This window comes from Syntrophomonas sp. DTU019 (assembly GCA_913757435.1).
Taxonomy (GTDB): Bacteria; Bacillota; Syntrophomonadia; order Syntrophomonadales; family Syntrophomonadaceae; genus DTU019.
Map to the genome: position 1 here is coordinate 1 of CAJYDM010000009.1, position 57,671 is coordinate 57,671.

The 57,671-nt window shown below is 49.7% G+C and carries 43 protein-coding genes and 1 riboswitch (1 of these 44 running past the window's edge); of the genes, 15 read left to right on the forward strand and 28 right to left on the reverse strand.

What is annotated here, in order from left to right; translation table 11 throughout:
• Nucleotides 1-1,035, reverse strand: a 1,035-nt coding sequence (locus AC15IQ_RS14855) for a copper amine oxidase N-terminal domain-containing protein (protein ID WP_483180202.1), incomplete at its 3' end; no start/stop codon positions are given.
• 262 nt (nucleotides 1,036-1,297) lie between these two features.
• On the opposite strand from AC15IQ_RS14855, the gene AC15IQ_RS14860 reads away from it, so the two are divergent.
• The 7 genes from AC15IQ_RS14860 to AC15IQ_RS14890 all read left to right on the forward strand — a co-directional run bounded on the left by AC15IQ_RS14860 (nucleotide 1,298) and on the right by AC15IQ_RS14890 (nucleotide 8,206).
• Complete coding sequence (locus AC15IQ_RS14860) at nucleotides 1,298-1,498, forward strand: helix-turn-helix transcriptional regulator (RefSeq protein ID WP_483180203.1); 201 nt, start codon at nucleotides 1,298-1,300, stop codon at nucleotides 1,496-1,498.
• A complete protein-coding gene (locus tag AC15IQ_RS14865; protein ID WP_483180204.1) occupies nucleotides 1,495-1,974 on the forward strand; it encodes a DUF6773 family protein in 480 nt (159 codons plus the stop codon). The genes AC15IQ_RS14860 and AC15IQ_RS14865 overlap by 4 nt, the downstream gene beginning before the upstream one ends.
• A 538-nt stretch (nucleotides 1,975-2,512) precedes the next feature.
• Nucleotides 2,513-2,659: riboswitch (cyclic di-AMP (ydaO/yuaA leader) on the forward strand.
• A gap of 136 nt (nucleotides 2,660-2,795) precedes the next feature.
• Nucleotides 2,796-3,857, forward strand: coding sequence for an ABC transporter substrate-binding protein (locus tag AC15IQ_RS14870; protein WP_483180206.1), 1,062 nt, complete (start codon nucleotides 2,796-2,798; stop codon nucleotides 3,855-3,857).
• A 1-nt stretch (nucleotide 3,858) separates the two neighbouring features.
• Nucleotides 3,859-4,785, forward strand: a complete 927-nt coding sequence (locus AC15IQ_RS14875; protein ID WP_483180208.1) for a betaine/proline/choline family ABC transporter ATP-binding protein — start codon at nucleotides 3,859-3,861, stop codon at nucleotides 4,783-4,785.
• Nucleotides 4,786-4,790: 5 nt separating this feature from the next.
• Nucleotides 4,791-5,642 (forward strand): ABC transporter permease, encoded by an 852-nt coding sequence (locus tag AC15IQ_RS14880; protein ID WP_483180210.1) that lies wholly within the window; start codon nucleotides 4,791-4,793, stop codon nucleotides 5,640-5,642.
• A gap of 320 nt (nucleotides 5,643-5,962) precedes the next feature.
• Nucleotides 5,963-7,192, forward strand: coding sequence for a glycosyltransferase (locus tag AC15IQ_RS14885; RefSeq protein WP_483180211.1), 1,230 nt, complete (start codon nucleotides 5,963-5,965; stop codon nucleotides 7,190-7,192).
• 12 nt (nucleotides 7,193-7,204) lie between these two features.
• Nucleotides 7,205-8,206 (forward strand): NAD-dependent epimerase/dehydratase family protein, encoded by a 1,002-nt coding sequence (locus AC15IQ_RS14890; RefSeq protein WP_483180213.1) that lies wholly within the window; start codon nucleotides 7,205-7,207, stop codon nucleotides 8,204-8,206.
• 52 nt (nucleotides 8,207-8,258) lie between these two features.
• On the opposite strand, the gene AC15IQ_RS14895 is transcribed toward AC15IQ_RS14890, so the two are convergent.
• Both AC15IQ_RS14895 and AC15IQ_RS14900 read right to left on the reverse strand, forming a co-directional pair.
• Nucleotides 8,259-8,795 (reverse strand): sporulation membrane protein YtrI, encoded by a 537-nt coding sequence (locus AC15IQ_RS14895; RefSeq protein ID WP_483180214.1) that lies wholly within the window; start codon nucleotides 8,793-8,795, stop codon nucleotides 8,259-8,261.
• Complete coding sequence (locus AC15IQ_RS14900; RefSeq protein ID WP_483180216.1) at nucleotides 8,792-9,118, reverse strand: YtrH family sporulation protein; 327 nt, start codon at nucleotides 9,116-9,118, stop codon at nucleotides 8,792-8,794. Before AC15IQ_RS14900 ends, AC15IQ_RS14895 begins: the two co-directional genes overlap by 4 nt.
• 208 nt (nucleotides 9,119-9,326) lie before the next feature.
• On the opposite strand from AC15IQ_RS14900, the gene AC15IQ_RS14905 reads away from it, so the two are divergent.
• From AC15IQ_RS14905 to AC15IQ_RS14915, 3 genes are all read left to right on the forward strand, one after another.
• Nucleotides 9,327-10,316, forward strand: a complete 990-nt coding sequence (locus tag AC15IQ_RS14905) for a DUF2935 domain-containing protein (RefSeq protein ID WP_483180218.1) — start codon at nucleotides 9,327-9,329, stop codon at nucleotides 10,314-10,316.
• A 289-nt stretch (nucleotides 10,317-10,605) separates the two neighbouring features.
• On the forward strand, nucleotides 10,606-11,193 hold the full coding sequence (locus AC15IQ_RS14910) for a GAF domain-containing protein (RefSeq protein WP_483180220.1): 588 nt from the start codon (nucleotides 10,606-10,608) through the stop codon (nucleotides 11,191-11,193).
• A complete protein-coding gene (locus tag AC15IQ_RS14915) occupies nucleotides 11,093-11,884 on the forward strand; it encodes an ATP-binding protein (RefSeq protein WP_483180223.1) in 792 nt (263 codons plus the stop codon). Before AC15IQ_RS14910 ends, AC15IQ_RS14915 begins: the two co-directional genes overlap by 101 nt.
• A 40-nt stretch (nucleotides 11,885-11,924) precedes the next feature.
• Here the strand turns inward: AC15IQ_RS14915 and AC15IQ_RS14920 are convergent, their stop codons facing one another.
• From AC15IQ_RS14920 to AC15IQ_RS14955, 8 genes are all read right to left on the reverse strand, one after another.
• Nucleotides 11,925-12,815: an HlyD family secretion protein gene (locus tag AC15IQ_RS14920; protein ID WP_483180224.1), complete on the reverse strand. Its 891-nt coding sequence runs from the start codon at nucleotides 12,813-12,815 to the stop codon at nucleotides 11,925-11,927.
• A complete protein-coding gene (locus tag AC15IQ_RS14925) occupies nucleotides 12,815-13,489 on the reverse strand; it encodes an ABC transporter ATP-binding protein (protein WP_483180225.1) in 675 nt (224 codons plus the stop codon). The genes AC15IQ_RS14920 and AC15IQ_RS14925 overlap by 1 nt, the downstream gene beginning before the upstream one ends.
• A gap of 15 nt (nucleotides 13,490-13,504) precedes the next feature.
• Nucleotides 13,505-16,003 carry an ABC transporter permease gene (locus AC15IQ_RS14930; RefSeq protein WP_483180227.1) on the reverse strand — a complete coding sequence of 833 codons (2,499 nt, stop codon included), beginning with the start codon at nucleotides 16,001-16,003 and terminating at the stop codon, nucleotides 13,505-13,507.
• 273 nt (nucleotides 16,004-16,276) lie between these two features.
• Nucleotides 16,277-17,632, reverse strand: coding sequence for a permease prefix domain 1-containing protein (locus AC15IQ_RS14935; protein ID WP_483180229.1), 1,356 nt, complete (start codon nucleotides 17,630-17,632; stop codon nucleotides 16,277-16,279).
• A gap of 12 nt (nucleotides 17,633-17,644) precedes the next feature.
• Nucleotides 17,645-17,983, reverse strand: a complete 339-nt coding sequence (locus AC15IQ_RS14940) for a PadR family transcriptional regulator (protein ID WP_483180231.1) — start codon at nucleotides 17,981-17,983, stop codon at nucleotides 17,645-17,647.
• A 302-nt stretch (nucleotides 17,984-18,285) separates the two neighbouring features.
• Nucleotides 18,286-21,510 (reverse strand): S-layer homology domain-containing protein, encoded by a 3,225-nt coding sequence (locus AC15IQ_RS14945; protein WP_483180232.1) that lies wholly within the window; start codon nucleotides 21,508-21,510, stop codon nucleotides 18,286-18,288.
• Nucleotides 21,511-21,546: 36 nt separating this feature from the next.
• Nucleotides 21,547-21,804, reverse strand: a complete 258-nt coding sequence (locus AC15IQ_RS14950; protein WP_483180234.1) for a DUF2442 domain-containing protein — start codon at nucleotides 21,802-21,804, stop codon at nucleotides 21,547-21,549.
• Nucleotides 21,805-21,979: 175 nt separating this feature from the next.
• Nucleotides 21,980-24,451: a LuxR C-terminal-related transcriptional regulator gene (locus AC15IQ_RS14955; protein ID WP_483180236.1), complete on the reverse strand. Its 2,472-nt coding sequence runs from the start codon at nucleotides 24,449-24,451 to the stop codon at nucleotides 21,980-21,982.
• A 180-nt stretch (nucleotides 24,452-24,631) separates the two neighbouring features.
• On the opposite strand from AC15IQ_RS14955, the gene AC15IQ_RS14960 reads away from it, so the two are divergent.
• Nucleotides 24,632-24,979 (forward strand): hypothetical protein, encoded by a 348-nt coding sequence (locus tag AC15IQ_RS14960; RefSeq protein ID WP_483180237.1) that lies wholly within the window; start codon nucleotides 24,632-24,634, stop codon nucleotides 24,977-24,979.
• On the opposite strand, the gene AC15IQ_RS14965 is transcribed toward AC15IQ_RS14960, so the two are convergent.
• From AC15IQ_RS14965 to AC15IQ_RS14980, 4 genes are all read right to left on the reverse strand, one after another.
• Nucleotides 24,930-25,724, reverse strand: coding sequence for a hypothetical protein (locus AC15IQ_RS14965; RefSeq protein ID WP_483180239.1), 795 nt, complete (start codon nucleotides 25,722-25,724; stop codon nucleotides 24,930-24,932). The two genes, AC15IQ_RS14960 and AC15IQ_RS14965, sit on opposite strands and share 50 nt — an antisense overlap.
• A 501-nt stretch (nucleotides 25,725-26,225) precedes the next feature.
• A complete protein-coding gene (locus tag AC15IQ_RS14970; protein WP_483180241.1) occupies nucleotides 26,226-26,471 on the reverse strand; it encodes an acyl carrier protein in 246 nt (81 codons plus the stop codon).
• A gap of 259 nt (nucleotides 26,472-26,730) precedes the next feature.
• Nucleotides 26,731-28,974, reverse strand: coding sequence for a HelD family protein (locus AC15IQ_RS14975; protein ID WP_483180243.1), 2,244 nt, complete (start codon nucleotides 28,972-28,974; stop codon nucleotides 26,731-26,733).
• A 228-nt stretch (nucleotides 28,975-29,202) separates the two neighbouring features.
• The gene (locus AC15IQ_RS14980; RefSeq protein WP_483180244.1) at nucleotides 29,203-32,478 is read right to left on the reverse strand and encodes an S-layer homology domain-containing protein; all 3,276 of its coding nucleotides are present in this window, start codon (nucleotides 32,476-32,478) and stop codon (nucleotides 29,203-29,205) included.
• A gap of 142 nt (nucleotides 32,479-32,620) precedes the next feature.
• Here AC15IQ_RS14980 and AC15IQ_RS14985 point away from each other — a divergent pair, with 142 nt between their 5' ends.
• The 3 genes from AC15IQ_RS14985 (at nucleotide 32,621) to AC15IQ_RS14995 (ending at nucleotide 40,201) form a co-directional block, all read left to right on the forward strand.
• The gene (locus AC15IQ_RS14985; RefSeq protein ID WP_483180245.1) at nucleotides 32,621-35,857 is read left to right on the forward strand and encodes an AfsR/SARP family transcriptional regulator; all 3,237 of its coding nucleotides are present in this window, start codon (nucleotides 32,621-32,623) and stop codon (nucleotides 35,855-35,857) included.
• 236 nt (nucleotides 35,858-36,093) lie between these two features.
• On the forward strand, nucleotides 36,094-37,602 hold the full coding sequence (locus AC15IQ_RS14990) for a DNRLRE domain-containing protein (protein WP_483180246.1): 1,509 nt from the start codon (nucleotides 36,094-36,096) through the stop codon (nucleotides 37,600-37,602).
• A 493-nt stretch (nucleotides 37,603-38,095) separates the two neighbouring features.
• Complete coding sequence (locus tag AC15IQ_RS14995) at nucleotides 38,096-40,201, forward strand: stalk domain-containing protein (protein WP_483180248.1); 2,106 nt, start codon at nucleotides 38,096-38,098, stop codon at nucleotides 40,199-40,201.
• Nucleotides 40,202-40,367: 166 nt separating this feature from the next.
• On the opposite strand, the gene AC15IQ_RS15000 is transcribed toward AC15IQ_RS14995, so the two are convergent.
• The 5 genes from AC15IQ_RS15000 to ade form a co-directional block, all read right to left on the reverse strand.
• Nucleotides 40,368-41,270 (reverse strand): helix-turn-helix domain-containing protein, encoded by a 903-nt coding sequence (locus AC15IQ_RS15000; RefSeq protein WP_483180251.1) that lies wholly within the window; start codon nucleotides 41,268-41,270, stop codon nucleotides 40,368-40,370.
• Between the two features lie 404 nt (nucleotides 41,271-41,674).
• The gene (locus AC15IQ_RS15005; protein ID WP_483180253.1) at nucleotides 41,675-42,184 is read right to left on the reverse strand and encodes a macro domain-containing protein; all 510 of its coding nucleotides are present in this window, start codon (nucleotides 42,182-42,184) and stop codon (nucleotides 41,675-41,677) included.
• 77 nt (nucleotides 42,185-42,261) lie between these two features.
• Complete coding sequence (locus AC15IQ_RS15010; RefSeq protein WP_483180255.1) at nucleotides 42,262-42,555, reverse strand: hemerythrin domain-containing protein; 294 nt, start codon at nucleotides 42,553-42,555, stop codon at nucleotides 42,262-42,264.
• Between the two features lie 5 nt (nucleotides 42,556-42,560).
• Nucleotides 42,561-42,800: a hemerythrin domain-containing protein gene (locus AC15IQ_RS15015; protein WP_483180257.1), complete on the reverse strand. Its 240-nt coding sequence runs from the start codon at nucleotides 42,798-42,800 to the stop codon at nucleotides 42,561-42,563.
• A gap of 130 nt (nucleotides 42,801-42,930) precedes the next feature.
• Complete coding sequence (gene ade, locus AC15IQ_RS15020) at nucleotides 42,931-44,736, reverse strand: adenine deaminase (protein ID WP_483180259.1); 1,806 nt, start codon at nucleotides 44,734-44,736, stop codon at nucleotides 42,931-42,933.
• A gap of 366 nt (nucleotides 44,737-45,102) precedes the next feature.
• Here ade and AC15IQ_RS15025 point away from each other — a divergent pair, with 366 nt between their 5' ends.
• A complete protein-coding gene (locus tag AC15IQ_RS15025; protein WP_483180261.1) occupies nucleotides 45,103-45,642 on the forward strand; it encodes a hydrolase in 540 nt (179 codons plus the stop codon).
• Between the two features lie 193 nt (nucleotides 45,643-45,835).
• Here AC15IQ_RS15025 and AC15IQ_RS15030 read toward each other — a convergent pair whose 3' ends face one another.
• The 8 genes from AC15IQ_RS15030 to AC15IQ_RS15065 all read right to left on the reverse strand — a co-directional run.
• Nucleotides 45,836-46,546 (reverse strand): hypothetical protein, encoded by a 711-nt coding sequence (locus AC15IQ_RS15030; RefSeq protein WP_483180263.1) that lies wholly within the window; start codon nucleotides 46,544-46,546, stop codon nucleotides 45,836-45,838.
• Nucleotides 46,547-46,817: 271 nt separating this feature from the next.
• Nucleotides 46,818-48,719 (reverse strand): DUF2207 domain-containing protein, encoded by a 1,902-nt coding sequence (locus AC15IQ_RS15035; protein ID WP_483180265.1) that lies wholly within the window; start codon nucleotides 48,717-48,719, stop codon nucleotides 46,818-46,820.
• Between the two features lie 15 nt (nucleotides 48,720-48,734).
• Nucleotides 48,735-49,292 carry a LemA family protein gene (locus AC15IQ_RS15040; protein WP_483180267.1) on the reverse strand — a complete coding sequence of 186 codons (558 nt, stop codon included), beginning with the start codon at nucleotides 49,290-49,292 and terminating at the stop codon, nucleotides 48,735-48,737.
• A gap of 198 nt (nucleotides 49,293-49,490) precedes the next feature.
• On the reverse strand, nucleotides 49,491-50,750 hold the full coding sequence (locus AC15IQ_RS15045; protein ID WP_483180269.1) for a hypothetical protein: 1,260 nt from the start codon (nucleotides 50,748-50,750) through the stop codon (nucleotides 49,491-49,493).
• Between the two features lie 20 nt (nucleotides 50,751-50,770).
• A complete protein-coding gene (locus AC15IQ_RS15050; protein WP_483180271.1) occupies nucleotides 50,771-51,862 on the reverse strand; it encodes a zinc-ribbon domain-containing protein in 1,092 nt (363 codons plus the stop codon).
• 151 nt (nucleotides 51,863-52,013) lie between these two features.
• Complete coding sequence (locus tag AC15IQ_RS15055) at nucleotides 52,014-53,144, reverse strand: zinc ribbon domain-containing protein (protein WP_483180273.1); 1,131 nt, start codon at nucleotides 53,142-53,144, stop codon at nucleotides 52,014-52,016.
• 26 nt (nucleotides 53,145-53,170) lie between these two features.
• Entirely contained in the window at nucleotides 53,171-53,956 is a 786-nt protein-coding gene (locus AC15IQ_RS15060; RefSeq protein WP_483180275.1) for a hypothetical protein, read from the reverse strand.
• A protein-coding gene (locus AC15IQ_RS15065) for a hypothetical protein (protein ID WP_483180276.1) crosses the window boundary here: on the reverse strand, nucleotides 53,953-57,671 show its 3' portion. Its footprint extends 2,482 nt past the window's final position; only the last 3,719 of its 6,201 coding nucleotides appear in the window; the start codon falls outside the window, past its right edge — the gene reads right to left on this strand; its stop codon occupies nucleotides 53,953-53,955. Before AC15IQ_RS15065 ends, AC15IQ_RS15060 begins: the two co-directional genes overlap by 4 nt.

The window sequence follows — 57,671 nt, forward strand, 5'->3', positions numbered from 1 at the left end:
TAAATTTAAATTTAACCCAATTCTGGTATAAGGAACATAATTAGCATTATGGCTAACATTTGCTGTAGTTGACGAAGCTTCACCAGGACGATATTCCATAAAGAAATCAGTTATAGCATCATCAACGTTCTCACCCAGTTTATAACACAAATAGATATAAGCTCCACCAGAATCTTTATTTAAATCGGCATTATAGAGTTGATACCCTGGAGGGCATTTAGCCCTCGCAGACCACTCATTATGACCATAAACAAAACCGACACTTACTACGTATTTCTCCCCCGGCTGCCCCACTTGATCCGATTCCGAATCATTATTGGGCACCTGACTTGGGGCTGTTTCTTGAAAATCTGGCGGTGGCATAAATGATCCTTCTAAGTCTATTGTGTCTAATGAGTCTTGAAAGCCTATTTCAGCCTGCTCTGTCTCGGACAGGACAACTCCGGGTTGTATTATATCTATCGATGGTTTTGCTACTTCAGATCCCGGTTTTTTAGATACCGATGGTGCTGATGTACCTGTTTTAGTAATGGTTACTTTTCTGGTTGCAGGATCCCACTGAACATCACAACCCATATTTTCAGTCACAAATCTAATAGGCAGCATAGTCCTGCCATTGATAATCAGCGGCATCACATTGGGATTATCTGCGTCAATCGCAATAGTATTTCCATTTATCAATGCCTTGCTTTGCCCAATCCATAATTCTAATAAAGTATTATCCAGGGAGACCGTTACCTTCCTATCCGCATCATTCCAGCCAACTTCTGCCCCCAAAGGGGTGGCGGCATATCTGATAGGCAGCATGGTGCGCCCCTCTATAACCACGGGGCTTACATCCATCACAATGAGCTCTCCATTCACCGTGTATGAGCTGTTGTCTATGATAAAAACCATAGTTATTGTCTGGTTTTGAGATGTTTCGGCAGCAGCTGGGGCCAAAGGAAGAAACATCACAAAAAATACTAATGTCCAAATCATTGCTATTACTCGCGCAGACGTCTTCTGCTGCCTTATCCCCGAAAACTTTCCCACTGGTTTCAACCTCCCTCTTTAGGTAAATACTGCATTTAAGAGTTTCCTATTTCCAATTTCAACATATTTTTTTGTTCTCCTCCTAAAATTCAAGGTATTGAAAATTGTCCAACAAATTTTACACACAACAAATTCAATAGCCCCCTTGCCATATCGCAAGGGGCCAACAAAAAGAACCTCCTCCGTTGGTCAAGCCCAATATGCAATATATATTTTACATTATGCAATTTATATGTTATTATAGGCAATGTGGAGGTTGCTTATGAAAAATATAAGGATGAAAGTGGCTCGAATTGAACGGGATATGAAACAAGAGGATTTAGCCCAATTGGTAGGGGTTACCCGTCAAACCATTGGATTGATTGAAGCAGGAAAATATAACCCTTCATTAAAACTGTGCATTGCCATATGCCACGCGTTGGGCAAAACGTTAGATGAATTATTTTGGGAGGAGACGCCATGAGAGACTTAATTCAGGATGAACGGACTGTAGCCCAAAAACGCAAAATCGGCAGCGAAACCTGCAACCTGCTGCTATTGGCATTGTTGGTGGCCATATTGGTGCAGCAGTTTGTATTAAATGTGCCTTTTGCACATTATGCGGCTGAATTTATCTGCTTTTTTGGAGCCTGCTCTTATCTCCTAATCAGGAACTTAACATCAGGAAACGATTTGTACAGCAGGAAAAACACCGGGTTCAAATTGGTTATAATAAATAGCCTGGTTTGTGGTTTTACCATCTGTGTAGTGACAGGAATAGCTAATTATGCCCGCTATGGGGAAAATGCCACGCCTAACCTCTGGCTATTAACTAGCCTAATTACGTTTTTATGGGGAACAGCTGGAGCGTTTCTGAGTTTTTCTTTGTTGCATTATTTGAATAAAAGAAAGCAGCAAAACATAGAAAACGCACTAGATGAGGAAGAAGATAGACTATAATACAGTGCACCTCAACAAAAGTGGTCCTTCCCGATACACTCCACTGAATTGGGCGCGTCATAATTTAGATGTCAAAACGTAATAACGGGTGGTTTTATTTCCACCATGAACATTTGGGATGTTACTTCCTGTCGTGTCTCTCCCCTTGCACCTCCAGGCAGGTCGTTCATCCCTATCCTAAAAAAAGCTAAAATAACCTCCCGTGCTTCTTTTTCCCGTTCTTTTTAAGGAAAAAAGTGAGAATTTTCGATAGCCGGAAAAGCCCTGTATATCGGCTTTTGTACCCAATCATGCCATCTCACGTCTCAGCTTTGCCTCAATTCTGCCACATTTGTGATTTAAAATTGGTACAGTCGAATTCTAAACACACTATTTCACTTTAGTATCACTGCTTTTACTGCACCATAATATTTTTTGCATATTGTTTGTATTTAGGGTTCTGCATTCCGAAAGGAGGGAAGATCCGACGAAGTAATCGCGTTCATTTGATGGTGCCACAAGGTATCATCCGCTGATTTATAAGTCATTGAAATCAAAGATAAAAAATAGGCCGAAGCCTCGGAGTCGAGACACGGGGGAACCATTAAATGGGGCGAGTTTTCATAAACCGTATGCCGGTTTTGTAATAGGGCTAACCCAGGCCCGAGCCCGTCAGCTAACCTCGTAGGCAAGAATGGGGATTCAGATGTTAAGCACGCTGCCCCCCTGCAGCTGCCCTTTATCATCACACCTTTTCTTTTCAATTACGCTTCATATTCATATTTCTCCTTTCTTGAGTTCTCTTCCACTCGGCGTGGTTTCAGGCCGGCAGGAGGTATTCTATGAACACAAGTAAATCTATTTCTGGCCAAATTACAGTTAGACTTTTGCTGTTTTCACTGTTGATTGCATTTGGTTTATTCGCCGTGGGTTGTGGCGGAGGTGGCAGCCCCACCGGCGCTGGAGATCAAAAGGAAAAACTGGTAATGGCCGACGTATCCTGGGATAGCGTCAAAGTGCACAACCGCATCGTGGGCTTTATCCTGCAGCATGGTTACGGCTATCCTGAACCACAGTATACCTTTGGCGAGACTCTGCCTCTGTTGCAGGGTATGAGCAAGGGTGACATTGATATAACTATGGAAGTATGGAAAGACAATTACGAGGAGCCCTGGAATGAGATGGTTGCTAACGGAGCGGTCTTAGATCTGGGGTCAAATTTTCCTGACGCTCCCCAGGGTTGGTATGTGCCCACCTACATGATAAAGGGTGACCCTGAGCGTGGTATTGAAGCAGTAGCACCAGATTTGAAATCGGTCTCGGATCTGCCCCGTTACTGGCAGCTTTTTAAAGACGCTGAGGTACCAACTAAAGGGCGATTACACACCAGTCCTCCCGGTTGGGCAGTAACTGAAATCAATGCAACCAAATTTAAAACCTATGGATTAGAAAAGACATTTAACCTTTTCAGCACTGGTTCCGACACCGCTCTGGCCACTTCGATGCTGACCGCTTATGAAAAAGGTCAGCCCTGGGTCGGCTATTACTGGGAACCTACCTGGGTAATGGGGCTGTTGGATATGACCATGCTGGAAGAGCCTGAATATAGTGCCGAAGTGTACAATGATCCCAATAATCGCGGCTGTGCCTTCCCGGCAGCAGAAGTATTGAAGGGGGTTCACGCCAGTCTAAAGGACAGGGCTCCCGAGGTAGTCGACATGATTGCCAAATACGAGACCACATTGGCTGAAAACAACGATTTCCTGGCCTATATGCAGGAGAACAACACCGAAGCCGAAGAGGCTGCCATCTATTTCTTGAAGAAGTATCCGGAGCGGTGGAAGAGCTGGGTTACCGAGGAAGCTGCCCAGAAAGTGGATCAAGCCCTAAAAGAGGTGAAGTAAAATGGTTAATAACTACAGCCCCAGCACCCTTTTAGAAGTTAATAATCTGTGGAAGGTGTATGGCAAACAGGCCGCAGATCTTGATCTGGAAGATGCGCAATCCCTCGATCAGTTGCAGAATGACGGGGCCGTGGCAGCAGTACGCAATGTGTCATTTAAAGTTAAACAAGGCGAGGTTTTTGTCATCATGGGATTGTCGGGCAGCGGCAAATCCACTCTGATCCGCTGCATCCCCCGCCTGGTAGAACCTACCCAGGGGGAGATCAAGGTAAATGGCCGCAATGTCTTACAGTTGGACAAGAAAGAGCTGATCGATTTTCGCCGTCATGAAACAGCTATGGTATTTCAGCATTATGGTTTGCTGCCCCATCGCAATGTCATTGATAATGTGGCTTTTGGGCTGAAATTGTGCGGGGTACCACCTCGGGAAAGAGAAGATTTGGCCCGGCAGGCCATCGCCCAGGTGGGGTTAGAAGGTTGGGAAAACTATTATCCGGCGCAGCTTTCAGGCGGTATGCGGCAGCGGGTCGGCATCGCCAGGGCGCTGGTTCAAGACAGCGACCTGCTCTTGATGGATGAGCCTTTTAGCGGCCTGGACCCCTTGATCCGCCGGGAGATGCAGGATACTCTTATCAATCTGCAAAGACAGCTCAACCGCACCATTGTGTTCGTGACCCATGACCTGAGTGAGGCGGCTCGCCTGGGAGACACTATGGCGGTTATGAAGAACGGGGAATTCTTGCAGCAAGGCACTCCAGCGGAAGTGATGAGCAATCCCGCTGACGAATACGTAGAGCGTTTCGTTCAAGATGCTAATTCGCTTCTGCCGGGCAGCAGCAAACAGGTGTTTCCCCGGCATAAACGCACCGTCAGGCAGTCCCGCCCCGGTGTGGCAGCGGTTCCGGTGCCTGTACCCACTGGGAGGTGAAAACAATGTTTCCTGAATCATGGCAATATAATTTAGCACCTTACATTGACAGTTCGGTAAAATGGATGGTGAAATCCTGGGGACCTTTCTTTGATGCTGTATCCGCCTTGGTGTTGAGCATGCTGCTTCAAATTGAACACATTTTGAAATGGATGCCATGGTGGGGTTGGATTATCATAGTCACGGCTATCTCCTGGCGCCTCACCAGAAGTTTCTATAAAACTGTCCTGCCCGGAGTGCTCATTTTTAGCATCGGTATGTTCGGGCTGTGGGAAGTGGCTATGGAAACACTGGGCATTGTGGTCGTGGCGGTATTTATTTCATTGCTGGTCGGCATCCCGGTAGGCATCGCTATGTCCAGTTCAGAACGCTTCAACAGCTTAATAACCCCGCTTCTGGATGCCATGCAGACTATGCCCAGCCTGGTCTATCTTATTCCAGCTCTGATGCTGTTCGGTTTGGGCAAAGTACCTGCGGTCTTCGCCACTGTAATCTATGCCCTGCCTCCGGTTGTGAGACTCACCAACCTGGGCATCCGCCAGGTGTCCAATGATATACAGGAGGCCGCCCTGGTGTTTGGCGCCTCGCCATGGCAAATGCTGAAAGAAGTGCGCCTGCCTTTAGCTATGCCCAGTATTATGGCAGGAATCAATCAGACCACTATGCTAGCCCTATCCATGGTGGTAATCGCAAGTATGATAGGAGCCGGAGGTCTGGGAGAAGAAGTGCTCAAGGCCACTAATCGCGTTGCGGCCGGAAAAGGCTTTGAAGCCGGATGGGCCATTGTGGTCCTGGCCATTGTAATCGACCGCATATCCCAGGCCACCGCCAAAAGCTGGGAACCACCGCAGAGATAACAGCGTTGCTTTCGTCAGGTATTACAGCTAATAGTTGCAGGGAGAATCAGTTGGTTCTCCCTGCTTTTTTAAGCTCATAGGGCTCATATGCTAACTCAAAATGAATGACAGGTGGTACGGGTACGAAGGAAGCATGAGAAGCCGCACCGGGATTAAACGAACAACGTCTCCATCATACTCAGGGTTAGTTTGTCCTCATGCCGGGGATTGCAATTTCTGCTTTTTTGTGGACAATATACAAGAGACTCAAACGGAAAAACTGTTTTGGAATCCTACCCTATCCCATGTTCCTGTTGACTGCACATAGAAGGAGCCATTCATTGAACAATACCCAACAGGTAATCGCAATTGTCGAACCTAAATGGGCCAAAGGGCATTTTGCATCCCAGATGCAGCTCCTGCTCTCCATACTGCTGCAGGAAGGCCATCGTGTTATCCTCTTATGCCCTGTGCCGCTGCAGGTTCGGCAGTGGGTTGATAAGGCCCTGCCGGCATGGCATGATCGGGTATGGGCAGTTCCGTTTGCTTTAGATGGCAGGACACTGGGCATCCAATTTAAGAGCGGTTCACTGTGCCACTATATCAGCAGGCTGCTACAGGATGCGGAAAAACAAACTGGCTGGACTGTGGATTTAGTATTCATTACCTGGTTGGATATGTTTGTAAATGATGTCTGGCGGGCTTTGTGGTTCTCAGCCAATCTATCCTATCCATGGGCAGGCATATATTTTCTGCCTACCCACCTGCGTACCCGACTTTCTATCACACAGCGTCTCAGCCGCTGGGTGAGCACCCACATGGTTTTCCATCAGCCTAATTGCCGCGCCATTGCTGTCCTTGACGAGGGTGTGAAGTCGGCTTTAGCAACTACAGTTGGTAACAAACCGGTTCTTATATGGCCAGACGCCACCGAGGAGGGGCTGCCCGAGACTACTTTGGCACCTATCGTCAGTATTAAGCAACAGGCTGGTTTGCGTCCCATTGTCGGACTTATTGGGATGCTGGAGCCTCGCAAAGGTCTTTTGACCTTATTACGTGCCATGGAGTGCATTAATGACGAGGAGTGCTATTTTTTGGTAGCCGGGCATCTGCCCGGTGAGGCTTACTCTGCCAGCCAACGCCAGGAGCTGGAGCGCTTAATAAAGGCGGGTAGTGGTGTAAAAGCGCATTTTGAATTTCGCTATATTGAAGACCCGCTGGAGTTTAACGCCTATGTGGCAGCTTGCGATTTTCTCTATATGGCCTACGAAAATTTTTATCACAGCAGCGGCATCCTGACCAAAGCGGCAGTTTTTGAAAAACCTGTCATTGTCAGTGCCGGTTATTGTATGGCCGAAAGGGTGCGGCACTATGATATGGGATTGGAGATTCAAGGCGGTGATGTTTGCCAGGCCCGCCAGGCCATTCTCCAACTGGCCGACAAGGGTTTTCTCGGTCGGGTTAAGGAGCAAGCCCGGTTCCGAGAATACCATAGTTTTCACAACCGGGAACGACTAAGGCTGGCTTTACGTCAACTTCTGGACATCTCCGGCAATCAATATCACTTTTGAGGAGGCCTGTTCATGAAAATACTGGTAGCTGGTGCCGGAGGGTTTATCGGACACCATCTGGTTAAAAGGCTCAAGGCAGACGGAAACTGGGTATGCGGGGTCGATCTCAAACTGCCTGAATTCGAAGACAGCTCTGCAGACCAGTTTATAATTGGTGACCTGAGGGATCCCCGGGTATGTTCGCAGGCGGTTGTCCCGGAGCTGGATGAGGTCTACCAGCTGGCCGCTGATATGGGGGGTGCCGGGTATGTTTTCACCGGCTGTCATGATGCTGCCATCATGCACAATTCCGCTTTGATCAATTTGAATATGGCGGAAGCCTGTCGTCTAAACGGGGTTCCGCGGATTTTTTACTCCTCTTCAGCTTGCATCTATCCGCAATATAATCAAATGGATCCCGATAATCCCGTATGCAGCGAAGACTCCGCCTACCCTGCCCAGCCCGACAGCGAGTATGGTTGGGAGAAACTGTTCAGTGAGCGCCTCTATCTGGCCTATCATCGCAACTGGGGTTTGGAGGTTCGCATTGCCCGTCTGCATAACATCTTCGGTCCCCTGGGTACCTGGCAGGGAGGCAGGGAAAAAGCCCCCGCAGCCCTGTGCAGAAAAGCCGCTCAGGCCTGTGACGGAGGCACCATAGAAATTTGGGGAGACGGCATGCAGACTCGTACCTTTTTGTACATCGACGAATGTGTGGAGGGGATTCTGCGGCTAATGCGTTCGGATTTTTCTGGTCCGGTAAATATCGGTTCCAGTGAAATGGTGAGTATTAAACAGCTGGCGGAAATGGTGATAGAGATATCGGGTAAAAAGCTGTCATTAAAGTTTGTCCCCGGGCCACAGGGAGTGCGGGGACGCTGCTCCGACAACCGTTTGATTAAGGCCCGACTGGGATGGGCCAGTTCACAATCCCTGGCCCAAGGATTGGCCTTAACTTACCTATGGATTCAACAACAGGTAGTTGAATCCATGGGAGCTGATCTCGGTGCAGCGAAAGCAAACCCCGGTTTATAACAGGTATTTCCACTCACCTGACCCCTTTGACCACATATGCGCCAACAATCAGTCATTCGGCGATGGCCGGAGCAATGCTATCCCTAAAAATAAAAGCCGGGTTAAGGACATCGACATTTGTACCATCATGGCCTGGTGCAGGCTGTACTACCACATAAATGCTGACGGTCTCGGAGACGACTATCATTTTGACCATTAATAAGACCATGTTCTCATCCATTTCTATTTCCCGGTTTATAATGCCGGGAATAAGCAAATAGTTGACTTCAGCCACATTCTGCCCCAATATCGGTTTCAGCCACTCGCGGATACTTTTCTCCACTGTCAGCTTAAGGACACTCTCCTCGATATCATTGAAATCGTTATCATCGGCAAATTCTACATAAGTATCAATTTTGCTTACGATCCTCTTTTGAGGCTTCTCTTGCAGTTGCTGAATCTGTTTTTCCAGAGTATTAAGGTTGTCACGCAAAGACATGTTTTCTATATGCAAGGCATCTATTTGCGAACCGATCATAACCGTGCTCAAAGATGCACCCGCAAGCACCCCCAGGACAAAAACAGCCGCCCAGAAGAGAAATTGTTTCATTTGCCTTTACCTGCCAGGATAAAGATCAGGTAATAGCCGGCCTGAGTACCGATGATGGCAAAAAAAATGTACAGCAGTTGTTTTATCAATGGTCTTACTTCACCCTTAAACAAACCGGATTCTATTATTTCGAAGGTTGAAAAGGTTCCCCCAATGGCTGCCACAATAGCCCAGATCTTGATTTCCCGGGCCAGCTTCAGCATGGTGCTCATAGGGGGTTCCTTAAGCAAAACAGCGGCAAAAGAGCCCAGCAAAGAAGCCCCCAGAATAATGCCCATAGCCGTGAAGAATATAAATATCGACTTGTGGGAGAAAGCAGTCATCTCTTAGCTCCGCTTCGTCTTGTGTCCTGCCTCAATATATTCGGCGACTGGGATTCTAATAACCTTGGCCTGGTCACCGGCATAGGCCTTTTACCGGTTCGAAGCCGAAACCGGGAAAGCACCAGGATTCTTCCAGGAGGTTCCTTGTTAACCAAATACAGGTTAGATTCATAACATATGGATATATCATAAAGAAAGGAGAAATGGTATGTCCAAACTGACACCTGCCCAATTCGTTCAAAAATCGCTTGACCTGCACCTTTTTTTCCTGCGCATCATGAAGGAACACTCATTCTTTCTGGAAGCCGCTTTTGTTGCTAAGAATGCAGATCTGATCGAGCGAGCTGACCAATTCCGGGTTGACTTCGAAGGTCTCCTAAAAGTAGCTGTAGATTTGGCCGACCGCAATGTCAGCAGATGCGTACTACAGTCAGGTGAAGTGGTAACTGATAAGACCATCGAGGCCGAAAAAAGGACCGAATTCCTGTCCGGCATTCCATTTAACACTCGCCTCACCAAAAGGGAGACCATGCTCAGACCGGGTTCGGGAGACCCCGATCTGGAGGAAGTGGTGGAAAGGTTCAATAACCGGGTCATCCGCGAAACCAGAGCTCTGGTAGAACTGAAAACCGAAGTTTTGGAGGGCATGCTGGAATGTTGTCTATTTACCTGGAACTTCCCCTTGTTGATAGAACATATAAGGCGAGAGGCCTTATTCTACATTGCCCACCTGCAGAGGCTGCAAAAGCGCATTGCTCTAGATCCGGCTGAAGAGATCATTGAGGAAAAACGCTTCTGGGATCGGATAATGGCTGAACACTCCTTATTTATCGCCCATCTGCTGGATCCCACCGAAAAAGAACTGATCATGACTGCGGACGAATTTGCCCGTCTGTTCTTTAAGTTGGAGAGACGAGTCCAGCGCATTGAGAAAAAGGATTGCCGCATTCCTCCAAAGCTGATGAAAGATGAGATCGAGGCAGTAAGAGATATCAGGAATTTCAAAGATACCGCAGATGAGCTCATTCTGGCCTGCAAGATCAGGTCAATTATAATCCCCCTGTTGGCTGACCACGTTTTACGCGAAGCCAACCACTTCCTGGCCCTGTTAACTGATTGCCGCAAGCCAGACCATCATCATGACAGTTCCTGCAGAAGGGTCACCGTGTGCAAAAAATGTGAAATTGACTGCTGGTAAACTGGGGATCTGAGCCGGTCGCAAGACCGGCTTTCTTATGACCAAATTTAGGTCCCTGCCCCTCCGGATATTACTGATATATCGATCACATGCCAATAGAGAAAAACCATGCGTCCGATCAAGACGAAAATGACTTGACCGGGGCAAAATTATTGGATTGAAAAAACCATGCCCATTCAAGGAAGAAAAAGCGTGTCCCTATGCTTTTCTCGCCCATATTCTGACAGATTTCTTGCGCTTTACTGTTTATAATTACCCTATAGCATACAAGCTACAGAAATGTCGAACAATGGTGGTTTCGAACTCTGCAAAGAATTCACCTCGGCCCAATAGAAAAAGGATTCTACACCAGTTACTGCTGGCTCTGGGGGCCACATCGAATATCGAAGACGCCCTGGAACTCTGTCTTACCATAGCTTTGGACGTTATTGGGATGGACTGCGGCGGCGTTTATTTAAGAGACGATTGGGGCAATTATAGGCTGGCCTGTGTCAAAGGCCTCTCCCCTGAGTTTGTCAAGAACAACCGTTTTTACCACATAGAATCCGCGCGCATAAAACTGTTGAGCAGAGGGTCTCCCCTGTTCTGGGAATATAAAGAGATTAATGCTGAAAGCGTTGATGATATCCTCCAGGAAGGCATACATTCTGCAGCAGTAATCCCCATCATGTACAAAGGCCAAATGATCAGCATCCTCAACTTTGCTTCCCGCACTCAAGACGTAATATTACCGGCTTGCCGGCGTGAGCTCGAGGCTTTAGCGCCCCATATCGCCAATGTATTGGCCCGAATCCGAGCTGAAGCGCAGTGCCTGTCTGGCCTCGGCGAAATTGGTCAACCTGTACGACGAGCCCTGCCTTATCAGTATAGTAACTGATATTACTGACTTAAAGGAGTATGAAAGCCACCTGAGGCGGTTGGACAGACTCAACCTGGTGGGGGAGATATCTGCAAGCATAGGACATGAGATCAGGAATCCCATGACTACTGTTCGCGGCTTCCTGCAGATGTTGGAAAGCAAAGAGGATTATGCCGGCGACAGGGAATACTTTGACTTGATGATCGAGGAATTGGACCGGGCCAATGCTATACTTACCGAATTTTTGTCACTGGCCAAGAATAAGTCGATTAATTTTAGTAGGAAGAAACTCAATGAAGTAATAGCTACCATCTTCCCCTTAATACAGGCCAATGCACTATCTTATGATGTGAACCTGCACCTTGATCTGGGCAGTATTCCAGACCTTGACATTGATGAGACAGAGATACGCCAGTTAGTGTTGAACCTGACCCAAAACGGCCTTGAGGCCATGGACCCGGGTGGAACTCTCAGCATCACAACCCGCCTGAACTGTGACCGGGTGGCCCTGTCCATAAAGGATCAAGGGCACGGAATCGATGCTCGCCTGCTCGAAGCGCTGGGCACTCCCTTTCAGACCACCAAGGAAAACGGCACCGGCCTGGGATTGGCAGTATGCTACAGCATCGCCGCCCGCCATCATGCGGAAATCCGGGTAGAAACCAGCTCATCGGGGACTAATATAGAGGTTCTTTTCCCTGTGCCCTAGAATCGTTCATCGTATAGAATGAAGTGTCCCGCAGTGGCATTCATATAGAAATCTGCACGTCGACGTTATAATAGGGTTTTAAAAACTCATCATAATCATCCAGAGATATCTCTACCGGAATTATGGTTTCTCCATTCCTTTCGACAGCCAGATCGGAAATCTTCTTGATCCGGCCATGGTATTCCCGGCTGGAATCAGCCACCGGAACAATGCGCACCGCCGCATCCGGTTTAACATCGCCGATAAATTCCTCCGGGATTTCTGCCTCCGCATAGATGGTCTGCAGATCCATGATGCTTAATAGGCTGCGGGCAGGATCAGTAGTCTGACCGGTCTGGCAGTTAAGTTGGTATACCAAACCCTGCCGGAATGGTGATACTAGTGCATTGCCTTTTAGGTGGGGGTTGCCGTACAGCTTATTATTCAGCCGGGTCAATTCACTTTGGGCGGCGGCGATGGAAATCTCCAGGTTTTTTACGGTATTGGCGGCTCCAATAACACTCATTTCAAATTCTTCATATTCCGTATCCGATATTGCTCCAGAATCGAGTAGGGATTGCCTGCGCTGCAGATCTTGTTGCGCTTTTTGGTGCAGTGTTTGCTGCATTTGCAGGTCATTTTGCAGCCGCTGCAGTTCAAATTGCTGTTTTTCTATAGCATTTTTTATATCTCTTAAGTCAAGTGTGACCAGTTTCTCTCCTGCTGTCAGCATTTGTCCGGCTTCCACATGGACTTCCGTTACTTGTGCCGGAAAATCAATCACCAATTCCGAAATGGTTTTTACCGCAATGGTACCGAACGCATCAATAGTTGGGTTTTCCACTGGGGCTACAGCTTCTTCGGTCGGTGGCTCAGTCTTATTACAGCCCAGCGGAAGCATAATAAGGAATAAGAACACTGCCGCCATTGCCATTAGCGCGATTTTTCTCATTATTCCCACACCTTTCCGTCTTTAAGTCTTATTATCCGATGGCTGTATTTAGCCATTTCTTCCGAATGGGTCACCTGCAGGATGGTTTTATTGGTTTCTTGATTGATTTGCTTGAACAGTTCCATGATAGCGTTCCCATTCTTACTGTCCAGGTTTCCTACCGGCTCATCGGCCAATATGATGTCGGGATCATTCATAAGGGCCCGGGCAATGGCCACCCGCTGCTGCTCACCACCGGAAAGCTCCCGGGGGGTGTGCCCTTTTCTGGCGGACAAACCCACGATTGCCAAGACATCTTCTAATCCCTGCTTATAGCTTTTCATTGGTTTACCGTCCAGCAGTACCGGCAACATAATATTATCTTCTATATTTAGGTTGGGAACCAGGTTATAAAATTGGAAAATAAAGCCCATTTCCTGGCGCCGGAAGCGGCTGGCTTCTTTATCACTCATAGTTGACAGTTCTCGCCCTTTAACCTTTATAGTCCCGGAATCAGGCTGATCAAGACCGCCCAGTAGGTACAGCAGGGTGCTTTTGCCGGAACCTGATGGCCCCATCAGGCTGACAAACTCTCCCCGGGCGATACTCAGATTGATGTTTTTAAGAATTTCTATTTTCACATCTCCCAGATAAAAATTCTTATATACCTCAGTTGCTGCAATAATAGGCTCCACCGACACCCCTCCCCATTACTCGTATTTCAGTTCTTTGACAATCTCCAGCCGGGCAGTCTGCCTGGAGGGACCAAGAGAAGCAAGCACTGCGATAAAGGCACCGGCGATGATCGCTTCCATAAATAATCCCGGTGAATAAATGATTCCTATCGGCAGGTTTATTGAGAACATAATGTATTCAGCTTGCACCAAGTAAAGCAGTCCTCCCAGGCTGCTGGTCACTCCTGCGATCAAGCCGCTGGCCAGGGCTTCCACCAACAGGACTTTTACCATCTGCTGCTGGCTCATTCCGATTGAGCGGAAAACGGCCAGGGACCGTTTGCGGGTTAAGAGGCTGACCACAAAATTATTGAATACCCCAAATATCCCAATAAGCATAGTTACCAGCGAAAAACCCTGCAGGAGCACAAATAGCTGGTTATTAGCCTCAGCGTTGCTTTGCCGCAGCTCATCCTTGGTAATGCTAAATACATTATTACGGAGGTATTTTTCTTTTAAAGACTGGCTGACGATGGACGGATCTGTATTGGTATGGATCCACAGATATGTATAATAGCGGAACTGCCAATCACTTTTTACATATTTGGCGGGAATCAAGGCTACGTTTCCATTATTCATCAGGGTTCCGGCAAACCCTACTACACGGTAATCCCTTTCACCGGTTGCCGTTTTCAATTTAAGCGTATCTCCATGCTTCAAGTTAAGTTTCTCTTTTAAAAAGACAGTGGGGATTATGCAACGATCGGAAGAATACTGGTGCAGTGTTTGCTCCACATCCCCCTGCAGCCGGAAGTCAAAATAATCCGTCATGCGATTGCCGTCGATTCCATACACCGTGCCAATTTTTTCGTCCGAGCCCGCGATTTCCACCTGGTTGATCTCGTAAACCCCCAGTGACGATACTATCCCCGGAACTGATCTGATTTGGGATTCCAGACTGCGGTCGGCCTGGGAATGATAAAACCAGACATCGAATTTGAAATCCCGGTATATATCAGTAACAGCCCGCCCCACACTGAAACTAATGGTATTGATCAACAACAGACTGGCCAAGCCTATGGTCAAAAGGGTGATGTTATTGAGCATCTCCCGATTATTGCGGATATTCTTAATGGCCAGTATACCTTCATTCCCAAACATGTAAGGAACGATTTTCTCATAGATACGGACAAGAATCTCGGTGATCGGGGGAATCAGCCAGACAATGGCCAGGGTGCCGATAATGATTCCCACTACATTCAGGATACCGGCGGTCTTACCCGGCAGAAAAGGAGGTATTACGAGGATAAGAACAAGCATGATCAGAGCCGGGACGGTCCTATTACTCTGGCTGCCGCCCCGGTTGTTGTATGTGTTCAGAATAATATCCCGCAGTGATGTATTGGAGATGCTTTTTACCGGTAGCAGAGAACTGCAAACAGATAAAATAACCGCCCCCGCCAGAGATATCCCCAGATAAAGCGGATTATAGGAGAGCTCAACATCAGGGGGGGACGCGTTCCAGGAATTGTTGGACAGGGAGTAGGTCATGATATAGAGAATGCCTATTCCCAGAGCACATCCCAGCACTCCTCCGATTACCCCGTATATGGCGCTTTCAGCCAGCAGGATGCGGTTGGTTGTTCCGCGGGTGGCGCCTACACTCCTAAAAGTGCCCATTACCGGCATCCGCTCTAGAATAATAACCTTAAAAGCAGTATAGATTACGAAAATGCTAATCAAACATACCAGAATCAGCATCAGCATGAAGGGCATACGGATGACATCAGTAAATTCTCTTAATTCACTTTCGGTAATAGTCTTTTCGACTTTATAGCGATTGTACTGTTGGGATAAAGCCTCCAGGGTGGGGTCGATGAGCGCAGGGTTGCTGGTTTTTATGAATATTTGAGATACCCGGCCTTTTTCGCCCATCATCGTGGCCAGGGCTTCTCTGGGCACTACCGCGCTGAACCCTGTCGTTCCTGGAGTCAGCAGCCCTTCGGGGGCTGCAATTGCGGCTATGGTAAAACGACGCAGCTGGCCATTTATTGTAAGATCCAGGTTTTCACCGACCCGGAGTTGATATTTATCAGCGGTTACCCGGCTTATAATTATTTTGCTCCCTTTAAAGGGGTCCAGGCTGTATTGCTGCTGTATGTCTAAGGGATTCATCCTCTGCAGCTCTTCAAGCTTGTAACCCAGCAGATTCACCACTACCTGTTCATTGGCAGCAACTTTATACACTCCGGTCTCACTTACGATTCCTATGATATAATCAAGGTTTTCCCGATATATCTCAGCTCGGTCAGTCCGAAAATAGCGGGAAGGGCTATCTTTGCCGGCATAAACAGTGATTTCGGCATCACCGATCTGGCCGCGGATCTGTTTAAGGTATACCTGAGCAATATTCTGAGATATACCCAGTGATGAAAATAGCAATGCGGTGGAAAGACAAATAGAAAATAAGATCAATAAAGTGCGGAGTTTTTTTTCCCAGATATTCCTGGCTATAAACTTTATGATGATTGCCACATCAGACACATCCCGGCCATATTTTCGCTCTTTCTAAAAATTGATTAATAAGGGAGGTACTTCTCGTTTATTCTATTTTTTTAAAAAATTATCCTTTTTTCGAGATTTTTTGGCAAACAATGGGAACTTATTGACCGATGGGTAGGTTCATGGCTCTCATTCCCGCACATGAGGCAGCACCGAATGAGCATGGGAATGCAGTGAGAAGCGGGCAAGGAAGCAAGACTTACATGAACCTTTGGTTCACATTCTGCTTCCCCCTGCTTGCCATCCTTATACGAATCTGAATATCACCGGGAAGATGAAGGCTACAAAGGCGGTCCAGACCAGGTATACGTAAAAATATTCGGTCTGCCATTTCTCCAGCCGGGCGAAATTTAATCTCTTCCTAAAATACCCCACATACAACCAGGCCAGACCGGCCAGATTGCCCAGAAGCACCAGGTTTTCTCCCAGGGCTGCCGCCTTGTTGGGGGTAATGCCAAAGGCGGAGAGGCGGAATACTATCGCTGATAAGGCCACCGCGTCGATAACCAGGGCGGTCAATATCAGAGCCAGGTTGAGGTAGTCAAACAGGTTGACCGGCTGGTTGACATCGCGGGCGGAGATCACATATAAGACCAGCCCCAATATCATAGCCAGCATAAAATCGAAGGCGATCAAGAATTCCCGCTCCATAAAAGGACTCTGCCCAGTTCCGACCATTATTGCCAGGAAAATGACCATGGTTACCAGGAAAAGCGGGCTGAATATCTTGGCCAGGATGGGCGCAAAGTTTTCCACGATACTCCTCTTGGCGTCGGCCAGGTAGATGCTGATCATAGCCGCCGCACATCCTCCGTAAATAATGAGGTATTCTTCAAAGAACCACTCCGCATCGATGCCGATAGATTCGAAGATAGCTATAGTGAACAATCCTAAGACCATTACTCCCGCCATCACCAAGACCCCATATATAAAGGTCTCCCCGCTGAAGCGGATGAAATTCATACGCCCCTGCCGACCTTGCCAGTCACTGCCGATATAGGCTGCTCCGGTAACCAGCCATAGGAAAAGCGGCAGGTGCAGCCCGCTCAAGGCGGTGGTGTGATAAGGTTCGTAGGCAGGATATAAATTGATGACCACCGCAGCCACAATGAATACGGCGAAAATCCACGTCCAGGTCCTGGATTCTGCCCCCCGTTTGATAAGGAAAAAGGCCGCAATAAAGGGAAGGATAAACAGGCTCAGGTTCCTGACATAGAACACTTCCGACCCTGGGGCGAACAGCTTCCAGCCGAAAAGCCCGGGGAGTTTTATTAAAGTTCCTGCCAGGAAGGCAAACAAGACCACCATGATGATGTCGCGCCTATTCTGCCGTCCGGCTTCAGGGTTAACAGGATCGAGCATGAAATGCTTCCACAGGTTGGCGGTGTTTACTTTGGCGTACTCATTGGAGATGGCATCGGCATTGCCCAGCCTTTTAACACTGATCAAAAAGGCTTCATCAGAAGATAGCCCCAAGCTTATCAAATCATCGATCTCATCACGCAGGTGGCTCTCCAGCTCACTGAGGTCAGTTTCGGTAAAGTTGCCCCGGGCTCTCAAATGGTCGCGCCAGGAATTTATCTGTGTCTCCAAGTCAAACATCTTGACCCTCCTTTAAGAATCGCTGCGGTCGGTCCAGGTTTTGGTCAAAGCCGCCACCACAACTTCCCACTGCTTCTTCTGTACCTCCAACTCCTCCAGGCCTCGCGGCATGATGCGGTAGTACTTGCGCTGCCGCCCGGTCTCCGCCTTATGCCAATAGGATTCGATCAAACCCTGTTCTTCGAGGCGGTGCAGGACCGGGTATAACATCCCCTCCGTCCAAATCAATTCATTGTCAGACATCTCCTTGACCCGCTTGATGATGGCATAGCCATAGCTGTCGCTCTCTTTCAGAATGGCCAAAAGCAGAGGGGTCGCCGATGCGGCGATCAAATCTTTGGATACATTCATGGAATACCCCCTCATACCTAGCAGTTCTATGTATAAATAATACCTAGCAGTACTAGGTATGTCAACAAGAAATATATACAAATTTTATGTGCTTACACGGTCACCAAACACCATCCTGTTTCGCCTGCTCTCAGGAAGCATCATGGTAATCGAAGTGCATTCAGAAAGTCGCGCGTTCGATACGCGTCAGGTCCACCATTTTAGAATGAACCGCAGAGCCCAAAAATCTGCGGTTTTTTATGCCATTAAGCAAGCCGCGAGATATCATAGCATCCCGCGGCTTGCTTGCTTATTATATGCTTTTACTTACCCAGCAGGTTATACAGCACCTGCGCCATTTCCGCTCTGGTGGTCGTGCTCGTCGGAGACAGTTTTCCGGCGTTGCCGCCGACCGTGCCGGTCTCAACCAGCAGTGTCAAGGCTTCCTTCGCCCAGGAGTCAATCTGCCCAGCATCACTGAAATCTGACAGTTCATTACCCGAATCGCCCTGGGGTAGCCGCCCGATGACCTTGAGGGCGTTGTATAGCAGGGTGAACATCTCCTGACGGGTAATCTCTTTACCCGGCGCGTACATGTTGTTGCCTACCCCCGCGGATATGCCGAGTCGTTTGGCCGCCGATAGATACCCGGTGTAGTAGGTATTGCCCGCGTCAGAGAAGTTATCGGCCGGACTCGTATCCGGTGCGATGCCGTAGGCTTTCATCAGCATCACAAGGAAGTCGCCGCGCGTTAAATGTGCGTCAGGGCTGAAATTGCCGCTGCCCGTGCCGCCAGTGATATCTCTGGCTGCGATGAAGGAGACCGCCTCGTAATACCATACGCCGGATTTAACATCGTTGAAGCTCACCGGATTGTAGACCACCGCGTAGTCGCTGAAGTGGGTGACGTCAAACGTAACGGTGCCGGTCGCCGTGTCATAGTGTCCGTTGGGCACGCAGACGAGATTGCCGCTGCCATCAATGTACCATATGACGATGCTTTCAGGGTTCAATAGTTCTTCGGCTGTCGGCGTGTACGGTATTGATGCCGTAACCGGCGCATCGGGATCATTCCATGTGGTCTTTTTCTCGTCTGTGGTTACGGAAATCTCTATCAGCGGCCTGTCGCCGATTACCGCTATTGCCATTTCGGAAAGATCGGTCTTATCGCCCTGCGCGATGCTGATCTCCACATTTGAGCCTTCGCCCGCGATGTCAGAGAGCATATCTGCCGGAAGCATCAGACTGCCCGTATCCGTGTTGAAAATAAGAGTACCTTTCCCGTCGGGTGTAGAGAGGTAAGCGAAAGGTATGTCCAGAGTGTAACTGCTAACGCCTGGAATGGAGGGCATCGTGACGATCACGTTTCCTCCTGCGGAGATGGTATTGCCCTGCTGAGCGCCCATGTTGACGGCTGCGTTGCCTGTACCCGTATTAACGGTGACCGGCAGGGTGGTATCCGCTCCGTTGTCCGTTTTGACGTCCGCGGTGTAGGTCGGCTTGGATGGAGTGCTGCTTGAACCGCCGCCGGAGCTGCTGGAGGACCGTGTCTGTACTGTGACGGTGGGACCGTTCGTGGTCCACTCGCCGTCAGCGTTGCCGGCTTGCACCTGGAACGTATAGCTGGTGGCAGGAGAAAGACCGGTGACCGTGCGGCTGGATACATCCCCTGCGACCGTGGCAATTTCCGCCCCATCCTGATAGAGTTTATAACCGGTGACCGCAGTAATGTCCGCTGCCACCGTCCACGTCAGAGTTGCACCGGTGCGGGTCACGTCGGAAGCGGTCAGGCTGCTCCCGGAAGGCCATGTGGGGGCGATCGCCTGCACGGTGACTGAAACCGTTGCGGTCGTTGAGGCCGTATCGTTGAAAACCACGATAATATCGGTTGTCCCAACGCCGAGTCCGGTGACGGTAACCGCACCCGGCGTGGTAACCTGAGTCTGGCTGACGGAGGCTATGCAGCCGTTAGTCACTGTAATGTCGGCGCTGGTTGCCATACTGGCTCCCTGTCCGAAAGCTATGGTAAAGCTTGCTGTGCTGCCTATGTCAACAGTCAGGGTGCCCGGCAATACAGAGGGGATAAGCGGCTCGACGCCAGTTGTAAAGCTGTGGGTGCTGTCGGCGGTCATCGTATTGCCCGCCACATCCTCTAAACCTTCGATTTTGACGGTATATGCCGTGCTGTAGGAAAGACCTGAGTATGGAATAGTGTAAACGGTATTGCCGGCAGACCAGGCTCCGCCGGACAGAGCCGAACCATAGGTTGTCCCGCCGTCATCGGAAAGATACACTGCGCCAGCCCCTGTGGTATCCATGGCCTCGCTGAACGTAATCACAATATTGCCGCTTACAGGAGCGCTTGTGCCATTAGGCGTTACACCGGTGACGGCGGGAAGGGTGGTATCCGCCGTTGCCGGGAAGGTGATGGTTACTGTTCCCGAATCTGCTGCATTGGTTACGCTTGTTGCTCCTGTGTAGGTGAAGCTGTTTTGTGCTACACCAGTAAATGTATAGCCCGCCTTTGCCGACAGGGTTACTTTAGCTGCATATACTGTTGATTCTGCAAAGCTCCCTGTTACTGCCGTTATTCCATCGGATTCATACCATGCTACCGTTCCGGTATACTGAGCCTGGTTTATTGCCGCTGTGCTTGGCGTTGCTCCCATTACTGGAGCTTGTACCAGTGAATCCAGTGCCAGCGCGTTTACTGTCGTTGCCCATGAAATTTTCTTAATGGCATTGTTCCATTCGTCTGCAACGTAAATATTCCCGCTGCTGTCCACCGCTACAGCACGAGGACCACTGAAACCCGAACCAAGGGTGGTGATATTATTCCCGCTTGCGTCCATTCTCTTAATGGCATTGTTGCCACTGTCTGCAACGTAAATATACCCGCTGCTATCCACCGCTACACCCCAAGGTGAATTGAAGCCCGAACCAAGGGTAGTGATGTTATTACCGCTTGCGTCCATTCTCTTAATTACATTGTTATAAGTGTCTGCAACGTAAATATTCCCACTGTTGTCCACCGCTACGCCAAAAGGCATAAAGAAGCCCGAACCAAGTTCAGTGATATTATTACCGTTTGCGTCCATTCTCTTGATGACATTGTTGTAAACGTCTGCAACGTAAATATTCCCACTGCTATCCACCGCTATACTTTCAGGGTGATCAAAGCCCGAACCAAGGGTAGTGATATTATTCCCGCTTGCGTCCATTCTCTTAATGGCATTGTTTACAGGTTCTCCAACGTAAATATTCCTGCTGCTGTCCACCGCTATACCAAGAGGATAAGTGAAGCCCGAACCAAGAGTGGTAATATTATTCCCGCCTGCGTCCATTCTTTTAATGGCATAGTTATTAGAGTCTGCAACGTAAATATCCCCGCTGCTGTCCACCGCTACACCACAAGGGCCATTGAAGCTTGAACCAAGGGTAGTGACGATCCAGGCGTCTGCATAGGCGGGGGTCGCAGGCATTACCACAATTATTTGCATAATCAGGGCCGCAGCCAGCAAAAATGATACTAATTTTTTTCTCATCATAAGTACTCACCTTTCTCTGTTTTTTCCGGATATCAATTATCCGCGTATGGTGAACAGCATGTTGTCCACCGTCAGGCGCAGGGGCATGATGCTTTTTTCGTCCGGGACCGGCTCAGGCCAGCATATAGCCTTTTCCTCCAGCGTGATGTCTTTGAAGCGGCTTAAATCTTCCAGACTGCTGAAAGGTATGGTCTTTACTATATCGCGCATATTGAAGATGATCTTGTTACCGTGCTCGAATTCCACCAGCAGGGTATAATCATCATTGGGCGTGACCTTGAGTATTTTACTCATCGAGTGAAACCCTCCTTCCTATTTGGAGTACATTTCGGGTATTCGCCGCTCCTTGCCATCCATGGCACCGCGGCATACTTCCCATCCGTGGGAATAAAAAATCCCCCATATTAAGAAGTATGGAGGATGATTTTTGATTCCAGTATCTACCGAACGGTATATTTTGCACGGAAAATTATATAAGCTTCAGCTTTTGCGCCTTTTTCACCGCTGCCGTCCTGCCGCTGACCTCCAGTTTCAGGTAGATATTATGCAGATGGGTCTGCACGGTGCCGGCGGCAACATAAAGTTTTTCGGCAATCTCATTCCTCTTGAAGCCTTCCGCGGCCAGAGTGAGGATTTCAAGCTCTCTAGCCGACAGGGAAGCCGTGCTCCGGGCGGAGTGTTTCAGGCTCTCCATATACTGCCCGCAGGCGGAAAGTACCTCCTTTAGGTATGCGTCCCGTGAATCAGCATGGGCAAGGTGCCTGACCATGTCTATGACGGCGGGCGCATACTCGGAGAAGAGCAGGATGATGTGATCCTCCCGCGCCATGTTGAGGGCTTTCCGCAGAGCGGTGCAGCCTTGCTCCATGCCGTAAAGATGATATTGCGCCGCCGCCCTGAAAATCTGATTGTGCAGAAGGCCGAGTTGGTTGTGGCAAATCGCGAAATAGCGAGCAAATTCATCAGTGAGTATTTCGAGCTTGATGTAATTCTTGGTGAGCAAAAGCGCCTTGCCGTAGACGATATAGTTGAAACCCAGGCCCTGGTAATAAAAATACGCGGGGGACATATCTCCGGTTTGCAGCCACAGGGGGATGCTTTCAAGGCGGTTGAGGCAGCCGTAAACGTATCCTTCCACGATCTCAAGCCCGGTGTTGTAATAGATGTTGTTCGCTCGCGTCACATCCTGCCTGAGCTTCCGCAGAAACTCCAATGCTTCATCGACCTTCCCCTGATAGAGATACAGCCTGATCAAAGCATGATAAGCGCAGATCATAAGACCGACCTGTTCCTTGGTCTGCGCTTTGTAAATGGCTTTGAAGGCATTGAGCTCCGCCGCCTGCCAGTCACCGGTTTCCAGCGCGTATTCGGCCAGAGCCACATAGTCGCAGCCGGTGCCGCAGCCGTCGGCCAGCTCGGCAAAAATCGGAAAATCCGATGCCATCAGCTCCATGAGCTCTTTGAGGCTGCCCGGCTCCCTGTAACAGGTATAGAGAAAATGGGGAGAACCCAAGGTGAACTCGGCCTCCCGCTTTTGCAGGCAGGAAATATCCCCATTAAGCAGGCGCTGTGCCTCCTTCAGGCAAGCGGCCATTTTCTTGGCGTCGTTGAACACGGCAAAAATCCGGGTAAGATAAATTTCCGCGAGGACGCGGTCTCTGCCGTGGGGGATGGGGCCTTGGGCTTGCTCGCAAGCCTCCTGAAGTTCATTTAAGCACCTCACGCCATCCTGAAAAGAGCCGGGATCGCCGCTTGTCAAAATGATGGCGATATACTGCAAATAAGCCAGTGGATATTTAAGCAGCATCTCGCGGGGCAAGGCGGCGAACAAGTCTAAAACGCCGTCAAAAGTGGCAGCATCGCTGGTGACGGTATCCTCATTGTCCAGCAGCGCGAGGATGCGTTCCGTCTCACCCCCGCGGCAGAGATAGCCGTATGCGGTTCTATATTCCCTTCGCGCCAGGTGCCATTCGCCAAGCCGCCGATAGAGCATGGCATATTCTTCGGCATCCTTCTGCTTGCCCCGCAGGAAGTCCAGCAGCACGGCGTGGATTTTATAGACCCCCGTTGCCTCGTCGAAGGTAACAAATGCGTTTTCGCGACGCAACTTTTTAAGGGTCTCCTCTGATTCTTCTTCCTGCGTTACAAACCCAGCCTGCTCCGCCGTGAAGCCGTCCATCACAGAGAGACGCAGTAAAAACCTTTGGATGCCCTCGTCATATGCGTTATAGAGCACCTTCTCCACCAGCTCGTTGATAGCGCCGTTTCGGCCTATGGGGATACCCCTCTCCATACCGAGCATGATAAGATAAATCAATGAAATCCAGCCGCCCGTGTAATCGGTGATTTTTCCTATCCCGCTCTCGCCGGCCGTGAAGCCCATCAGGGCGCAATAGTCCCGAATTTCACTTTCGGTAAAGCGCAGCGTATTTTGCGGCACGACATTGCACAGCCCTTTTACGGAAAGCTCGGTGATATCCAGATTTGTCGTATCACGGGTCAAGATGACAATGTGAAAATCGTCTGGCATTTCCATTACAAAGCGCCTGAAAAGCGCGGTCACCCGCATGCTTCTTGTAAGGTGGAAGTCGTCGATGACAAGAACAGTATTGGGTTTGTAATCCATCTCATTGAGGATGGAAATAATCGCTGCTGTCTGTGGTGTATCGGAAGGAACACCGAGCTTTTGGAGGCTGATCGCCGCTGCCTCGTCAAATTTACCGATTTCGGCCGCAAGCCTTTCCCAAAACCACGACACCGTGTCATCTTCGGATAAAAAGGAAGTCCATATGACGGGAGTGCCTTTTAAAGCAAGGAATTCACGCACTGCCGTGGTTTTCCCATAACCGATGGGAGCCTCCACGATGGTAATTGGATAATCAAAGATACTCTCCAAAGCGCGGTTGACGCGCTCTCGTTTGAGGGCTTTGAGCTTTTTCATTGGTGTTCCTCCTCTCTGCGGGAGTTTGGGTTGGTAAATATACTCGTCCGAAATGTTAAAAACTTGATGTCGTCAGTATACAACAATTTTTTTATAATCTTCAAGAAACGAAGCAAGTATAAGAAAACAGAAGTAATCACCGATAAATTGATAGCTATTCGCAGAAATTGATGGTATTGTATGTCGTTGAAGGAGGCAACCATCCTGACCAATCCAACCTATCTCAGGAAGATTGTCAGCGGGAGGCGACGGGTAAAATCCTTCAAGGAGAAGGAAATCCTGTTCGATGTGAGCCGCAGAGTAAAAGCCTCCGCAAAGATGTACAGGCATCTTATACACCGGCTGAAGCAGGAAACGTCGGGTATGCTGAGGAAACAGGAGCAGCTGGCAGAAAAGGAACTTGCCCAGATGACGGCGCGAATCGACGAGCTGGAGGTTATCATCGGCAGGCTCTATGAGGACAGCGCCCTCGGCAGAATTACGGCAGTGATATTTTTTGGTGGGTTCCTTGATAACGGCTGTAGGTGAGCTTAAAGACTAGGTAGCAACCTATGGTTACAAGCAGTATATCTATAGTGATTCTTAACAAAACATCGATCAAAAACCCGGTAAACAAAAGCGGCATAAAAATAAGAAACACAGCCCAGTTGATTCCAAAAATACAAAATCCAAATACTGCCACATTGCGTTTTAAAGACGTAGTTTGGGCAGCTTGCCCCAAAAGAATATAAACCATTCCTATACCGGCACCCATAAGCAGAGTCCATAGGAATGTATATAATGGGCTGGTTTGCAGTCCTGACTGAATTGCTCCCGTGAAATATGCCAAATACCTGCCCATGACAAAAATCGCTGAGAATACACCTATAGCCAACAGTTTTTGCTTAATAGTAAACCGCACTGACTTATTATGTTGGCCTTTCTTTAATACAAACCAGCCCAATAAAGCTCCCATTACTAGAACAGGTACCGCATCACTGAGGCCAACTACAAACTCATTTATCAATGCATGTCCGAATAAGGGAACCCCCTCCAGCATCGCAAACAGCCACAGCAACGCAATTGCCAACCCATATCTCAACCCTTTATTAAGCCCGCTTCCGGGAATACTGTTCTGGAAGCGACAAAGCACTCCAGCTGCACAGGAAAACGCCAAAAGCGCCCAAAGAATAGCGGTAAGCTCTGTTCCCAACCACATCCCCAATACAGTGTATTGCGCTGTCCCAGGCGTAGTGCTGTATGCGCTTGTTACTATGTGAAGAATAATATCCAACAGAACACAAGCCAATATTATGGCCATAAATTTGATGGGCGGATTAATTTTCATAGGTCATGTCTCCTCCCTATAGGATGCGCTGGCATAGATCAAGGCACCAATCAGCGCTAATCAAAGCATCGGCTTCCCCTGTTGACAGGTGTTGACCCACCTGCGAACAGTCGCCTAGGTATCGGTACCACAACTTTACCCAGCTGGAGGTGTGTAAATATAAGATCAAGCTAAAGGATATTATTGGTTATTATTATACTCTAAGGCAGGTAAAAAATCCCTTTTTACTTATATCATCGCCTGCTTCCCTAAAGGCTAAAGGGCTCTTACCGGCCTGGCCTTAATATATCCATATGACCAATTGCCGGGGCTTTTTGGTCTGTTTGTTATCAAGGGCGGAGATAGGCTTTTCACTCAGGAAATCAATCCCGATCAAAGCTTTATTTTACCGAGCCTAGCCGCTTTGATCATACAGGCAAAAGAAAACCGTCCCCCGCTTCCCTACCATCACCGTTCCGAGCGAGTCCTTTCCACATGTTCCACTACATCATTTACGGTTGTGAAGGTGTGCACATCTTCATCATGAATGGTGATTTTGAATTTCTTCTCACATTCTATTACCAATTTGGCCACGTCAATGGCCATGATCCCGTTACCAGTTGTTAATGCTGTGTCTAGCCCGATGTCTTCAGGGTCCCTGTCAATAATTTCTGACAAAATTTCTGCTACCTTTTTAAAGATCAATTCCGTCACACCAAATCGCCTCCTTATAAAAACCAGGCTGAAATTGTCGGTACCACGCGTTTTCAACGCTTTCCTTTGCCAATACGGAGATCATCACCAGGCGGCTTGTTGACGACAACCGATCCGTATTGGTTATATCTAGTAAAAATGGATGCTGGTCAGCATTCTCAAATAGAGGCGGACCGCTGAAATCACTGCAAACTGGAACACCGAGCTGAAATCGCAATAAGCTGTAATTGCAATAAGCTGGAATCAAAGCAAGTAAAAATTACAGCAATGGGCTGATTTCTCCGCTGTAAAACAGGTTCAGTCGGTGCAGAGCCCTGGTGCTTGCAATGTATAACAGGTTTTTGTCAGCTTCGCTGTTGAAATGGTCTTTATCCACGTCACATATCAACACCGCGTCAAACTCCAGGCCTTTAGCCATATATATGGGCAGGATGAACACTCCCGATAAATCGGCAGCCATACCACTGGTAATCAGCTTAATATCGATCTTATCCTGCAGACGCTCATATAAGGAGGTGGCGTCTCGCCCAGTTTTGCTGATTAGTGCAATGGATCGATAACCCATTTCCTTGCAGGTCATGCATTCAGCTATGATCAGGCGGTCCAGGGCCGATCTGGAGGGGGCGGTAAGAACCTTGGGGATCTCACCTTTTCTGCGGAAATTATGGACTTTGAAGCCCGGGTCGAGAAACTGCGCGCTGAAGGTCAAAATTTCATTGGTGCAGCGAAAGCTTTGCTCTAAAGTCACCAAAGTGGACTTTTTCTTGGCAAATATCTCAGCTATTTGGTCATACAGTGATAAGTCTTCCTGTTTGCCTATGGTTTGGTCGATATCACCTACTACCGTGTAGCGGGCCTTGGGATACATGGCATTCAGTATGGCGTAATGAATGGGATGATAGTCTTGGGCTTCATCGATTACCACCTGTTTAATACCCTGGTAGTCAGTATAACCCTGGGTTTTTAGCCTGAGAAAAGCCAGGGCCAGCGCATCGTCATAATGCACATAGTCCTTTTTGAGGTTTTCACGGGTAAAGTCTAGAATACCCTCGATGTCATCGGGCAATTCGATGCCTTTGGCCAGACTGTAGAAGTAGTCTTTATTGCTGAATAGCCGCCGGTATAGTTCTAAATGGTCAGGCTGGGTAAACCTCCGTATTTGCTTAAGCAAAGCGGTGCTTTCATAGATGGATAACATTCGCGCCTCTGCTTCCACCTCAAATTCGTGTCCAGGCTTAGCAGCAACATGTCTCTCCAATTTCTCTATACGCCGTTTTCGCTCTTGGTGCACCAATTCCAGGATATGCTTTTCCAATTGCTCTAAACGAACACTCAAAAGAGATGCTTTATTGGCCTTTAATATTCTGGCTTTCAATAGTTGCCGGCTGGCAATGTGCCTGCCGTTATAATATACATCGCTGAAATCGAGCCACCGCCTGGGCCAATCCTTGATGAAGCGCTGCAGTATTTCAATAAACTGACTGGAGCCCTTAAAACGCGTGCTGCTCTTTAGTAAATTGCGGTATCCTTCATCAGCGGCAGAGAGCAGTCCCTCCAGAAACTGATTCCTGCTTTGCATAGGCTTGATGGGCAAAACCTGCCGCAGAATCTCTTCAAATATTGTAGAATTTACATTGTTTTCCCCCAGCTCCGGCAATACGCTGGAAATATACTGTTCGAACAGGGTATTGGGCGAGATGACCAGTATATCGTTATGGGACAACCGGGTTGACAGCCCCTGATACATCAGATAGGCCACCCGATGCAGGGCCACCGAGGTCTTGCCGCTTCCTGCCACGCCTTGCACCATCATCAGATCCATCTCCATGTCTCGTATGATGATATCCTGCTCTCTTTGAATGGTTTCCACAATAGTCTTCATTTTGGGGGAGGCGTTCTGGGATAAGAGCTTCCTCAAAAACTCGTCTATGATCTGAACATCGGCATCAAAGAAATATTCCAGTCGGCCTTGCTTGATTTCGTATTGGCGTTTTAGACCGACTTCGCCGCTGATTTTTCCTTTAGGAGCCTCGTAAAAAACCTTCCCCGTTCCGAAGCGGTAAAAAACGCTGGCGATGGGGGATCTCCAATCGTAAACATACATCTCACGAGACTTGTCATCTTTTAAGGAAGAAAGCCCGATATATACATTTCTGACCCCAGGGGTGTCGTCGAACTTGAAGTCAATACGCGCGAAGTAAGGGGATTCAAGCATTTTCTCCAGCAGCAATATCCGGTTGGATTCCATTTCATATTGAGCGATTTTATGTGATACTGGATTTACGTACTGACTCAACTCTACCAGCTGGTGGAAGTTATCCAATGACCACAGGTTGGAGATGGAATGAGAGGTATCATCCATCAGTTCTTTTTTAGCCGCAACGATGGCGGCCAAATTTTTTTGGCTCCTCAGTCGGACAGCAGACAATTGCTCCGTGGCAATAGATATGGTATGGTTTAGACGCTTCTCTTCAAAGTTTCGATCTTGGTGATAACTTTCCACAATGAAGCCTCCTGTGGGGGTTAAATCCTATTCGCATAGTTGTGCATTGTTCCTATGATACACGGATAGAACGGCCATTATAAGACTAATATTAAAATTAGTTTCGTGATATAATATATAGAAACAGGGGATGTTCTTTTTGCTTCCCTTACCAGGAAGCAAAAGAACATCCCCCTGCTTCTTCAACCGCCCGTTCCCGATATGACAGGTAACGTATAAGCAGTACGCCTATTTATTCACGATATACTCAATAAGCCTTCTCAGAACAGTGGTTATCTCTGCTCGCGTCGAGGATGCATGTGGGTCAAACAGGTTGCCCGGCTTGCCGGTTAAAATGCCGGTTTCCCTGAGGGACATGACGCTTTTCCGCGCCCATGAGTCGATCGCATCCGCATCGCTGAATTCTTCGCCGTCGTTTTCAAGTTTAAGTCCCAGGTACTGTATAAATCGGTGCATCATCACGGCCATTTCCTGCCGCGTGACGGCTCTTTCCGGTTCAAATGAGCTTTCCGATACGCCGAATAGAATGCTGTTTTCCCGGGCCCACTTCACATACGGCGCGTAATAGGCGCTTTCCGGCACATCGTTAAAGCTGTACCCGGTATAAAGCGACGGGTCAACCCCATGCATGCGCCCCAGTACGGTCGCAAACATGCCCCTTGTCATGCTGGTTTCAGGTGAAAAAAGCCTTGGCGCAACGCCGATAAACAGCAATCTCGCCGTAGCAAAATCAATATCGTCTTTTGCCCAATGGCCTGAAATATCGTCAAAAGGCTCTCTGTTGTAGATGATCTCATAGTCGCCGGCTCCACGGGAAATGTATTTCATTTTGGAGCCTTCTACAAGGCTCAGACCCAGAATGTGTTCTTCACCCGACGGGTCGGTATAGAGCACTACGTTGCCACTCGTCAGGCCGGTCTCCGGCGCCTCCAACCAGCCGGTTTCTCCAGCCGACGGAAGCAGCAGCGTTGTGAAGCTCACATTTGCCCCATAGGCTGTACCCTCTCTGTTGATGGCGTAGGCGCGCACATAATAGGCAGTATCCGGCACAAGCCCGGTGATCTCCGCCGCGAATTCACCCAGCCCGCCGCCCGTCGTCACCTTGTCGATGTTGCTGCCGTCGATAACAGGATTAGCCGTCGGACCATAGACAAAGCCGCGTTCCGTCACAGTAGCCCCACCGCTTGAATTGACCCTTCCGGAAAGCACTGCGCTGGAAGCGGTGATGCCTGTAACCGAGCCAGTAAAGACCATGGGCCGGTTGTCACCGTCCGGGCCGGACGCAAGCGTGACCGAAAGCGTTGTAAACGTTCTGTCCCCGCCGTAGCTCGTATCTGCTGCATTGGTGGCATAGGCACGCACATGGTAGGTGGTGTTCGCGGAAAGGCTGCTCAGTGCAGCCGAAAATTCGCCTGTGCCGCTGCCCGCCGTCACCTGTATAACGTCCGGGTCACCGATAGTGGGGTTTTCCGCCGTCCCGCAGACAAATCCGCGTTCGGTAACCGTCAATCCCCCGTGATCCGTGACATTTCCACGGAGTGTCGCGCCGGATGAGCTGACGCCTGTCACCGCACCGGTCACCACGACGGGAGGACCGCCTTCAACATCCGGCACCTTTACAAATACGATATCGCCGCCGCTGCTGTAGGTATGGTAACCCGGCAATAGGGTAGGTATTGTCCGGCTCGCCTCGCTACCGTCCTTGACCTCGCCGCCGACGCGGATATAGGTGTCGGAGGTGATAGTGGCATCAATTCGGACGACTGCCATGCCGGATCCAGATCCGAATGCTTCCGCGCCGATTCCGGCATCGTCTGTGACAATGACTCCGCCGTGAATGACAGCCAGGCTGCCGTCATAGCCCGCCTGGGCGCCCAACATAACTGCGCCCACACCGCCCTGCACCTCGACCTGCCCCCCGCTCAGTGCAAGCACGCCCGTGGTTCCCGAAAGGTTTCCGCCCACGGTCACGGTGCTTCCGGTACCCATGGCGGATGCGCCCGCAGCCGATGCCTGCACGTTGCCGTCCACGGCCGCGTGGCCTCCGTTTGTTGCCGTTGCGCCGCCGCCATCGGTGGCCGTCACGCTGCCGTCGACTTGTATGACGCTGTCGTCTCCTTGGACGAGAATGCCACCGCCGCCGTTGACGGTAACGTCTCCTCCGACGTCTACCTCCGCGCTTGCCGAGGCTTGGATGCCCCAGGTTTCGTTAGCCTCAACCGTTACATTGCCTCCGATTGTAATCACGGTATCCGCTCCGGTGGCGACAATGCCGTTGCAGTCGCTCCAGACATTGCCCGTCACCGTCACATTGCCGCCTCCCGTGGCGATAATACCGACGCCGGTGGAATTACTCATTGCCGAGGCGCTGGTGACAGTGGCTACGCCGCCTGGATACGCATACACACCGCATTCATAACCAGTCACGTTGAAGCTGCCCGAGCCGATCAAGACAATGCCACCGTTTGAAACGGAGAGTCCCGTTCCAGAGGTTTCACTGACAATCAGTTCGTACCCATCCAGATCCAGCGTAACGGTCTCACCGCTAATGTTTATGCCAGAATTGTGAGCGATGTCTGCCAGCAGCCGCACCGTATCCCCGTCATTGGCGTCGCCCAGCGCGGCTGCCAGGCTTTCATACTGTGCCCCGCCGTCGATCTCGCAGGTCATCTGCATTTCTACCCAGACGGTACTTTTAATGGGGCTGCCGCCGCTATAGGTGCGGTATCCCGCCTTGGTGGTGGGAAGCGTAACGTCGCCGATCCCCATTTCTGTGGAATCTATACGCACATAGATGTCAGTCGTCTGAATCTCCCCATCGATAATGATCTCCCCGCCATCACCTGCCGCAGCACCTATGCCGCCCGCACCGGTCGCCATGGCATTGCCGCCAATGGTGACGCGGCTAAACTCTCCATAACTCACTACGCCGCATTCCACGCCCTGCGCATCGCCCCAAATGTCGATCGTTCCGCCTTCGGTGTATGCACCGATGCCGCCCGCGCTAGTTGCAGTCGCGTCACCTATGACCCTGACTAGCGCACCGGATTCGGAATATGCCCCTGCGCCGGATACGCTGGTTGCGTGGGCAGCGGTCACGGTCACCGAGGCTCCAAGAACCGCCCTGACGCCCCTTGTTGTGCCGGTTACGATAAATTCACCCCCGCCGGCCGTGTCGGTCATGCCGATGACGGAATTATTGGCAAAAAGTCCATCGCCCGAGCTGTTTTCAACTTTGAGGTCATATCCGTTCAAGTCAAAAGTAATGTCTTTGTCAACAAAGCTCAATCCATGGCTGTAATCAATATTAGCCAGCAGTATGATTGTATCCCCGTCCATTGCCGCAATAAGCGCATCATCCAAATTTATGTATAGTGACGAACCAATCTGGCAAACCTCACCTGCCGCCCACGTGGTCGGAGCAAAGGCCACGGCAAGGCAAAGTGCCAACAGCACCGCCACTATACGGATTCTTCCCGGTTTCAAAAGACCACGTCCTTTCATCGTATATTGATCTTTTTAATCATGAGTCATGGGCATTAAATTGCCATTAAATTTAACAGGGTCGATATTTAAACTGTATTTTGCGACTTAAATTTATGTTAAAATCTGGTAAACAGATAAAATGGAAGGAATGGAGGGTGACATGGAACAAACCGGCAAGCAGCCTATTCCCATACTAAAATCAAAGCTGTTCGCCCCTGAGCCGACCGATAAAGCCCTTTTTACGGAGCGGCTCCGGGCGCTTGGCATCGCGGGAAACCGCTGCACCTTGATCACTGCTCCGGCGGGCAGCGGCAAAACCACCGCCGTTCTGCTTGCGATTGCCGGTGTTGATGCGCAGGTGTGCTGGTACCGGCTGGAGCCCGAGGACAGCCGGTATGCGGTATTTGCCGCTCATTTAGTCCATACGCTTTTCCAAAGCGTTCCTGATCAAAGCCGCATTCAAAGCCCCAATATGCTGACTGCCTTGAATGACCTGAGCCTGTTCAACGCGGTGCTCTGTCAGGATGCCTGGGAGTGTTTCGGCGAAAATAATGCCCCGATCTATCTTGTGCTTGACAATTTTCATCATGCCGTCCGACAGCCCGAGATTATCGAATGCATACGGTACATGCTCTCCAATATGCCGCCCAGCGTGCGCCTGATTATCACCTCGCGGCAGCAAACCGGCCTTGAAGCGGGGCATGCCCTTAAAGAAGGCATTGCCGCCTTCGGAGCGGCTGAACTGCGCTTCACACCCGACGAGACCCGTCTATTCTGTCGGGAAAAGTTCGGCGTTACCGCTGATAAAAACGCCTATCAACGTCTCTACGAGGTTTCCGAAGGCTGGATCGCCGGCATTGTGATGATCCTTGCAGCATTTAAAGCTTCCGGAGTCGCGCATCTGGGCAGCTTCCTTGAGAAGAATATGAACAGTGAGGAGTTGTTCGGTTATTTAACCCGCGAAACCCTGAAGTATGAAGACGACAGCATGGTAAAGATGCTCTTAAAACTTGCGCTGCTTGAGGATTTCGGCGAAGGGGAGCTGTCGGGTATTTTCGGCATTGCCGATACGAAAAGTTACATAAACGCTTTGGCAGTAAAAAACCTTTATCTGACAAAAACTATTACCGGCAGCGGAACTGTTTTCCGCTTTCATTCGCTCTATAAAAACGCTTTGGCCGCCATGGGACGCGACATCTTTGGAACTTCAGGCCTGCATGAGCTTCAGGTTAAAATTGCCGGATACTACTTAGCCTCCGACCAGGTTGACAGGGCAGTCCGGCACTATCTGGCTGCGGGTGAGACGGACAAGGCGGCCGATGTGATTGGAAGGTGCGGAGACCACATGTTAAACGAGGGGGCCACCGAAACCCTTAAAACCATGGTCGGAAGCTTCCCTGAAACTTATCGCGAACATCATCCCTATCTTCTGATGTACGACGGCGTGACCAATAAACGGATTGATTTCAATCAGGCCATACGATGCCTTGATAGAGCCCGGGGGCTATTTGAAGCGGCGGGGAATCATGCCATGCGCATCAAAACCTGCCTGTTCCTTATGATGACCTGCGTCTACCAGAACCGTCTGGACATCGTAACAAAAGTGGTGCAGGAGCTTCAAACCATTCCGGGAGCCATGGAAGATGAGTTATGCAGGCGTTCCCTGATGCTGCTATCGCTTTCCGAAGCCACGCTAAGCGAGAATATTCAAAAAGGGAACGCCTTGTTTTCGGCGCTGAGGAATCTGAGTTTAGACCAGGAGGAACGCTGCGGGGCTTATCTGTACGGATGCGCGCTGCGGCATAGGCAGGGGGATCTCGAAGGCGCGCTTAAGATACTTCATAACCTGTTTACTTCGAATCTCGTCAAGCTCGATTTATACTGGCGTTCTTTTGCGCTGTCGCTGCACGGCCGCGTTTTTCTGCTCAAAGGGGAGTTTTCTGCGGGCGAGGAAAAGGTGCAGGAGCTTTTGGAACTGGGCGAGCGGTATGCACATCATTATTCCAATGCAAACGGCAGGTATTATCTGGCCCTGATCAAATACCTGACGCACGATATGGACAGCGCGGTCCGCCATATCTGCAATGCGCAGCGGGACTATATAGCGTTTGAAAACGGTGCCCGCGCCAATCTGTGCAGGCTTCATTACTATCTGTGGGTTTGCGGAACTGACAATTCCGTGGCGCCATCACAGATTCTTGATGCCTATAACGAGCTCATGGCCATGAATCCGGGACAGGGCGACGATGATCTGGCTGCTTCTCTTGCGGGTGCGGCTTTACGGGAAAGCGGGGAATATGATCAGGCTGAAAAGCTGCTCTTACATTCCTTCGCTAAAAGCACAGAGAAAAACGCCGTGCAATCTGCGGCTGGCACCGCTTTGCATCTGGCCCAGCTCTATTTTGAAACCGGCAACCCCGAAAAAGGCGCGGCATACTTAAGGAAGTCCTTACTGGTCTGTGTCGAAAACGATTATGCGGTGTTTTATGACATGCATTTTCCCACATTTGTAGCTATGTGCGCCCGTGCTGTCAAAGCGAACATTCAGACGGTTTTTCTCCGTTCTATCATCCGGAAATATTTTGGTGCTTCGGCGGAGAAGCATCTGGTTAAGCATGCGGATGCCCTTCATTCCTCAGACGCCGCGAAGAAATTCCTGGGTAAGTTTTCCCACATTGGGAAACAGCCTTCAAGAAAGGATATTTATGTTGAGCTTTTCGGCGGGTTTCGGATCACAGCAGACGGCCTATGCATTGACGAAACCGCCTTTAAGACTCGAAAGATTTCAGGAATCGTCAAGTACCTGCTTCTCAATAAGGGCCTTTACATATCCCGGGAAACGCTTGCCGCTGTTTTTTGGCCGGATTCCGAAAAGAAAGCCGCTTTAAACTCCCTGCGGGTTGCTCTTTGCGAGATCCGCAAGGTCCTGTCCGGCATCGGAGTTTCTTTTGAGGATGCTTCCCCCCTCATTAGCGAAGAGGAACGTGGATTTATCGCTTCAAAAAACTGCAAAACAGATGCCGCTTTATTTATCGAATTATTTCAAAAATCTAAAGCAGGAGATGCGGAAGGGAAAAAGGCCGCGTTGCTTGCGATGATTGACCTGTATCGGGATGGCCTTCTGCCTCAGGATATCTATTACGATTATACGACCATGGATAGAGAATATTTCAGCGCCTTGTTTTACGAAGCGGCACATAATGCGGCGACGCTCTTAATCCGGGAATCAGATTTCAAAGCCGCCGAAATGCTGTTGCTGCGCATCATAAAACTGGATTCCTATAATGAGCACGCCTATAAAACCCTGATCGGACTCTATCGGCAGACCGGACAAAACCAACTGGCAGATTCCGTATCTAAACAATTTGATAAAAGATACCAAAAAGAAATGCGGTAATCGATATAGAGAGCCATAAACGCTCCTTGGGAGGCCAAGGGCCGCTTATGGCTCGCTATGCACAGCAGAGGCAAAGCTTTTCTATGGAATTTTCATACCTGCCGGGGAATTTAATGCTTATTTAATGCGGATGCCTCATAATAAATCTGCATCGTCATGACCGAAATGATGCCAGTGATCTTTTTGTGTTTTGACAGCTTGCAATAAATCATTAAATATGGAAAGGAAGATACTCGATGAAATTTAGAATACTGATTTCATTTATGGTTCTGGCCGCCATGCTTTTTTCAAATTCCGTCGCGTATGCCGCGCCGGAGCCTTCCCTGATTATAACCCCCATCTACAAAATGGCAGCCGTCGAGTCAACGTCCTCGACATTTGTTTCCGAAAGCGCCCCGAGTGAAAATCATGCCAATGATCGCTCTCTCGCCGTGGGTACTGATCAATACGGTAAATTGAGAGTCTCGCTGATACGCTTCCATCCGATCATGGAAGCGGACGGAGGCCCCCTGCCCGACGGCGCCGTGATCGCAGGCGCGTCTATCAGGCTGTACAACACCAATTTGAGTGAGGGGACAGTTATTGCCTGCAGGCTGGGCTTGAGTTTTGACGAAGCCACGGTGACCTGGCAAACCAAGCCAACTTACAAAATGACCGGCGGTGCCACTATGGACATCGGTTCCGTAGATATTGACTCTGATCCCGGGTGGTACAGCATTCCTATCCCGGCTGAATTGGTGGAAAGATGGGCGGGCTCTTCCGAAAAAAACTATGGCGTTGCCATTATCCCCGAATGGAGCGAAGCATCGAATACCATATTCTTCAACAGCGACGATAATACCGAATCTCGGCCTACCCTCCTGATCAACTATACCCTCCCGTCATCCGACACTACCCCGTGTGAGCTCACATACACCGTGAGCCCTGAATACCCAACAGAGGGCGAACTTGTGACCATCACCGCTCGCGCCACCGATAACAAGGCCCTCTCGTATGTGGCTATCATGCGCGGCTCGACCGTACTGGCAAGGGAAGAGGCCGCTGGTACCGAGCCGAGGACACTCACGGTCTCCCATACTGAAACGGCTGCTGCGCCCTCTATGTCTTATACACTGGTCGCCGATGACACCGCTTCCCCGCCTCCCGTCAGCCGGGACATCACGGTCAATGTCGAGCCCGAGCCCGAACCCTTGCGGCCGGACGCATACGATCCCAGTACCGCAAGCAGCTGGGCCGTATCCGAAATTGAGCAGGCGATCGAATCCGGCCTGACAATTGATGAAATTTTGAGCGATTTGCAGAAGGATATTACGCGCCACGAGTTTTGCCAGATCTCGGTGAAACTCTACGAGAAGATGACCGGCAGGACTGCCTCACCGGTCTCCCCAAATCCCTTCAACGACACTAGCGATGCGGAAATTCTCAAGGCCTATAATCTGGGGATCACAGCGGGTGTTGCCCCGGACCGTTTCGCGCCCGATCTGTCCATCACGCGCCAGGAGATCTGCGCGATGCTCACCCGCGCCCTGAAAGCCGCCATACCCTCCCTGAATACCAGTGTGACCAACCCAGCCGTTTTTGCCGACGAATATGCGATAGCGGATTGGGCGATTATATCCGTCCGATATTTGAACAGCAAGGGCATTATGATGGGTGTCGGAGGCAACAGGATAAATCCGCTCGGCAATACCACCAGAGAACAGGCTATTGCCCTAGTGCTGCGAACCTACGAAGCCTTTATCTGATAACGGCTTCAGCATTTAGCCTGAAGTGACACAGACGCAATATATTAAAGTTGTTCCTAATCTTTTTGCCTTGTGACCATAATCCCTGGCAATGGCATTCAAGAGGTCAGGGGTTCGATCCCACTTATTTCCACCTAAAAAACCAAGCCGACAGGCTTGGTTTTTTCAGTTATATTAGCCTGCAGCGAGAGGTATTAGCTGCACCCACCCTGATGAGCCCTGAACAATGATAGTGGTAATGAATCCCCTGTTCTCCCCTCGGCAGCAGTGAAAACCTGGGGTCATCTTCATCGGCCCACCAGAAATCGTAAATGTCTGCATTGTAATTAACCAATACCTGCTAAGAGCGGTGATTTTCGTCTCAAATTCCTCATCCTTGAAAGATTTATCCTTTTCTCCCGGTTATGCGTCCCAGATATTACCTTGATATGGTAAAAAAGTGCTATTATTAAGCTAAATATTATAATCTAACAGGACAAGGAGTGTGACAAATGTGAAGAGGAGAGGACTGTGTGCCGTCCTGGTCTGCTTGATGATGCTGACCATGATCTCAATTTTCCCCGGAACTGCGGCCGCATTACAAGGCCCGAGTATCCAGTTGCCTGACCTGAATTGGCAACCTTCAACCGACCTCAACATTAAAACACCGTCATTACAGCGACCAACTGAAACCTTCAGTATCAAGGCTATACCCCTGTATCGCTGCTGGAACGGCAAGGTGCACTGGTACACTACCAATATCCAGGAGCGCAACAGCTGGTTGTCGTCAGGCTTCTCTGATGAAGGGATTTGCTGCTACATATCCCCGGTGCCGCTGCCTGGCACAGTCCCCCTTTATAAATGCATGCTCTACAATGACATGTACTATGCCATCAGCTCTGCCGAACGGGATGCGGTCATATCAACCTACGGCTTCTCTTACATCGGCATTGAAGGCTATGTCATCCCTAGCGGGAATACCTCCTCAGGTGATGTCAATGTCAACCGCTGGTACCGTCCTGAATCAGACCATTCTGACGGCTGGAACTGGCTTGGTGGTGATCCGTTTGTTAGTGCATCAGACATGGTCAGGCATCATTTTTATCAAGTGCCTGCGGCCAATATCCCCGGCTACAATTATGAAGGTGTGGCTTTCCGAGCCTGGGATTCGGCAAAAGTACTGCAACAGATAAAGGTAACCAAGCCCAATGGCGGAGAAGCCCTGAAAGCCGGAAATGCGCAGAAAATTGACTGGACTTCCACCCTGCCCGGCGGTGAAATGAATCTCTATTACTCCGTTGGTGACCCCGCCACCAATGGATGGATCAAAATCAAGGAAGATCTGCCCAATAACGGCAGTTATATTTGGCAGGTTCCCAATAAGTCCAGTTCCAATATATTGGTCCAGGCGCGCTGGATATATTATGACAATGAAACCGATTCCTGGGCTTATGCCATCGACACCAGCGATTCCGCTTTTAGTATCAGCGGTTCCACTATAGTGCTGCCGGGCACTGAAGCCGAAGAGATTGTTACAAGTTTCTTCCCAGCTGCCCCCACCGGCCTGACGGTAACCCCATACCTTTTCTCCCGCCTGGATCTGGCCTGGAAGGACAATTCCAGCAATGAAACCGGTTTTGTCATTGAAAGAAAGGTCAACGGCGGTACTTATGCCAAAATCGCCGAGGTGGGGGCTAACGTTGCCAAATATTCCGACACCAGTGCCCAGCCCAACACTACCTATTACTACCGGGTAAAAGCCAGAGGATTCTTTGACTCCACTTATTCCAATGAAGCCAAGGGAGTGCTTAATAAAATTGCACTTATGCCCAATATCGATTACGTCCAGCTGATCCCTGCTGCGCCCACAGCTTTGACAGCCCAACTCGTTCCCGGCGACCCCAAAGCAGTGAAACTCACCTGGCAGGCCAGCCCTTCAGCTGATGTTGACGGCTATATTATTGAAAGAAAAACCGGTTCAGCGGATTGGGCCATGAGCTCTACTGTAAGCGCTGATAAAACCACTGTTACCGAGAGCGGCCTTAACACCAACCAACCATACAGTTACCGGGTAAGGGCCTACAATATGTTCCTTAATTCCCAACCCTCCAATACGGTCGTCTATACTCCCACTGCCAGTTCTGGGAGCAGTTCCGGGGGTAGCACAGGGAGCAGTACCGGGGGCAGCGCCAGCAGCCAGCTCACCCTGGATTTCTTCATCGGCAATAACAACTATAATGTCAACGGTACCGCCTCCGCCATGGATGTAAGCCCCATCATCATAGAGGGGCGCACCCTGCTCCCTATCCGTTTTGTCACCGAAGCCATCGGAGCCACCATTGAGTGGTTCGACACCGAAAAGAAAGTTTTGATCAAACAGGGAGGCACCACCATCGAATTGTGGATCGGCAAGAGCCAGGCAAAAATCAACGGTCAGAGCGTTGCTATAGACCGAGACAACGCTGCGGTGATGCCCTTGATCATCAACGGGCGGACCATGATGCCTTTGCGCTTCATTGCTGAGAATCTGGGCTGCGAAGTTGAATGGGTGGGCCAGAACAACCAGGTAATAATCAGGTACAACCAATTGGACCCGCAGCCAGAGCCGCCCATGAATTAAAAAGCTCGGCTTGCTGTCATCAATGATGGTTGTCAAAACCTGAAGTAATTGTATTATTGCAACTAAGTGCCCAATATCAAGGCCGTTCCTGCCGGAACGGCCTAAATTATTGCGAAGCTATCGGATCCAGCCCTTATTAGCCGTACAAGGAAAAAGCAGCTATATATTACAGGGCCCGTACCGGCCGGGCTTCTATATATCCCCGTTCTCCCATCGGCGCCAGTTGGAACCTGGGTCCATCCTCATCGGCCCACCTGAAACCGTAAAGCTCAGGATTGTAATTATCCATCACCTGCCATAAATCGGCGATTGCCATCTCAAATTCCTCATCCTTAAAAGGCGGTCCCTGGAATACCATTACCTTGCATGCCGGCAAGTCAATTATCTCGTAACCCTCCGGCAGTTCGTTCTGATAGTCAAAAGGCACTTCAACCCCTTGGGCATATTTCGACGTTCCGGGCTTCTGTAGGTTTTCCGGCAGCCACATTCCAATAGGTTCGTATAGGGCTTGTTTGATGCTGCACAATTCTCCCCATATATCACAGCCCAACTCCTGGCAGTAATCATAATAGTTGTCTGCATTAAACCCCCTTTTCAAAATCAGCTTTCGCTCAGGCCTTTCCACAACCTGCACAAATACTACCTTGGTATCGCTCTTGGTTTGCATTTTAACTGCTCCTTTCTTCTTAATGAGGTGATATGCACGGATGCTGTTGGGAATAAAAAGTGGTATCATAGGGGTGGTTTTACGGTAATGCTGCGGGGTCATTCCAAACTTATCTGAGAAAGCCCGGGTAAATCCTTCGTGGGAATTAAACGCAAAATCAAGGGCAACGTCTATTACACGTTTGCTGTCATCCCAAAGTCCCAGGGCTGCCCGGGACAGGCGCAGCCGGCGCATGTATTCCAGTGGCGTTTTTCCGGTGTACTCCTTAAATATTCTGGATGTGTACCACGGGGAATAACCAGCTGCCTGACTCAGCATATACAGGGTGATGGGCTCATTGATATGCTCAGCGATATAATCCTGAACCCTTTGTACCGCATTTATGTTCTCCCAATTCTCCAATCCGTCACCTCCTAGCAAAAAGATAGCAGATACTTAAAATACACTCTTGACCTGCTTTGTCAATCTTAAAGTCCTATGTCCGTATTAACGTCTTAGCACCAAAAACAAAAAGACCTTTAAATCTCAGACTTTTAAGGTTTTATTGGTCGTCCTATTATCTGTTGGATGAGGAGATCAGGCCGGGCCGCACGGCTGACTTGACCTCCTTTTTTTTAATTCCGGCAAGGTTTAGGGACAGTGCTGCTCAATCCTGCTCTGGAGAAACATTAGAATCGGCCGTGTTCAGGCGGCCGGATCCCCAATCCCTTTCCCGCTTGGGCGAAATTCCCGTATTTGCATGTGGCCAGATTCAATGATGGGTCGGCGTTGCCTTAGAATAAATCTGCTCTGTAATTGTGGTCAATTTACTTGTCAAAGGCGGAGAAAATCTTTTCGCTAAGCATTAGAGTCTGTTCATCAAAGACCGTCAAGTATACTTCCATATCATGGGTAAGCAGGAATTCGTTGATGGCAGAAATCGCGATTTCTAAGGCCTGTTCTTTTGGATACCCGTAAATCCCGGAAGAGATTAAGGGAAAAGCAATGGAGTGGCATTTATGTTTCAAGGCCAGGGCTAGCGAGTTTTTATAACAGTTGTACAATAATTGGGCTTCATTGCATGAACCGCCCTGCCATATGGGGCCTACGGTATGTATTATATGCCGGGCGGGTAAGGCGTAGCCTCTGGTTATGACACTCTCACCAACCGGGCATTTGCCGATACGATTGCATTCCTCTTGCAGCTGGTCGATCCCGGCTGCGGAGAATATCGCGCCACATACGCCTCCCCCCATTTTCAAATTCACATTGGCCGCATTTACAATGGCATCGACCTGCATCTTGGTGATGTCGGCCTGCATAATCTTTAGCGGCATAGCGTATTCTCCTTTCGGGGATTAAATTAGTACCATTATCGTAGCGGGAAAGCATACAATTTGCTTCCCATTACTCTTTATTGGAACTCCCTGGCCCACCGTTCAATCATGGCATGCAGTTCTTCATGCACTCCATGTCCGATAATGCTCTCCTCGTATTGTTCGAACTTCTCAAACATATCATCCTGCTTGTTTTCGTCCAGCACCTTATCAGCCATCACAAAAAGCACCTGGTTTTCCTTTTCTATGTGGTTTCTTAGGAGGTCGCGATATCCGCTGGCGGCCTGTTTAAATCCAAGCAGATCCTGAGCTTCCAAGGCTTCACTCATGGCGGCTATGTATTTCCTGCCCTCTTCATGTTCTTTGAGCATTACCCCTACAGGTCCGCCTTGATTTGATTGGGGATCCCATGGGCGGTCAATGCGGTGAAAAGATATTGTTCTTCTTTGCCGTGGTGGCATTTATCGGCGAATATTTTGAGGAAGTAAAGCAGTTCACCATAAAACTTCAACATATCCGCTTCGGGCTTGCTACTGGGCATGGCTTTATCCAGTATTTTCAAAACGTGCAGAATAGCATTATGCTCTTCTTTCAGATCCTGAGTGGCTTTTCCCATGTAAATCCCCTCTTTTCATAATAATCTTCGGGCTCATCCCAGCGGTACGGGTTACGCTTTATCAAATCCTTAATAATTGTTGGTATAACTTACCTCTAACATGCCGGGGCACAAAAATCAAGTTATAAGTTTATTCCCCCAGCAAGGGCAGCATTTTAAAGTTAAGGCAATCCACCAGCCCTCGGTTGGTAAGCCGCAGTTCAGGCAATACCGGCAGGGATATTAAAGCCATGGTCATAAAAGGCGAAACCAGGTTACAGCCCAGATCCTTCCAGGCTTGATCCAGCCTGGCAACGTTTTCCGCCACCTCTTCCAGGGGCCGGTCAGACATCAAACCAGCGATGGGCAGGGGCAGCAAGGCTATCACTGCACCGTTTTTGACCGCTATCATGCCGCCGCCAACCTCAGCCAGGGTATTTCCCGCCAGAGCCATGTCTTCGTCATTGGTGCCAACTATCAACAGATTATGGCTGTCATGAGCCACGGTTGAGGCTACCGCCCCGGCCTTTAAGCCAAAGCCCTGCACATATCCTAAACCGTAAGAACCGTCCCCGCCATGCCTTTCCATCACCATCACCTTGGCAATATCACCAGCTTCCCGGTGCAGGGGCTGCCCGTTTTCTACCTTCATTTCAATCAAACGGTGATATGTTCCCACATGGGCTTCGCGTATTTCCATGACATGTGCCTTGACCGTTGCCATACCTGCCGGTGCCTTTATGACAAAATGCTGTGGGGATAACTTTTCCTTGAGACGAACGGAATGCCGCGCCTCCGCAGGATAGGTATAGGAAGGCAGTTCCGTTACCATTTGGCCGTTTTCAGCCACTATTTTCCCGTCCACCATCACCTTGTCGACCCTGACCTCGGCCAGATCGCTGATAAAGTTGATATCCGCGCAGCGCCCCGGCGATATACTTCCCAGATGCCGGTCTACCCGAAAGCACTGGGCGGTATTTATGGTTACCATCTGCACTGCGGTGAGCGGATCGACACCCTGTCTGATGGCCTGGCGCACCACATGATCGAGATGCCCCAGTTCCCGCAGAGTATGGGGGTGAACATCGTCTGTGACCAGAATCGCATAGCGGCTGTCGATACGGTTCTCAGTGATTGCTCGAACGGTCTGCTTTACATCGTGCCAGGCTGAGCCTTCGCGCATTTTGGCATACATCCCCAGCCTCATCCGGGCCAGGGCATCCTCTTTGGTGGTGCTTTCGTGGCAGGACGCTATTCCAGCAGCAGCATAAGCCGGTAGTCCAATTTCCAGGTCAGGGATGGAATAATGTCCGGTGATCGGTTTCCCTGCATCCAAGGTGGCTTTAAGCTCCCCGTGAGCATTTTTGTCGCCGTAAATAATACCGGGGAAATTCATCATCTCCCCTAAACCGATAATGCGATCATCACTCATGGCCGCTTTGACATCATCCGGGCCGAAAACCGCTCCAGCATCTTCAAATCCGGGCGCGGCCGGGACACAGGAAGGCATAGTGGCATAGATTTTCATGGGCATTTGCCGGCCCTCTTCCACCATCATCTGAACCCCCTTCATGCCTAATACATTGGCAATCTCGTGAGGATCCATAAATATAGTGGTGGTCCCTCTGGGCAATGCTGCCCGGGTGAACTCTCTGACCGACATCATGCTGCTTTCAACATGCAGATGCCCGTCCAGGAACCCGGGGACCAGGGTATATCCGGTAGCATCAATTATTTGCGTGTCTTCCCCGATGGTATGGTCAACATTGCCTACGGTAACAATCCTTCCGTGTTTAATAGCAACATCTTTATTCGCCTCGATTTCTCTGGTATTGACATTCACTATACTTGCGCCTCGTATTACCACATCTGCTTTTAAAATACCCATGGCTGTCTGGGCAAGCTCTGCTGTGATTTCATTAAAATTCTTCTCGGTAAGACTGTAAGATACGTTCATTGTCATCCCTCTTTCTGGCTTTAAGCCGAGATGTTAGCCTATAGCAACACTTCAGCATAACTACGCTGGTCCATTACCGGGTCATAGTGAAGCGTTGTCTGAAATTCGCGGCTCCTTATGTCTTTATAAGGATATACGCTCAGGTTTAATTCATAGTATTTGCCCGGTAGGTATTATTCAGCCTTTGTTACTAAAATTATACAGCTTATTGGGCAATAACTCCCAGCCATCTGAAAGCTGGCTTCAGTTAGGGGATGGCGCACGTTGCTGCTTGCAGTCCATTAAAAGCTGTTTTTAGGTAAGTGTTGGTGGTCTTTTTCATGGTAGAATGGCCATAACATAGCTAGTAAGGAGGAGGCTGGTATTATGTTGGATATGGACAAAACCGCCTTGTTGATTGTGGATATTCAGGGGGCCTTGGCCAGGACGGTACATGAGGCCAATCTGATCTATGGTAACTGGCAAAACTTGATTAAGGCTGCTAAGCTTTTTCAACTCCCCATTGTCCTGCTGGAACAGAACCCCCGGGGACTGGGGCCGACCATCCCGGAACTGCGCGAATTGCTGGGGGATCTGCCCGCTATAGAAAAGATGACCTTTAATGCCTGTTTGAATGAAGAGTTTTTGACTAGACTTAGGGAAACAGGAAGAGAGCAGATCCTTGTCGCAGGTATTGAGGCTCATGTCTGTGTTTACCAAACCGTTTGCGGCTTGCTCAAGGAACCTTACCAGATATATGTAGCATCGGATGCCGTGTCCTCGCGCACCTCTTGGAACCGCATGGCAGCATTAGAGCGTATGCGGGAGTTGGGGGCGGTCATCACTACCACCGAAATGGCTCTGTTTGAAATGATGAGGACCTCAGAAGGGAATTTGTTCAGGCAGTTCATTAAAATCGTGAAATGATAAAATTTGGACACGGGCACAAGTTTGACACAACAGAACCATCCGAGGCCACCGGAAAAGTCGTTTTGTCATCCTGAACGTTAATGAAGGATCTTGAAACTGCCGTAATAAAAAGATTCTTCGCCTTTGCCTCAGAATGATATGACAGTATTTCAGTGGCCTCAAACCGTCCGCCTGCGTCCTTCCTATAACGTTATTTCAGCAAGGGGCAGGAACAGCGCAAGCACTTATCATCATTGATGTCGTTTAGGGTCGAGCAGGCGTTGCAGAATATGATGCTGTCCCGTGATTTATCGTATTTTTCGAGGGTGCCCAGCCCTTTGTGCTGACGCACCCGATCGCCAATCTCAAAATAATTGAAAACGGTATCATCATCATCCACCGATCTATTCAGGATTTTGCCCCGGTCGGTTTTGAAGACTACGGTATATAAGGTGTATCTTTCCACATAGTACCGACCGTCTGAGTCTTTGTTGCGCCGGGTCTTTTTCTCAACTTTTTTATCAATGACCACCCCATCCCACTGCTTTACCATGGCACGGCTGATGGTAGACAATAAAGCAATGGTCAGGAACATGCCGCCGATGCCCAGTCCTATATAAAGGGCTTCGGGATTGTCCATTTCAGAACTTGTTTCTCCATAGATAAAAAAACCAACGATCACGATGACAGCAAGGATCCCGGCAAAAATAAATGACCAGGCAGTGGTCTGCCGCCGGTAACTGGCAAAGGCAGGGTCATTAATCCGCTCTGAAAAACCGATCAGGGCTTTATTCCCTACCGGGTCCCTTTCCATGACAGGTTCTGTGGTCTGGTTATCTGCGGCTTGGGGCAGAAGGCTGCCGCATTCCACACAGAACCTAATGCTTTTATCAGAATCATTACCGCAATTTGGACAAATCATTTTTTCCTCCCTCTTCCCCTCTTCCGCATTTATTTTTGGACTTGCCAGACGACAAGCTATGGTGCGGACTAGATAAGGATCCCCACGGCGCACGAGCATTCCCCATGTCGTCCGGGTGGAGCAGAGCCCCACCCCTACAGCGCATGAGCGAATGTTCTGCTGCTACGAGAAGGCCGACAGGTCGTCGACTCCTACAAAACATGGGGGGGCGCCTCGCGCCTCACATCTCACTCCCCACGCCTTACCAATTTTCCCCTTTCCAACTAAAAGTCTATCTTCCTCCGTAACTGCTGCCACCGCCACCTCCGCCGCCACCGCCGGAGAATCCGCCTCCGCCGCCGGAACCGGAAGAAGACTTGCTTACTGCCTTTTGGGCTGATGTCAAAGAACGCTCAAAGGATTCGCCGATCCCATCGAAGGAATTGGTCAGGGCATTCATACCGGAATGATAGGTTCCATACATCATCCATCCAGACCCAAAGCGATAATCTCCATCCTGCATATTGGGAAAGACCACTTCCAGCTGTTTGATGACTTCTTTGGCCACCCCCAAAGTGACCGCATAGACCAGATAATGCTCCCAGATGATGAGGCTGGGGATTTCATGTCGCTGCATCTCTGAGAAGTGTTCCAGAAACTTCTTAAAAGCTGCCCAGCGCACATAATCCTCCTGCCCGATCACGGAACGTCGTTTGAAAAAACGCGGGACGAAGAAAATGATCAGGCTGGCAATGATCATGGCCCAGCCGATGGTTCCAATCCGGGCTGCCAGAACGAAGCCTGCCACAAAGAGCACCGCGCCGCCCAGCACAGTAAAGAGCGACATATTACCGTTGCTGTCAAAGAAGTCGTAGGCCTGGCATTTGGCAATGATGCCGGAAGTCCAACCGCTCCAGAAGGCGTAAAATTCCGGGCCATTTTTTTTGGCGTATTCTTCTATGTCGGTCAAATAGATATAATCCTTGCCGCCGCCGATATCGTTTTTCAAATAATCGATCAGCTCTGCTTCGTGGGGCTTAAGAACTGCTTCTTCCGGTTTTCTTAAGCTAGCCGGCTCAGGTGCGGGCATGAAGCTGAGCAGGAAGGTAGTGACTTCTTTGCTGCCCAGCAGTTTTCGTACCTGTACGGTATCTTCCTCTAAAAAGAGAAATTGCCGCCGGGCCAGGTCCATGATGGTAGCAGTGATATCATTAGCCTTCATGGCTTTGAAATTCCACAAGACACTCAACTCCGCCGGGCTGTAATTGGCCGGCAGGTCCCGGTAATAATCACCGTCAAAAACGGTAGCGTGTTTGCGCCCGTACCTGCGCCACAACATAAAGACGCCTGCCAGTGCTGCCACTACGATACCGATTCCGGCACCCGTCTCCACTCTGGCCATCATGCGTTCTTTATTGGCCTGGTCGGCCCAGCCCTGTTCCTCTGCTAAAATCTTGCTCAGTGCCGGCTGTGTCGTATGGGCTTCCGCAGGCGCACTGGTAAAGAGGCTGGGGGGCATAACCACCCGGCCTTCCATGAAGGTATAGGAAGGCAGGTCGCTGACTTTGAATACCACCCCATTAGAGCCGGCAAATTCGACTTCCCCGTTTAGGGGGCCATGTCCCCAGATGCGGATGTCTTCCCCCTTTTTAAATTTTTCCGCGCCTGGCGGCAGGGTCAGATTAACCTGTACAGAGGAGATGCGATTGCCATTAGCTTCCCCGATAAACTTGCGGTAGAGCTCCGCCACATCGGGATGTATCTTGACGGCATTCACCACCCGGTAAGTTAAATCGAAAGTACGCACCTGATCTTTAGCATTGATGCTCCAGTCAATGAGGATATCACTGCCTTCGCGTTTGATCAGGAAGGTTCCCGGCGCTCCGTATGTGGTACCGGGATTAAAGGCATAAGGCTTCCCGTTTTCACTCACCTTTACGTCTGTAATGGGGGTATCCCCCTGGGGGATTTTCACATAAAAGCCGTTCCACTGCCCGGAAAAGTCCACCTTGATCCTTTCGGTCACCAGCATGGATGCATCCGGCAAGACCTGGGCATCCACAATGATCTGTTCCATGGTCAAAGACCGGTCCGCCAGGGCGGGTGGAGTTATTAAGACCAGGAATAAGAACAAGCCAATAAATAGGCAAAATACCGTGCTTCGGAAATGGCGATAAGGCATTTTTGGTGTCATCTTGGAAACTCCTTTTTAAAACTCCACTTTCACAGCCTGACGAGCATTGGGTTCCCCCTGCAGGGTAAAATAATCCACCATGGCGAATCCCAGCATACCTGCTACCAGGTTGTTGGGGAACAATTCGATCTTGGTGTTGAACTTTTGTACGGTATCATTGTAGAATTGGCGGGAATAAGCAATCTTGCTTTCGGTGTCACTTAGCTCGGATTGCAGCTGCAGAAAATTGGTGTTGGCTTTCAATTCCGGATAAGCCTCAGCCACGGCAAACAGAGAGCGCAAAGCATTGCTGAGCATATTCTCGGCCTCCATCTGCTCCCGGACATTGCCCGCATTCATAGCCATGTTCCTGGCCTGGGTCACGGTTTCCAGAGTCGATTTCTCGTGCTGGGCATAGCCCTTGACGGCATTGACCAGATTAGGAATCAGGTCATAACGCCGCTTCAACTGTACATCCACCTGGGACCAGGAATTTTGCACCCTTTGTCTTAGCTGCACCAGGCTATTGTAGATTCCAATAAGGAATACAACTAATAAGACTACGATTACTCCGAGAATTATTAATCCGACCATTATTGTTGCCTCCTCCAAAAAATATTTTTCAACTATACTTCCCTTCTTCGACTAGCATCTTGTTTATCAGTCACTCGGGTGGAGCAGAGCCCCACCCCTACAGCGCTTCGACTATTATCAGTTTATCAGTCACCCGGGTGGAGCAGAGCCCCACCCCTACAGCGCACGGAGCGGTGGTCGTCTCACTCCTAACGGCCCTTACATAAACATGGAAAATCCCTGGATTTCCTGGTTTTCCTTATAGAATGGCACCCCGGCAGCTTCGATGGCTTCCGGCACCCGGTCAAAATTGTTGATGATCACCCCGCCCATTTGGTCCGAAAACCAGATATAAATCGGTTTGCCGCCGCTGCGGCCTTGAATCCTTAAGCCTCCATAGGACGCTGCAGCTGCCAATAGAGCTGATCCCGCTGGCTGCGGAGAAGAGGCCCGGCCGCTGACCAACGAGATAAAGGCCATGGCCAGGAAGAGTTTGCGGAACCAGCCGGGGTTTCTTAAGACTACCAGATCAACGGCGGTCATCTCATCAAACCGCATTTCTTTTACACCCTTGAAAGTTATCAGATACAAGGCTTGCGGCGTCAGCTCGATCCGGTAAGAGGAGTGCCAGGCATTGCTGTAGAACAAATATATGCTGATTAAGGCCATGAGCCAAATGGCCAGGGTGATGGGCCACAAACCGATGATAGCCTGCACGGTGCCTCCGTTGATCAAAAAGGGCAGTCCATAAAAAGGAGCCAGGAGGATAACCCCTACCAGGTCTCCTGCCACCATGCTGCCGGCCGAATAACTGATGTCCTCGGCTTGTTTTTTCCTTCGGGGCAGAAATATATAAAACAGTAAGCCTAATCCCATCACAACGACGCCAACGGTGCGGAAAGGATGGTAAAGCCATCCCGGAGCAACGCGGTACGGGCTGGACATTGCACCCACGCTGCTCAAGTAATCGTGGTAGTTTAAACGCAGATAATATGTTTCACTGCCGATAGTGGTGCTGATAAATGCGCTTTGACCATCACCTTCCCGCAGCCCCCATTGATAATAGGGCAATTCATTGGGTTTGAAAAACACCTGGACTGGACGCGTTGGCCTCCAGAAGTCATCTTTGTCTTCTTCACTGACCCGGTCTCCAAAGCTGGAACGTTGATACTCTCCCAGGCTGGCCAGTCTCACCTGGACAAAAAAGTCTGACCATTCATCACTGTCGAGGGCCACCACTTTTGCGCCGGTTTTTTCCCGGATATACTCATCCAGGGGCAGTGCATTAAGCCGTTTATCCTCTTTGGTTACCAAGCCGCTGTAAGATTTCAATTCATTAGCTTGTTCCTGTACCCAGTCCACCGCTGTCACACTGACCACAGCCGGTGCCACATAGCAAAACAGTGCCAGACCGATTATAATCCCCAGGACAAGCGATACCCGCCTCCACAGTTCCATCGCACCCGATGCCACTGTCATGTTCCAGTCCTCCTCATGTTCTAATAGCTCTGAGTGCGGTCATCTTTGATATCTTTATAGTTCGGGCACCATTTTATGATGGTGTTGGCTGCTTCAGCCGCATCGATCCTGGTCATTTCCGTCATTTTATAGTATTGAAAAGCTCCGCCGGGATCTATCACATAAACGCAACCCTTCCCCGGTGCATAATAAGTTATGCTCTGAAATCCCGCGGCTTGATTGTTCTCCAAAAGCAACAGACAGTCGTCGAATTTGGCAAAACCTAAATCCAGATCCACACCCATATCCACAACCTTATAATTGGTAGAACCGTACTCCGTGTCATAGCTCCAGGTCTGTCCTACCGTCATATTGTTTTTTAAAACCGGATAAATCTCAAAGGGGGCTTGATCCATGATGTAATAAGTTCCGTCGGCTCGTTCTACATAATGAAAGCCAAAGCCATATTCTTCACCCATATCAATACCCATTTCCACTTCACTTACCCGCACGGATTGGTTGGGGACTGCCTGACCGCTGATCCGGTCAACGATCCCTGACATCCCATCCGGATAATTGACAAAAAAAGTGCACTTCAAGCCTGGCTCGGACAAATAGGTCGACGCCCGGGATAAATCTGGCTGGGGTGCTGTCTGAGCTGGCACGCTGGGCCCATTCTGCCCGCTATTGGCTGCCGGGTTGCTGTTCTGAGTGGCTGTCTGTACCGGAGCTCCGGTGTTTCCTTCCGGATCATCCTTGGAAAGCCACCAGTAGATCCCACCACCAGCCACGAATATAAGGGCCAAGACTGAAATCATGATGATCAGCGCGTTTTTGTTTCCGCCTGGGTTGGTTCCCGGTGGGGCATAATTTCTGCCCGGCATGGGTCCAGCTCCTCCTGCAGGCGGGGACGCTTCAGCATAGGGCCTGGCTGGCGTCTGGGGTGATTGATAGCTGTGCTGCTGCGGTTGATGAGCTGGTGCTGCCGGGGGCGGTGTGGCTGGCCGCTCAGGCGCAGCAGAGGCCCCAGGCTTCCCGGCGATGATATTGATGTCAAAGCCGCATTCACCGCAAAACCTATCTCCTGGTGCCAAGGGCGCTCCACATTCCGGACAAAATTTTAATTCACTCATTGTTCTTCACTTCCTTGTTTAATTAGGTCGTTTTGTCAGATAGCTATTCTAATACTCCCTCTGCTTTAAGAAGCAGATTAGAACGGTACGGCTCCTAAAAACGAATTTCTTCTGGCGGAGTAACAAATCCATCTGACGCTAATAAATCTGTTTAGATCGGTTTCCCGCAGCCGGTACAAAATTTCTTGCCGGGTTTTAGTTCCGCACCACACTGTCCGCAGAACTTCATCGCCGGGGCAGAGGCTTGTTTCTGGGCTTGGGCTTGGGCGGTTTTGGCTGGGGCAGTGCCACCTACTACTTTTTGCAGGGCTTCGATCCATTTCAGCAGGGACTGAATAAGTTCGGGCCGGGTGCTGGCTTGATGCCGAAACCGCGAGCCGCCCCCGCCAATAGTCTCAAAGGAGAAGATATGGTTGGCAAAGGCCGTGGAGGTCAGAAACATCCGGGAAAGGCTCTTTTCCTGTCCATTGACCAAAGCCGTGGCCTGACAGCCGATAGATCCCAGCCAACTGGTGATTATCTCGGTGCCCATGAGCCGTGAACGTTCACCCAAGGTCAGAATATTTTCATTGCTGCTCAAAAACCCTAGTTCTTCCGCCTTTTTAACATGTTCCGGTTTCAAAGCTATACTGCTCCCCTTAAGGCCTGGGGTGGTTTCAAATAGGGTGGGTAAAAGCCAGCGTTTGTCCTGACTGGACAGGGCACGTTTGAGCAGTTCAACAAAGTCCTGAGTGCTGATGGCCAGATTCAGGCCGCCCCGGTAATCCAGCATGCTTTCCATGTAAGAGCGGCGGTAAATATCGATACAGTGCAGGGCACAGACTAGGACTTCCGTTGGCATCACGTCAGGGAACACTGGCTGGTAGGTGCTGTCTGCATTGGCAGCGTAAATATCCGCCCACCATTGCCAGAATGACTCTTCATTATCAAAGAGCAAGAGCAGTATATTGTCTTCACTATCAATAAACTGTACCAGGACATCATTATCCTCCAGGGAAAGAAAAGCATGATAGGTTTCTTCGGCTGCACCGGCTCCGCCGCGGTTGAACTCGAGTTTTACTGCCGGAGTCAATAAATGTCTGGCCACCCGGTTCAAATTCGGGCTCGCGGCCAATTCTTTGAAGAGCTCCGAGGGACTGCTGGTGGCTCCCCGTTCTGCATTATAAGTAAATAACGAAAGCTGGTTGCCACTTAATCCCGAGCGCCTGAATAAATGGTCAATATCACCCGGTGTAAGCTTGTATAAACCAATACTAGTCGTATTATCCTGATTCACTTCCATATTGCCGCCTCCTTTATAAACCATGCTTAATAGGTTTCCCCGCTCCAAACTTCCCCGCGTTCTATGCGCTGCAATTCCTGATTACCCTTAAGTCCGATATAGGGACAATCTTCGACGGCTGACACCAACGTAAGTGATTCATCCCCGGGTTTTATCCAGTGCAGCTTGCCTGCTTCAATCCATCTGCTCAATTCAAAATCATATTCATTTATGTTCAAGTCATAATCACCCCAGCGCACCATGTTTTCCTGATCCAAAAAGGTATATAGCCGAGTGCCCCAGGTGTTGACCCTGACCATATCCTCCGGTGCATCTTCGGCAAAATAGAAAATTACATATCCCTGATGATCGCCGATGGGAAATGAAGAAATTACTGCCTGAATTTCTGGCTGGTTCAACAATCGGGGTAAAACGCCGGGTACCCCGGCACCAGGTTTGCATAAAAACGGGGCTAAATCGATGCTGCCTTTTAGGGTTACAGCTCCGTCCAGGGCAAAATAGGTGGGGGGGAGTTCTTCTGTCCGCCTGACCGGGGCGTCATAATTCCACCACAAACCATCCAACCCAAGTAGATCTATGCAATAATCAACTGTTACACCGCTGAAAGGACAACGGGAAAGAGGCACCACTGGCAGCCAGTTTTCATATTCATCCCTCATTACCGCCAGCTGTTTCTGCAATTCTTCCATTGCGGCTTCCGCTGCTTCGTTTCCATCCTGAAACAGATTCAGGTCATATTCCCGCCATTTTTCCAGTTTGATAAAATATTGCTGTAGAAACTCTTTTCTTTCCCGTGCATTGGTTATCTTCATTGTCTGACTCCTCCTTCCCACCAGTTGGTAAGCCAACCGCCGTTTTCTCCCCGGAGCGGATCATAGGTATTTAGTGCTTCGCCGCCCTCCCCATGGCCGCTTAAGATCTTCCTATCGATAGCTTCAGCTATTTCCCGCGGTGATTGCGCTCCTGGCGTCGCACCGTCAGGGACTTTATCTGATAGTCCCGAATAATCCCAGCCTACATGTTCATTATGCTGAGTTGCCCCTAAAGATTGAAATTCGCGATTGATCTGCTCATTCATCCGCGGTGAGACCGGTTTTCCGCTTACCGCATCAACAATGGCAAAAGTATCATGGTCTCCGCAATAGGGCTTCATAGTTTGCTTGTTGTAGATAATTCCGGTTTTTTGATCCCAAACGATTTTGTCCGCTTTTTCCAGTTGTTTGAGCTTACTGGCCTGATCGGTAAATTCAGTCATCCTCTGCGCATGACGCTTTTGCAGACTATTCCAATGAGCATCTGTCATATCGGAAGGTTTTGCGGCTGGCAGCGGGTCAGGTCTCCTGCAGCCGACTGTGCCAATATTCTCTTTGGGATAACCCAGCTCAACGTCCAGCTCGTTTATGGTTTTTGATTTGATCATCTCTGGTTTAGGGTGAGCTCGGCCGCTTTCCAGCCAGGCTCTTGAATCGGGATTGGTTGGTCTCATGTGAGCTTTCACCCCATATTTATCACAGACCATCCGAATAGCCTTCTGATCACGGGTTGGCATCCCGCGTAAATCAGGAGGCAGCCCCGCTTCTTTAAAGCTGTTCTTGTCAATTTTCAAACCAGGTGTTTCAGCTGATACCGTCTTCAGTGTCGGCTTGCCTGAAGGTTTTGCCACCTGGGTAGTTTTACCGGCAGTTGAGGTGGTTTTAGATGCAGCTTGAGTGCCTGTTGTTGCTGCTTTCCCTCCTGCCTTGACCCCTTGTTTTCCTGACGCTTGCTTTACAAACTTCTCTGCAGCCTCATCGCCGCCGATTTCTACCAATCTCTTGTTGATCTTATCCAAAGCTGATTCGGCTGATTCTTTGCTGATAAAGCCAAGCTTACGGCTCAATTGCTGGTTCAGTGCACTTCCCTTGAGCACTGCCTTTTCAATAAAATCCGCCGCCTTATTGGTAAACACCGGGAACCTTTCCAGCATCGACTTGTTTAAGGCACCAAAACCTTTGCCTGCCAGCCATCCTGCTTGCTCGCCTAATACTAATACACCCAGGGCTTTGGATACTGCTCTGAAATCAGACCCACCTTTATCAATCTCATCCTTGATGCGGTACATTGCTTCCGCCACATTCATAGCCCCGTCCAGGGTTACATAAGTAAGACTCGTACCGCCGGCCAGCCCGCCGGTAGCCCCTATGATCATAATCTTGGCCCCCATGCCCAACCAGGAAGTACTGCCATCAGCCTTTTCTCCAGTGATCACTTCTTTGGCAGTGGCTGCATTGGCTTCCAGTGCCCAGCCCAGGTTCTTGACCCAATCCTCTTCCCATCGTTCCCCGCTATCGGCCGTGGTTTTGCCCAGGATGCGATTGTCGATGACCCGGCGGATCTTATCCATTTTTTCCTGATCCAGCTCTTTACCGGCCAGCATATCATCTTTAAGGCCTTGGATCGCCTTGTCTACGTCACCGGGGCCGCCCGGTTCTCCGATATTGTATTTATCAGCTGCCTTTTGCATTTGCTCCAGCTTGCGCCAATCTTCCAGGTTTTTGTCTATGGCCTTGCTGGTGGCGTCCTCGCGTCTCGCCATCTTTTCCAGATCTATGGCAGCCCGACGCTTGTCTTCAGCCACATCCCGCTGCCAGGATTCGAATCGACTGGGATCAAAATCATTTCCTGTCTCAGTGTTGACCCACTTTCCAGTGACGGCATTGAATTCGATTTCATAAGTCTGACCGTCACCGCTTCCCTCCAGCACTTGCCGGTCTCCATGCCGGGGTCCCATATATCCCGGTTCATATTCATAGGTGGATGTGGTTCCGGTTTCCGGATCCGTATAATCAAAAGTGTTGCCCGGCTGGGTTTCCGGGATTTGATCCCCGGGGAAGCTGTCTTCGGGTTCCGTTCCCGGCCAGTCACTCTGGGGGATATCTTCTTCCGGGATCGGGATGCTGCTGGGCTGATCCTCCGGTACCACATCTCTTCCGTCTCCCACATCATGATTCTTCAAGGTATTCATGGGATCTTCCGGCCCGATCACACCGGTATCCTCAGTGGAAGGTATAGTGGGTTTTTCCGGTTGTGGAGCCGGGATCTCATCATCCCAGGGTTTGGCACCGTATTTTTCTACGGTTCGATGATACGGTTCTCCCAGAGGCGGTTTGGTCGGTTCCCAGGCCTCTCTACGCCCACCAAGGTCAACAATTCCGCCATCAAAAGGATTACGGGTATCTACGTTGAATGGACTTCCCTCTCCGTAGGGGTTATAAGTCCAATGCATCCCGTCTCGGTTGTAGCCGTCAGCATTATAGCCGCTCCAGTGATAACCATCTTTCCCGTATCCCTGTTTGTCGTAACCCCAGGGGTCACGACCGCTGCGGTTGTATCCTTCGAAATCGAAACCTTCCCGATCATACCCATCTCGGTCATAACCGTGCTCATTAAAGCCATTCTTGTCATAACCGTCTGCATCATAACCTTCTTTGGACTGACCTTCCCGGTTATATCCATCCCGGTCGTAACCATCAGCATCATAACCGTTCTTATCGTAGCCTTCCCGGTCCCAGCCATTCTGGTCAAACCCCTTACGATCGTAACCTTCCCGGTCCCATCCGTCCTTATTGAACCCTTCTTTATCAAAGCCCTGTTTATCATAGCCTTGAGCATCAAAACCGCTGCGGTTGAATCCCTTGCGGTCGTAGCCATTAACATCATAGCCTTGCCGATCAAAGCCTTCCGAGTCAAATCCATTGCGGCCGAATCCTTCCCGGTCAAAGCCTTCCTTGTTAAAGCCCTCCCGGTCATAACCTTCGGTGTCAAATCCGGCTTTGTTGAATCCTTCTCGATCAAGCCCTTCCTTATCAAAGCCCTGACGATCGAAGCCCTCCTTGTCAAACCCCGCCTGGTTGAAGCCCTGCCGGTCGTAGCCTTCGGCATCGAAGCCGGATTTGTTGAATCCTTCCTTGTCAAAGCCTGCTTTGTCAAATCCTTCTTTATCGAAGCCTTCGCGGTTGAAACCTGCTTTGTCAAACCCCGCCTGGTTGAAGCCTTCTTTATCATAACCTTCAGCATTAAATCCGTTTTTATCGAAACCTTCCCTGTCGAAACCTTCTTTGTCAAAGCCCTCCCGGTTGAAGCCTGCTTTGTCGAAGCCTTCCTTGTTGAAACCTTCTTTGTCAAAACCTGCCTGGTTAAAGCCCTGCCGGTCATAGCCTTCGGCATCGAAGCCAGATTTGTTGAATCCTTCCCGATCATAGCCGGCCTGGTTATATCCCTGCCGATCAAAGCCTTCAGCATCATAACCATTCCGCCCGAAGCCTTCTCGGTCATAGCCGGTCTTATCAAAGCCATCCCGGTTATAGCCCTCTTCATCAAAACCTAACTGATCGAAACCTTCTTTATCATAACCTTCGGCATTAAATCCCGCCTTATCGAAGCCCTCTTTATCAAATCCATCTTTGTCGAAGCCTTCAGCATCAAAGCCGGTTTTATCAAAGCCCTCCGCATCGAAGCCATTAGCATCAAAACCTTCACGGTCATAAC

What these genes read in the sequence shown, in the direction of transcription:
- AC15IQ_RS14985 (WP_483180245.1), top strand. Translation starts at nt 32,621, where the DNA reads ATGGAACAAACCGGCAAGCAGCCTATTCCCATACTAAAATCAAAGCTG.
- AC15IQ_RS15030 (WP_483180263.1), bottom strand. Translation starts at nt 46,546, where the DNA reads ATGATTTGTCCAAATTGCGGTAATGATTCTGATAAAAGCATTAGGTTC.
- AC15IQ_RS14890 (WP_483180213.1), top strand. Translation starts at nt 7,205, where the DNA reads ATGAAAATACTGGTAGCTGGTGCCGGAGGGTTTATCGGACACCATCTG.
- AC15IQ_RS14990 (WP_483180246.1), top strand. Translation starts at nt 36,094, where the DNA reads ATGAAATTTAGAATACTGATTTCATTTATGGTTCTGGCCGCCATGCTT.
- AC15IQ_RS15040 (WP_483180267.1), bottom strand. Translation starts at nt 49,292, where the DNA reads ATGGTCGGATTAATAATTCTCGGAGTAATCGTAGTCTTATTAGTTGTA.
- AC15IQ_RS14945 (WP_483180232.1), bottom strand. Translation starts at nt 21,510, where the DNA reads ATGATGAGAAAAAAATTAGTATCATTTTTGCTGGCTGCGGCCCTGATT.
- ade (WP_483180259.1), bottom strand. Translation starts at nt 44,736, where the DNA reads ATGAACGTATCTTACAGTCTTACCGAGAAGAATTTTAATGAAATCACA.
- AC15IQ_RS14915 (WP_483180223.1), top strand. Translation starts at nt 11,093, where the DNA reads ATGTATTGGCCCGAATCCGAGCTGAAGCGCAGTGCCTGTCTGGCCTCG.
- AC15IQ_RS14895 (WP_483180214.1), bottom strand. Translation starts at nt 8,795, where the DNA reads ATGAAACAATTTCTCTTCTGGGCGGCTGTTTTTGTCCTGGGGGTGCTT.
- AC15IQ_RS15025 (WP_483180261.1), top strand. Translation starts at nt 45,103, where the DNA reads ATGTTGGATATGGACAAAACCGCCTTGTTGATTGTGGATATTCAGGGG.
- AC15IQ_RS15050 (WP_483180271.1), bottom strand. Translation starts at nt 51,862, where the DNA reads ATGAGTGAATTAAAATTTTGTCCGGAATGTGGAGCGCCCTTGGCACCA.
- AC15IQ_RS14935 (WP_483180229.1), bottom strand. Translation starts at nt 17,632, where the DNA reads ATGTTTGACTTGGAGACACAGATAAATTCCTGGCGCGACCATTTGAGA.
- AC15IQ_RS15035 (WP_483180265.1), bottom strand. Translation starts at nt 48,719, where the DNA reads ATGACACCAAAAATGCCTTATCGCCATTTCCGAAGCACGGTATTTTGC.
- AC15IQ_RS14865 (WP_483180204.1), top strand. Translation starts at nt 1,495, where the DNA reads ATGAGAGACTTAATTCAGGATGAACGGACTGTAGCCCAAAAACGCAAA.
- AC15IQ_RS14875 (WP_483180208.1), top strand. Translation starts at nt 3,859, where the DNA reads ATGGTTAATAACTACAGCCCCAGCACCCTTTTAGAAGTTAATAATCTG.
- AC15IQ_RS15045 (WP_483180269.1), bottom strand. Translation starts at nt 50,750, where the DNA reads ATGACAGTGGCATCGGGTGCGATGGAACTGTGGAGGCGGGTATCGCTT.
- AC15IQ_RS14900 (WP_483180216.1), bottom strand. Translation starts at nt 9,118, where the DNA reads ATGACTGCTTTCTCCCACAAGTCGATATTTATATTCTTCACGGCTATG.
- AC15IQ_RS14860 (WP_483180203.1), top strand. Translation starts at nt 1,298, where the DNA reads ATGAAAAATATAAGGATGAAAGTGGCTCGAATTGAACGGGATATGAAA.
- AC15IQ_RS15055 (WP_483180273.1), bottom strand. Translation starts at nt 53,144, where the DNA reads ATGGAAGTGAATCAGGATAATACGACTAGTATTGGTTTATACAAGCTT.
- AC15IQ_RS14880 (WP_483180210.1), top strand. Translation starts at nt 4,791, where the DNA reads ATGTTTCCTGAATCATGGCAATATAATTTAGCACCTTACATTGACAGT.
- AC15IQ_RS14870 (WP_483180206.1), top strand. Translation starts at nt 2,796, where the DNA reads ATGAACACAAGTAAATCTATTTCTGGCCAAATTACAGTTAGACTTTTG.
- AC15IQ_RS14955 (WP_483180236.1), bottom strand. Translation starts at nt 24,451, where the DNA reads ATGAAAAAGCTCAAAGCCCTCAAACGAGAGCGCGTCAACCGCGCTTTG.
- AC15IQ_RS14940 (WP_483180231.1), bottom strand. Translation starts at nt 17,983, where the DNA reads ATGAATGTATCCAAAGATTTGATCGCCGCATCGGCGACCCCTCTGCTT.
- AC15IQ_RS14980 (WP_483180244.1), bottom strand. Translation starts at nt 32,478, where the DNA reads ATGAAAGGACGTGGTCTTTTGAAACCGGGAAGAATCCGTATAGTGGCG.
- AC15IQ_RS14960 (WP_483180237.1), top strand. Translation starts at nt 24,632, where the DNA reads ATGTCGTTGAAGGAGGCAACCATCCTGACCAATCCAACCTATCTCAGG.
- AC15IQ_RS15060 (WP_483180275.1), bottom strand. Translation starts at nt 53,956, where the DNA reads ATGAAGATAACCAATGCACGGGAAAGAAAAGAGTTTCTACAGCAATAT.
- AC15IQ_RS14910 (WP_483180220.1), top strand. Translation starts at nt 10,606, where the DNA reads ATGGTGGTTTCGAACTCTGCAAAGAATTCACCTCGGCCCAATAGAAAA.
- AC15IQ_RS14905 (WP_483180218.1), top strand. Translation starts at nt 9,327, where the DNA reads ATGTCCAAACTGACACCTGCCCAATTCGTTCAAAAATCGCTTGACCTG.
- AC15IQ_RS14920 (WP_483180224.1), bottom strand. Translation starts at nt 12,815, where the DNA reads ATGAGAAAAATCGCGCTAATGGCAATGGCGGCAGTGTTCTTATTCCTT.
- AC15IQ_RS15005 (WP_483180253.1), bottom strand. Translation starts at nt 42,184, where the DNA reads ATGCCGCTAAAGATTATGCAGGCCGACATCACCAAGATGCAGGTCGAT.
- AC15IQ_RS15015 (WP_483180257.1), bottom strand. Translation starts at nt 42,800, where the DNA reads ATGGGAAAAGCCACTCAGGATCTGAAAGAAGAGCATAATGCTATTCTG.
- AC15IQ_RS15010 (WP_483180255.1), bottom strand. Translation starts at nt 42,555, where the DNA reads ATGCTCAAAGAACATGAAGAGGGCAGGAAATACATAGCCGCCATGAGT.
- AC15IQ_RS14950 (WP_483180234.1), bottom strand. Translation starts at nt 21,804, where the DNA reads ATGAGTAAAATACTCAAGGTCACGCCCAATGATGATTATACCCTGCTG.